Here is a 57,671-nt window from a genome sequence, read left to right on the forward strand (position 1 = left end):
CCATCGGCAAGCGGACCACGCTGTACTTCCTGATGATGCTGCTCAGCGTCCTCCTCGCGGTCGCGGCGACCATCCTGGGCAAGCGCCTGGCGCCCACCCTGGGCACCTGGTGGGCAACGGTCGTCGCGGTGGCGGCCTTCGCCGTCGTGATCGGTCTGGCCTACGCGTTCCTGCCCGTCGTCAACGAGGTGCCGAACGACTTCCCGGCCACCCTGCTGTGGCGGTTCCGGCTGTCCGCGCTGGCCATCCAGACCGTCCTGTGGGGCGGGTTCGGTCTGCTCTTCGGGGAACAGGCCGAACGCCTGCTGAACCCCAGGCCGGCCACGGTCCCGGCCCGGAAGGCGGTTCCAGCCGCGCACTGACCCGTTCAGGACGGCGGAGGGCTCCTCGGAACCATCGCGGACGTCGATGCCGGTCTTCGAGGTGACGTCGTGCCCGAGAGGGGCGGCGGCGGTTTGCCGTGGCCGTGCCGGTGGTAGGGCCTTGGCCAGGGTGACGGCTCCCGCGCGGGGCGAGCCGGATGCGACGGGGGGAACGGACGTGTCCGGACAGCGGTTACCGATCACGGTGGAGGACCGCGGGCCGACCGGGCGGTCCCTGCCCGCGCTGCTGCCGCCGGTGCTCCGCGGGTACCTGGGGACGGTCGCGGCACTGGCCGCGCTGGTCGTCGTCGTACTCGGGATCCGGTACGCGGGCGGCAGCCGGCCCGGCAGGGTGGACGAGCGCGTGTCGGCGGCGGTGGACGGTGTGCGGCCGCCGTGGCGGTACGCCGCCCTGACCCTGGACTTCCTGGGCGAGCCTGCCGGTTCGGCGCTGGTGATCGTGGCCGCCGTGACGGGCTGCCTGCTGCTGCGGCGTCCTCGCGCGGCGGTGCTCGTCATCGCCGGCGCCGGCGCGACCGTGGGTACGGCGACGCTGCTCAAGTACCTGGTGGGGCGCACCATCCACGGTGAGGGCAACCTGTCCTACCCGAGCGGGCACACCGCCTTCCTCACCACGCTCGCCCTCATGGCGGCGCTGCCCGCGACCGGCCGGCTCCGCCTCGGCAGGACGGCCGGCACGCTGTTCGTGCTCGGCGCGGCGCTGGTGGCCGGCGCCGCCATGGGCTGGGCCGAGGTCGCCCTGGGCGCGCACTACCCGACCGACGCCCTCGGCGGCTGCTGCACCGCGCTGGCGGTGACACCGGCGACGGCGTGGCTGGTCGACCGGACGGCCGACCGGCTCGCCCCGCGCCGCTGACGGCAGGTCAGGCCCGGCGGCGGAACACCGGCTTCACCGGCCGCCCGGCCAGCCACGGGGTGGGGTCGCCGGCGTCCAGGGCCTTCCGGTACACCGCGCACGCCTGGGACACCACCTCGACGGTGTGCTCGATGTCGGCGTCGCTGAGGGCACTGCTCACCACGAACGAGGGGGCCAGCACCCCGCCCGCGAGGAGCCGGCGCAGGAACAGGGTCCGGTACCGCTGCGACGGCTGCCCGTTCTCGTCCAGGGTGGCGAAGACCAGATTGCTGGCCCGGCCCCGCACGACGACGTGGTCGCCGACGCCCATGGCCGCCGCGGCCTCGCGGACACCGGCGGCCAGCCGCTCGCCGAGGGCGTGCAGCCGCGCGGTGGTGCCCTCTTCGACGTAGGTGGCGAGCACGGCCATCGCGGCCGCCAGGGAGTGCGTCTCCGCACCGTGCGTGGTGGACAGCAGGAACACCCGGTCGGCGGAGTGCCGCAGCCCGCCCAGCTCCATCAGCGCGCGGCGCCCGGCCAGCGCGGACACGGCGAATCCGTTGCCGAGCGCCTTGCCGAACGCGGAGAGGTCGGGGACGACGCCGTACAGGCCTTGGGCGCCCGCCTCGGACCAGCGGAAGCCGGTGATCATCTCGTCGAAGACCAGGACGCAGCCGTGCCGGTCGGCCAGCTCGCGCAGGCCCGCGAGGTAGCCGGGCGGCGGCTCGGTGTGGCCGGCGGGCTCCAGGACCAGGCAGGCGATCTCGTCCTGGTACCGGGTGAGCAGCGCCTCCGTGGCGGCCAGGTCGCCGTAGGGGAACGTCACGGTGAGCCGGCTGGTCGACGCGGGGACGCCCGCGTTCATCGGTGTGGTGCCGATGAACCAGTCGTCGACGGAGAAGAACGGGTGGTCGGCGCAGAGGGCCACCCGGGGGCGGCCGGTCGCGGCGCGGGCGAGGCGCACCGCGGCGGTGGTGGCGTCGGAGCCGTTCTTCGCGAACTTCACCATCTCGGCGGTCGGCACCGTGGCCAGGAAGCGTTCCGCGGCCTCCAGTTCCAGGAGCGAGGGCCGGACGAAGTTGCTGCCGCGGTCGAGTTCCCGCCGCACCGCCTCGGTCACCCGCGGGTGGGCGTGTCCGAGGCTGACCGAGCGCAGCCCGGAGCCGTACTCGACGTAGCGGTTGCCGTCGATGTCCCACACGTGGGCGCCGCGGCCGTGACTGATGACCGGGGCCAGGTTCTCGGGATACTGGTCGTCGCCCTTGGCGTAGGTGTGCGCGCCCCCGGGGACCAGGGCGTGCAGTCGCTCGTTCGCCGCCCGTGACCGGGGCAGCGGGAACTCTCCGGTGTCCAAGCCGGTTTCATCCTTCCCTGTGTTTCAGGACCTCGGCGAGACTCGGGGCCTCCCGGTCCCGCCGGGACATCGAGGTGACCGGCAGCGGCCACGGGATCGCCAGCTCCGGGTCGTCGAAGGCGATCGTCACGTCCTCGGCCGGATCGTGCGGGCGGTCGATGCGGTAGGAGGTGTCGGCGGTGTCGGTCAGCGCCTGGAAGCCGTGCGCGCACCCCGCCGGGATGTAGACGGTCGCCTGCGTCTCGCCGGACAGCTCGAAGGAGGCCCGGCCCAGATACGTCGGCGAGTCCGGCCGCAGGTCCACGACGACGTCGAAGATCCTGCCGTACGAGCACCGCACCAGTTTGGCCTCGCCCGCGCCGGAGCGCAGGTGCAGGCCGCGCAGCACGCCCCGGACCGAACGGGACAGGCTGTCCTGGACGAACGCGTCGGGGTCGAGGCCCACCGAGCGGACCACGTCGGCGTCGAAGGTGCGGCAGAAGAAGCCGCGTTCGTCGGTGTACGGCGTCGGCTCGAACAGGTACGCCCCGTCGATCGCCGGGACTTCGGTCGCCTTCATGGGGTCTCCCGCGGGGTGTGGGCGTGGCCGGTGGCCGAAGACGCCGGGAAAAGGGCCCTGTCCAGGGCGGTGAACTGGTGCCGGAGCCGCCGGACGGCGTCCTGGTTCCGCTCGGCGAGGGTCCGGCGCAGCTCGGCCGACCGCTTCTCCAGCGTCCGGAACTGCTCCAGCAGCCGGTCGGCGTCGGCCTCGCGCGCCGGGTGGCAGTACGCGGCCAGCCCCATCCCGGCCATGAGGGCGTCGCTCTTCGCCGCGTAGGTGACGGCGAGCGTCGGCGTACCGGTCTTCAGCGCGCAGATCAGGTTGTGGTAGCGGATCGCCACCACGGTGTCCGACGCCGTGATCTCCCTCATCAGGTCAGCCAGTGAGGCCGTCTCGGCGGCGGTGACCAGCGGCGAGTCCACCGCGTCGAGGATCGCGGCGACCACCGGCGCGTCACACCGGTCGCCCGTGAGCAGCCGTACCTGCCTGCCCTCCTCGACCAGCGCGCGGACGAACCGGATCGTCGCGTCGAGGTAGCGGCGGTGGATCTCCTCGGCCCGGGCGCGGTCGTCGTTGCCGCCGTGGAAGTCCATCACGCCGACGCAGACCCGGCCCGACGGGCCCGGGGAGGCGCTCGCCGGCGGTGTCGGCAGGGAGAACGCGAGGTCCGGGTAGACCTCGTCGTGTGTGGTGTCCACGCCCATCGCGCGCATCGCGTCACGGGACGGGGCGTCCCGGTACGACCGGTAGGCGGCCAGCCGCGCCGACCAGCGCACCAGGGCCCTGGTCGGCCGGCTGCCGATCGCCGCGGCACCGACGCTGACCAGCGCGACCCGGGTACCGAACAGCCGGCCGCTCGCGCACAGCAGGAACAGGGCGTACGGGAAGCCCCACGGCCGCAGCGGCAGCGTGGCCTCCAGGACGCCCATGCCCGGCACGATCACCACGTCGTGCCGGCGCACCCAGGCGGCGGTGCGGACGGCGTCGACGAACTTGCCGAGGCCCTTCGCGGCCATCGCGCCCGCACGCGACGCGGTCCGGTACTCCCCGCGGTTCCAGTGCAGCCGGGTGGCGGGGATCCCGAACCGGGCCGTGACGGCCTCGGGCCCGCCGCACAGCGCGTCCACGACCGCCTCCGGGTGCTCGGCCCGCAGGTACCGGAGCACGGCCTCCAACGACCCGTCGTTGCCGAGGTTCCCGGACCCGAGCAGCCCGAACACCCCCACGCGTGGCGCGGATCTCATGCCGGCCGCCCCTCACGCCCGGCCACCAGGGCGTCCACGGAGACGGTGACCCGGCCCGGGTCGACCGGGGCGCGGTCCTCGACCCGCTCGCCGGCGCCCGGCCGGACCCGGCTGGTCAGCCACGCGGCCAGGTGGCGCCGGCAGGCGCGCCGTTCGGCCGGGGACAGCGGGGCCCGCCGTATCGCCGCGTAGAACCCCCAGACGTACTCGGCGAGCAGCCGGGGCGTCGGGTGCAGCGGGCCCGCCCGGCGCGGGTCCAGGTTGACGCACCGGGCGCGCTTGGAGGGGTTCGCCCGCTCGGCGCGCGTCGGGTGGTCACGGCGGAAGTACAGCAGCTCCGGCACCTGGTGGAAACGCCCGTGCAGGGTGATCTCGGCGACGAACGTGCGGTCCGCGTGGTGGTAGCTGTCGAGCGGCTTCACCCGGCGCAGCACGTCGGCCCGCAGCACCCCGTAGAAGTCGTCGCCGCCGGGCTCGAACAGCAGGCTGCGGAAGCGCTCCGGCGGGTACGGCGAGTCGGTGGCGAGCCCGTACTCGTACGGCACCTTGACGCGGCCGGCGCCGTCGATGACCGCCTGGCCGGTGTGCGCCAGGATCACGTCCGGCCGCTCGTCCAGCGCCTCCACACAGCGCCGCAGCAGGTCCCGGCCGTACAGGTCGTCGTGCGAGGCCCACTTGAACAGCTCGCCGCGGGACTCGGTGAACACGAGGTTGTGGTTCGGGGTGGCGCCGATGTTCCGGGGCAGCCGCAGGTACCGGATGCGCGAGTCCTTCGCGGCGTACCGGCGGCAGATGTCCTGGGTCGCGTCGGTCGAGGCGTTGTCGGAGACGATCAGCTCGAAGTCCTCGTACGTCTGGCCGAGCAGGGCGTCGAGCGACTCGGCCAGGTACTCCTCGCCGTTGTACACGGGCAGGCCGATGCTCAGCCTGGGTCGGTCGGTCATGAGGTCCTCACTTCGGGGATCGTGTTCTGGCGGTGCCCGCGCAGGGCGGACCGCAGGTGCAGCCACCACACGGCCGAGCCGCCGACGGTCGCGGTGGCGACGCCCCACGCCGAGCCGACGGTGCCGGCCGCGGCCGCCCCGCCGAGCCCGCCGCCGACGTAGCAGGCGGAGGCGAACAGCTGGCAGCGCAGGCTGCGCCGGGCCGCGCCGAGCGCGCGCAGCCCGGCCGCCGCGCCGGTGCCCAGCCCGGAGCCCGCGACGGCGAGGGTGACCGGCACGATGAGCCGCGAGGCGGAGTGCCAGACGTCGCCGAGGACCAGCCGGCCGAGCCGGTCCGGCATCAGCAGCAGCGCCCCGCCCCACAGCAGCGCGGCCGCGGCCTGCCCGCCGCCCAGCAGCAGGCAGAACGAGCCGAGGCGGTGCGCGGCCTGCCGCAGCACCCGGGCCGCCTCCGGCACGGTGACCAGCGACAGCCCCATCAGCAGGGCGAGGAACGGGCCCAGCAGCAGCTCGGCGCCCCGCACCGCGCCCACCGCGCCGATCCCGACGATGGCACCGAGCCCGTACGCCCGCAGCTGACTGGCGCCGCTGAGGCTGACGTTCTCGACCAGGTACCGGTAGCCGAGGTCCCGCTGCTCGCGCAGCCACCCGCGCGCCCGGGCCGGCCGGGGCCGCACACCGGACTGGAGGCAGCCGTACGCGGCGGCCACCGCGGCGGACGCGCCCCAGGCGAGCACGAACGCGGCCACGCTGCCCGCCCGGGCCGCGATCACCATCGCCGGGACGAGCGCGACGCACCACAGCAGGTCGTTGACGAACGCCTTCCGTCCGGCGCCGGCGGCGAAGAACGAGAACCGCCAGGCGTCCTGGAGCAGCAGCCCCGGCAGCGTGACGCCGAGGCAGACGAACGCGGGCCCCACACGGCCGCCGAGCGCCGGACCGGCCACCAGGCAGGCCGCGCCGATGACCGTACCGACACCGAGCGCGGTCCCGGTCGCCCGGACCACCGCCCCGCGCCAGGAGGCGTCCGGCACCCCGCTGAAGCGCACCACGAGCGGGTCGGTGGCCAGCCCCCGGGACACGTTGAGCACCACGCCGTAGGTCACCCAGGCCAGGCTGAACACGCCGAACGCGGTCACCCCCAGCGAGCGTGCCACGTAGATCCCCACCGCGAAGTTGCTCATGCTGGAGGCCGCCTGGTCGGCCAGTCCCCAGGACAGCCGGCCGGCGAGGGCCCGCCGGCCGGAGCCGGCCGGTGCCGTCGCCTCCACCCCCTCGGTGCTCACCGGCGTCACGCCTTGATCAGCCCGGCGCCGTGCAGGGCGTCGGCCGCCGCGGCGACGGTGTCGAACGGCAGCCCGGACCGCTCGGCGACGTCCAGCAGCCCGTGCTCGCCGTCGGAGAGGCTGAGCACCCACAGCATGGCCATCTGGGCCTCCTTCGCGTCGCTGCGGCCGCCCAGCGAGTCGTACAGCCCCCGCCGGCCCAGCTGGGGCTCCCCGTAGGGGCTGAGGTTGACGTACCGCCGGTTGCGGTCCAGCACGGCGAACGCCTCACGGCAGACGGCGAGGGTGTCCGCCATCGCCTCCGGGGAGACGAAGTCCAGGTCGTCCGCCGAGGTGTGGTACTCGGGGTAGCCGGCGTACGGGGTCCGGCTGAGCGAGCCCACACCGAGATCGAACCCGGGCGAGCAGAACTGCCGCTCGTCGTAGCCGTACGGGGTGAACTCCGTGATGCGGTGCGGACGTTCGGAGGCTGCCAGCACGTGCCGCATCACCCGGTCGATCTCCGCGTCGCCGCGTCTGCTCTGCTTGTACGTCAGCGAGCCGCGGTCCCCGGCGCAGGCCAGCACCAGGCCGTGCCTGACCCGTGCCACCTGCTCCGTGTTGCGGGCCAGCCAGGTGATCGCCCCGATGGTGCCGGGCGCGAACAGGAACCGGTAGGTGTAGTACGGCGTCCGCTCCGCCAGCGCCCGGGCCAGGAACGTGGCCACCGCGATGCCGGCCAGGTTGTCGTTGGCCAGCGACGGGTGGCAGACGTGGCAGGAGACGATCACCTCGTCGGTGACCTGCCCGGGCACCACGTGCTCGGCGTAGGTGAGGTGGCCGTCGGCGAGGGTGGAGTCGATGCGCACCTCGTACTCGCCGTCCGGCAGCGCGTCCAGGGTCTCCTGGGCCAGGCAGAACCCCCACTCCGGCCTGTAGTAGCTGGTGCGGTACGGCACCCAGGACGGGTGGTCCGGCAGGGTGTGCAGGTGCCCGCGCAGCTCGGACAGCGGCATGGTCGCCGACACCGGCACGCTGTAGCCGAGCACGTGCAGGCTGGACGCGGCGAAGTCGACGACCCGGTTCCCGGCGGAGTCGGCGATGTAGGCGTCCCGGATGTTCCACTCCTGCGGCACCGTCCAGTCGAGCACCTGCGTGCCGGTCGGTACCTCGTGCACCCGCAACGGCAGGTACTCGCCGACGATCTCCAGGGTGGCGCGCACCCCGTCGCCGGTGATGCTCCGGCACAGCGGGTACAGCCGCTCCACCAGCGCGTGCATCTCCTCCCCGGCCGCGGTCATCGGCGCCGCCGCAGGGTGTCGTCCACCGCGCCGGCGTCGGTCGCCGCGCGCAGCACCGCCAGCCGGGTGAAGCGCCGCTCGAAGTCCTCCCGGGTCAGCCCGTGGGTGCGGTAGGCGTCGGCGAGTTCCAGCGCGCCCTGCTTCACGGTCCACTCGCAGTCGAAGCCGGGCACCGCGCCCCGGAACCGGGAGAAGTCCACCCGGTACGACCGCGGATCGGCCCCGGTCTCCCCGGTGATCACCACCCGGGAGCCGGGCACCGCCTCGGCGACCTGTTCGGCGATCTCGGCGACCGTGACGTTGTTGACCTCGCTGCCGATGTTGAACGCCCGGTCGTGCACCGCCTCCCGGGGCGCGACCAGCGCGGCCGCGAAGGCGCGCGCGATGTCGGCGGCGTGCACCAGCGGCCGCCAGGGCGTGCCGTCGGAGAGCACCAGCACCTCACCGGACAGCAGCGCGTGCCCCACCAGGTTGTTCAGCACGATGTCGGCGCGCAGCCGGGGGGAGTAGCCGAAGGCGGTGGCGTTGCGCATGTACACGGGGCTGAAGTCGCCGTCGGCCAGCGCGTGCAGGTCGTCCTCCACCCGCACCTTGGACTCCGCGTACGGAGTCACCGGGCGCAGCGGGGCGTCCTCGGCCACCAGGCCGGCGCCGCCGGCGGCGCCGTACACCGAGCAGGTCGACGCGTACAGGAAGCGCCGCACCCCGGCGTCGCGGGCCAGCCGGGCCAGCCGCACGGACGCGTGGTGGTTGATGTCGTAGGTGAGCTGCGGCGCCAGCGCTCCCAGCGGGTCGTTGGACAGCGCGGCCAGGTGGATCACGGCGTCCACCCCGGCCACGTGCTCGGCCGTGACGTCGCGCAGGTCCACCCGGGGCCCCGGCGGGTCCGCGGGCGCCGGGCCGAGGACGCAGTCGGCGAACAGACCGGCGTCGAGGCCGACGACCTCGTGTCCGGCGGCGGCGAGGACCGGGGCCATGACGGTGCCCAGGTAGCCCTGGTGACCGGTCAGCAGTACGCGCAAGGTTCAACCCCCCAGGTTGAGCGTGAGTTTGGTGACGGCGAAGGCCTCGGCGTAGCGCGCGTGGCATTCGATACCGCGGATCCGGGCCAGCCCGAGGAAGGCCTCCCGGTCGTACCAGGGCCGGTGTCGCTGCGAAGGGTAGTGCTCCTGCAGCAGCCGCACCTTCTGCTCGGCGGTCTCCGGCGACAGCGGCTGGTACACCGCCGGACGGCCGAGGTCGCCGTCCCACTTGACGATCTCGTAGCCGAGGACCAGGTGGTCGCGGAACGCGGTGGGAACCAGCCGCGCCAGGCCGCGGTGGTCCTGGTGGGCGTCGTCGGTGCGCGGGGCCAGGATCAGATCCGGCTCGCTCCGGCCGCGCAGTTCCTCCACCGCGGCCTTGGCCTCGTCCCAGTGCACGGGCAGCCGCCCGTCCGGCAACTTCAGGACGGTCAGGTGGAGTTCGGCGCCCGGGCAGAAGGCGGCGAGCGCCGCCCGCTCCTCCTGCTCCCGCTCGCCGCCACCACCGGAGAGCACCAGCGCGTCGACGCGGAGCCCCGGCCGCGCCCGGCACAGCGTCAGCAGCGTGCCGCCGGCGCCGATGGCGATGTCGTCGCAGTGCGCGCCCACCGCCACGATCCGGTGCAGCGGACCGGCCCCGAGCCGGATCACGCGGACCTCACCTCGACGCCGTCCCGTTCCCACACGGCCCACGGGCGCTCGCCCCGGGCGTAGGCGTCGTCCAGCGCGGCCCGCTCCTTCACGGTGTCGGTCGGCTTCCAGAACCCGCGGTGCTGGTGCGCCACCAGCCGCCCCCGCTTGGCCAGTTCGGCGCACCCGTCGGCGACCAGGTCCCCGTTCTCCGGGATGTGGTCGAAGACCTCCTGGCGCAGCACGAAGTAGCCGCCGTTCTCCCACAGCGGCAGTTCGCTCACCGGGGTGATGCCGCCCACCAGGCCGTCCTCGCCCAACTCCACGCAGTGGAAGGAGGACTGCGGCGGCACCACCATCATCGACGCACCGGCGTCGCGCCGGGTGAACCGGTCGATCATCTCCGGCAGCGGGGCGTCGGTGAGCACGTCGGCGTAGTTGGCGAGGAACATCTCGTCGCCGTCCAGGTGGTGCCGCACCCGGCGCAGCCGCTCCCCGATCGGCGACTCGATGCCGGTCTGCGCGAACGTGATCGTCCAGTCCGCGATGTCGGTGGACAGCAGTTCGGTCCGCCCGCCCCGCAGCACGAAGTCGTTGGACGTCGTCTCCTCGTAGTTGAGGAAGAAGTCCTTGATGTGGTGGGCCCCGTACCCGAGGCACAGGATGAACTCCGTGTGTCCGAAGTGCGCGTAGTAGCGCATGACGTGCCAGATCAGCGGCCGCGGGCCGACCATCGCCATCGGCTTGGGCACGTCGTCGGAGGAACCGTTGCGCATCCGCATCCCGTAACCGCCGCAGAACAGTACGACCTTCATGCCGTGCCCTTTCCAGACGCGCCGTCGAGGATGCTCAGTTCCGGGATGGGGAAGACCAGCCGGCCGCCCCAGTCGTGCACGAAGGCCAACTGCTCGACCAGCTCGGCCCGCAGGTTCCACGGCAGGACCAGGACGTAGTCCGGCTTGTCGGCGGCGATCCGCTCGGGCGGCAGGACGGGGATCCGGGTGCCCGGGGTGAACCGGCCGTGCTTGTACGGGTTGCGGTCGACCGTGTACGCGAGCAGGTCGGGCCGGATGCCGCAGTGGTTGAGCAGGGTGTTGCCCTTGCCGGGGGCGCCGTAGCCGACGACCGTCTCGCCGCGCTCGGCCGCCTCGATCAGGAACCGCAGCAGGTCCCGGCGCACCTTGGCGACCCGGGCGGAGAACTCGGTGTACCCGGACAGCTCCCGGAGCCCGGCGGCCTTCTCCCGGTCCAGTACCTCCGCCACCCGCCGCGTCGGCTCGCCGGCCACCTCGGCCGGCCGGGCCCACAGCCGGATGGAGCCGCCGTGCGTGGGCAGCAGCTCCACGTCCACCAGGGCCAGTCCGCCGCTCGCCAGGGCCCGGACCGCGGACGCGACCGTGTAGTACTGGAAGTGCTCGTGGTAGATCGTGTCGTACTGGTTCTCCTCGATCAGGGTCAGCAGGTGCTGCACCTCGATGGAGACCCACCCGTCGTCGGCGACCAGCGCGCGCAGGCCCCGGGTGAACCCGACCACGTCGGGGATGTGCGCGTACACGTTGTTGGCCACGACCAGGTCCGCCGGGCCCTGCTCGGCCCGCACCCGGGCGCCGGTGTCCGGGTCCAGGAACTCCGTCAGCGTGGGCACACCCGCGTCCCGCGCGGCGGCGCCGACGTTCACCGAGGGCTCGATGCCGAGGCAGCGGATCCCGCGGTCCACCACGTGCCTCAGCAGGTACCCGTCGTTGCTCGCGACCTCCACCACGAAGGAGTCGGGCCCCAGACCCAGCCGCCGTACGGCGTCGGCGACGAACGTGCGCGCGTGCTCCACCCAGGAGGTCGAGTACGAGGAGAAGTACGCGTACTCCTTGAACGTCTCCTCCGGCGTGATCAGCGGCGGGATCTGCGCCAGCCAGCAGTCGGTGCAGACCCGCAGGTGCAGCGGGTACGCCGGTTCCGGCTGGTCCAGTCGGTCCGCGGCGAGGAAGCTCTCACACGGCGGCGTCGCCCCGAGATCGACCACGCTCGCCAGCGCTTGCGAGCCGCAGAGTCGGCATCGTGTCATCTGCTGTTCCCATCCCCCCTGTTCGCGCGGGTGTCCCCGCGACCAGCCGGTGCCGGCCGACCCGCGATCGCGGTGCGGTACTCCTCCACCAGCCGCTCCAGCCCGACGGTCGGGCTGAAGTCCTGTTCGTAACGGCGCCGGGCCGCCCGCCCCATCTCCCTGTTCAGCGCGGGGCCGGCCGTGATCCGGCGCAGGCAGGACGCGAGCGAGGCGGCCTCGCCGGGCCGGTGCAACAGCCCGGTCACCCCCTCCTCGACGAGTTCGACGAAGGCGCCGTGACCGGCGGCGACGACCGGCACCCCCGCCGCCATCGCCTCCACGACCACCAGGCCGAACGCCTCCAGCCAGGTCGAAGGAGCCACCACGGCGACCGACCGCGCGATGGCCTGCCGGCACTCGGCCGTGTCGTACAGGCCGGCGTAGCGCACGTCGTCCCGGCCGGCCGCCCAGGCGGCCACCTCCCGCTCCAGCGGCCCCGCGCCGGCGATCACGAGCGGCACGCCCACCCCGCCGCCGGCGGCGATCTCGTCCCACGCCGCCATCAACAGCCGCACACCCTTGGCCTCCGCGAGCCGGCCGAGATAGAGCAGGTGCTCGCCGGCGCCGGTGCGGCGCACGCCCGGGTCGGGCACGAAGTTGTGCTTCACGGCCAGCCGTTCGGCCGGCATGCCGGCCCGCACCAGGACGGCGCGCTGCGCCGCCGAGATGCACAGGAACCGCTCCACGCCGGACCACCACCGGCGCCGGTTGACCGACAGGCTGACCGCGAGCGGCACCGTCGCCAGCCGGGACCCGCGGTAGCAGCCGTGCCGGACGGCGGGCAGCGGCGCGGCCCCGACGCACTCGGCGCACGGCCGGCCGTCCCGCTGGAGCGTGCCGGGCGGGCAGACCTGGGTGTAGTTGTGCAGCGTGGCGACGGCGGGCACACCGGCGTCGGCGCAGGCGGCCAGCACCGCGGGCGACAGCAGCGGGAAGACGTTGTGCACGTGCACCACGTCCGGCCGCTCGGTGCGCAGCCGGGCGGCCAGCTCCGCGCGGACCGCCGGGTTCCACGGCACCAGCAGCGGCAGCGCGGCCTTGCCCAGCAGGGACCGGCCGGCGATGTCGTCGCTGCGCCGCTCGAACACCCCCACCCGGTGGCCGGCCCCGCGCAACAGCGCCACCTCCTGGTCGACGACCTTGTTCTCGCCGCTCGGCTGCGCCGAGGCGTAGCGGTTGTGCACCACGAGGACGTGCATGCTCAGGCCACCTCCGATTGCCGGGCCCAGCTCGGGACGCGCCGCCGGCGGACCTCGGGCGCCGGCGGGGGAGCGGCGGCGGCCGGGGCCGCCAGCAGCGAGGCGGCCACGGCGAGGTGCAGCAGGTACGGCGAGGCGTCGCCCAGGCCGGCCTCCGTGTACGACGCGATCGCGCAGTAGCTGATCAGGAAGATCGCGCAGGCCCGGTGCAGCGACGGGGGCCGCAGCAGCGCGACCCCGCCGAGCACGAGGAGGATCGCCGCGACGAGGCCGACGCCGGTCAGACCCTGCTCGTTGTAGACGGCCAGCCAGCTGTTGTCGATCGGCAGCCCGCCGAACGACTTGTCGCCCAGGCCCACACCGAACAACTGCTCCGTGGTCGACCGGGGCGCGGCCAGCAGGGCGTCCCAGACCTTGGCCCGGCCGGTGAGGTTGGAGAAGTTCTCCTTGCTCTGCCCGCGCAGGAACCACGCCTGCAGCGCGGAGGCGAACCCCACCGCGGCCACCACGGCGCACAGCACCGCCCAGGTGAAGAACCGGCGGGCCGCGGCGCTGGTCAGGATCAGCGAGCCGATCGCCACCGCCAGCCCGACGAGCAGGCCGAGCGTGGCCGTGCGGGTGTGGGTCAGCGCCAGCAGGACGAGCGACGGCACGATGACGACCGCCGCGCTGGTCCGGTCGGTCCGGCGGCCCAGCACGAGCAGCACGGCGAGACCGGTGATCACCGCGGCGTACTGGCCGATCTGCGGCGGGGTGAGCGGCCAGAGCGCGCCGACCAGCCGGCCGCCGTACAGGTCGGGCAGGGCCGCGCCCGGCGAGACGACCAGGCCGGCCGCGACCGACCCGAGCACCGCGAAGTACATCCGGATGTGGTGCCGTACGAACGTCAGGCCGCCGTCCCACCAGCGGCTGAGCAGCCACAGCGTGCCGACGAACAGGGCCAGCCGGGCGCAGCGGAACAACGCCCCGAACCCGGACTCCAGGTGCACGCTGGAGATCACGCTCAGCGCCAGCAGCAGCGTGAGCAGCAGCAGGAAGGCGCTGGCCCGGATCCGCAGCCGCAGGTTGAGCGCGAGCGCCAGCGCGAACGCGGCGACCAGCGCGCCCATGGTGACCATCTGGATGAGGGAGCGGGGCAGCGGCACGATGGTCTTCGCCCCGGCCGAGCCGAGCGTGTTGAGGACCAGCAGCCCCCAGACGGTGCCGACGATCCTCGGCGTGGGATCCGCGCGCATCTCAGCCTCCGTCCCCGGCGCGGAAGGTGCTGCCCGCGTCCTGCCGGTACGGCGCGCCCTGCCACTGCCCGGAGTCGAGGATCCGGCTGGGGTCGACGGCGACGAACTTCCACGGCCCGACGTAGACGTTGTCGTGCCACCGGTTGTGCTGGCGTCTCGTGATCGCCTCGGCCACCCGCTCGCCCTTGTACGGCGACCAGTCCGGGTAGGTGCCGTAGTTGGCCAGCACCGCCATGCGGTCGCACTTCACCGTGCAGTCGACGGCCGACTTGTCCAGCACGAAACGGTTGTCGTGGATGTCCACCCGCTGGGTCTTCCACCGGCAGTCGGAGTAGAGCGGCGGCCTGGCGATCGCCGGCTGCGTACAGCGCTTGGTGTTCTTCACCAGCAACGTGCAGTCGCCGGAGGAGGTGTTGGCCGGACTGTTGCAGAACCGGTCGGCGTTCTCCCACAGGGTGATCCCGGACCAGTTGTTCTCCAGCACGTTCCGGTAGATCTCGATCCTGTCGGTGCGGGCCCGGACCCTCGGCTCGCCGCCGGACTCGGACAGGTAGATGGTCCCGAACGGGAAGCTGTCGCCGCGCTCGGCGTAACCGCGCCCCTCGACCAGGTTGTTCCGCCGGAACGTGTTGTCGCGGATGACCGCGTTGTAGCTGGTCTCGTAGATCAGCGCGGCACCGGCGTTGTCCTCCAGCACGTTGTCCTCGATGCGGAAGTCGTTGTTGTCGGTGTCCGCCCACAACCCGGCCCCGCGGTTGTCGTGCACCCAGTTGCCGCGTACGTCGGCGCCGTCCACGGCCCAGAACTTGACGCCCCCGGTGCAGCCGCAGCCCGGCCGCCGCCGCTCCCAGTCGTCCCTGTTGTTGTCCGCGATCTCGTTGCCCTCGACCACCAGGCCGCCGATACGGCCGTCGGCCTTGTACGCGTTCATGCCGTACTGGCCGTTGCCGCGCAGGCAGCTGGCGCGGACCCGCTGGCGGGCGCCGGCCATCAGGCCGGCACCGGAGTTGTTCCGGATCGTCGCGTGTTCGATCACCCACCCGTCGGCCGAGTCGTGGTTGACCACGCCCTCGTTCTGCGGCGCGACGAAATCCTGCACGGTCAGGTAGCGGAGGGTGACGTCACGGGCGGTGCCGCCGAACGCGTACTGGTTCGTCCTCCGGCCGTCGAGGACCGCGCCCGGCGCACCCAGGTAGGTGTCCCCCTTCTTGGGGACGACCTGGGCGTAGCGGTCCGGGTCGAGCCGGTGCCTGCCCGGCCGGAGCCAGAACGTGGTGTGCGGGGGGCTGCCGGCGGTCTTCGCGGCCAGGTCGCCGACCACGGCGGGGTCGACCGTCACCGCGCCCGCCGGCGCCTTCGCCGGCCCGGCCGCGGGCCTGGCGCACACCGGGGTCACCGGCCGGGCCGCCGTCGTGGACGGTGCGGCGGTCGGCTCCGCGGCCCGGGCGCCGGCCGTGCTCTCGCAGCCCGTCGCCGTCAGCAGGGCCAGAGTCAGCGGTGCCGCCGCCCACGCCCCGTACCGTTTCCTGATGCCCACGCGCCCCCCTAGCCGCGGAACGTGAGCACGGTGGTGAAACCCTCCGCGCCGTCGGTGAAGCCGGAGCCGACCAGCGTGGTGGCGGGTTCCCTGCGCCCGAACCCGGCCGAGTACCAGCCCAGCGGGGGGTCGGTCTCGCCGCGGTGCGCCCGCCAGGACAGCTGCCCGGGCAGCTCCAGCACCGCGGAGCGGTCCGTGCCGTCCCGGGTCCAGGTGAGCACCGCCCGGTGGCCCGCCAGGTCCGCGGTGACGGCCGGGCCGAGGTGGAACGCCAGGCGCGCGGCCCGGCGCGGCCCCGACACCTCGTCGACCACCCTCAGCTCCCGGCTCGCGGCCGTCAGCTCCACCCGGCGGCGGTGCACGGAGGGCCGGTAACCGTCGTGCTCGGCGCACCAGCGGCCCACCCCCGGATCGGAGGTGTCCGCGACCAGGACGCGGCTTTCGGCATGCCGGGTCCACAGGAAGGGGCCGCCGGAGACGGACTGGTCACCGCCGTCCAGTTGCAGGGTGTTGTGGCCGAGGGTCGACCGGAAGTACTCCCGCCACGCGGGCTGCCCGTGGTAGCAGTACGTCCCCGGGTCGGCGAGTACGTCGACCCCGTCGTGCCGTACCTCCAGGGACAGCGCGTCGGCGTGGGCGTGCGCGGCGATGGACAGGAAGCCGTGCGGACCGCCGTCGCAGCGGCACCAGATCTCTCCCGGACCGCGCAGGATGGTGAGCCCCGCGTCGGCGAAGTGGGCCGGGCGGCTCGCCGGGCGGCTGACGGACAGCGCGGTGGGCTCGATGAGCGCGGCCAGCAGCGCGGTGCGCACATCGGTGCCGGTCACCGCCGGCCACCAGGCGAGCCGGCCGAACACGGCGTCCCCGGTCGCGAGCAGCGAGGCCCAGCGGTCGGTGCCCGTGCCGTCCACGACCAGACCGTGCCCGTCGTCCCCGTCCCCCTGGCGGGGCGGCCGCAGCCGGCTGTCCACGACGGCCGCGAGCGCGTCGGTCATCCGCAGCAGCACCAGCCGGACGGACGCCGGGACCGGCACACCGGCGGCGTCCGCCTCGGCCAGCGCCGCCAGACCCAGCTCCAGCACGAGCCCGTGGTACTCGCCGGCCAGCTCGCGGTTGAGGCCGGAGACGAACGTGTTGCCGCGCAGGTGCCGCTCCAGCGAGCGCAGCGCCTCGGCCCGCCAGCGCGCCGAGGCGGGGAACCACCCGAACGCGCAGGCCGCGGCGAACTGCCCGGCGGCCTCGGCGATGACGTGGTTGTTCGCCGAGGACCCCCGGCTGGGGAAGGCGGCCAGCCAGCGCTGGTGGTGCCAGATCTGGTGCAGCGCCACCGGGTTGTCCTCGAACAGCGCCGCCGCGCCCGGCCAGCCGTCGAGCAGCCGGCGGACCCACACCCAGGACAGCAGCCGGATCCCCAGCTCGATGCCGCTGGTCCAGTGCACCCCACGCAGCGGCGCGTTGCCCGCCCACCACGACCGCAGGTGCCCGGCCACGCGCTCGGCGTACCGCTCGTCCCCGGTGACCGCGTAGGCGGCGGCGAGCACGGTGAGGTACTGGTGCCGCGACAGCTCCCAGATCTGCTTGACGTCCCCGACCGCGTCCTCGTCCCGGTACGGCACGTCGAACGCGTAACCCCCCGGGGCGCGGCGCCCGGTCCTCGGGTCGTACCACCAGTCCGGGTCGGCCAGGTCGTCGCGGACCACCCCGAAGTACTCGGCGTGCCCGGACATCAGCCGGTCCGCCTCGGCGACGAGACGTTTGGCGGCGTCCGGCGGCACCGCGGCGACCGCCCCCGCGGGCAGCGGCGCGGTGAACCGGGCGCCGGTCACCGGCGGGCAGTCCGGCGGCGCCGACCGCCACCGCCGTCTGCGCACCGCGTCGCCCACCCGGCCGCCGACCTCCCGCGGACCCATCCGGGACAGCCGCCGCAGGTACCAGCCCGCGCTCCCCGCACTCACGGTCATCGCGTCCTCGCCAACGTCACCGGCGCCCCGCCGGCCAGACCCGTCTGCATGGCGAGGGTGGCCGCCGTGGTCGTGACCAGCGACTGGAGCGGCACCGGCATCGGGCCGCCGGTCCGCACGGCCCGGACGAACGCGGCCAGTTCGGCGGACTGCCCCTTGTCCCGGGCCTTCGGCAACCGCGAACTGACCCACCGCCTGCGGTGGTTGTCGTACACCGAGGCACGGACGAAGTCGTCGAGCCGCAGCGCCCTGCCGTCCGCGACCAGGTCCAGCGTCTCCTTCGGGAAGCCGGCCGGACCGCTGGTGACGTAGCTGATGGTGGCGGTGGACCCGTCCGGGTAGCGCAGCACGAGCTGCAGGTCCTCGGCGCCCGAGGAGGCGACCGCGTACACCGAGACCGGGTCGGCGTCGAGCAGCCAGCTCGCCGTGTCGATGAAGTGTCCGCCCTCACCGGCGAAGCGCGAGCCCTCGGTGCCCTGTTGGAGGTACCAGCTGCCGTGGTCGAGACGGCCCGCGTTGACCAGGTAGCGCAGGTTCGCCGGGCCCGTCCGGGCGCCGAACCGCTTCCTGGCCTCCCGCAGCAGCGGCGAGAACCGGCGGTTGAAGCCGACCTGCAGCCGGTCGTTGCCGGACTCCTCCACCGCCGCGAGCACGCCGGCCAGTTCGTCCTCGGTGAGCGCCAGGGGTTTCTCCACGAACACGGTCTTGCCGGCCAGCAGCGCCCTCCGGGTCAGTTCGGCGTGCGAGCTGTGCCGGGTGACGACGAACACCGCGTCGATGGACTTGTCGCCGAGCACGGCGTCGAGATCGGTGGTCGCCTCGGCGAAGCCGAACTTCCGCTGCGCGTTGGCCGCGGACAGCGCCGTGGTGGTGACGACGGTCGACAACTCGACGCCGTCGCGCTGCGCCAGGTGCGGCAGCAGCATCGACGTCGCGTAGTTGCCCGCGCCGACGAACGCCAGCCGTACCGGCGACGTGGCGCCCCGGGCCGGGCCCCGCCGCACGTCCACGGCGGGCACGGACACCGCCGGGGCCGCCGGCTCCGCGGCCTGCGCCGCGTGCCCGGCGTAGCGGAACAGCACGGCCACGGCCTTCAGTTCGCCGTCCTTCAGACGCCGGTAGGTCTCGACGGCGTCATCGAAGTCGGCGACGTGGGAGACCAGGGGCTCCACGTCGACGCTGCCGCGGGCGACGAGGTCGAGGAAGCACGCCAGGTTGCGGCGCTCGGTCCAGCGCACATAGCCGATCGGGTAGTCCCGGCCCTCCAGCTCGTACTCCGGGTCGTAGCGCCCGGGGCCGTAACTGCGGGAGAACCGGACGTCCAGCTCCTTCTCGTAGTACGCGTTCCACGGCAGGTCCAGACGGCACTTGCCGATGTCCACGACCCGGCCGCGGTCCCGGCAGAGCCGGGCGGCCAGCTCGACGGGCTGGTTGCCGGTGCCGCCGGCGGCCAGGTACACCTGGTCCACGCCGTGCCCGCCGGTGAGTTCGGCGACGGCCGCCTCCACGGCCACGGACGCGGGATCGCCGCAGGCCGCCGCGCCCAGCCGCTCCGCCAGCTCGCAGCGCCCCGCGTCCGGGTCGACCCCGACGACGCGGACCCCGGAGGCGGCCAGCAACTGCACCACCAGCTGGCCGATCAGCCCGAGCCCGATGACCAGCGCCACTTCGCCGAGCCGTGACTCGCCCTGGCGGACACCCTGCAACGCGATCGACCCGACGGTGCCGAACGCCGCGTGCCGCGGCGCGAGACCGTCCGGCACCCGGGCGTAGAGGTTGCGCGGCACCCAGTTCAGCTCGGCGTGCAGCGCGTGCTCGTTGCCCGCGCAGGCCACCAGGTCGCCGACCGCCACATCGTCGATCCCGGCGCCGACCTGCTCGACCACCCCGCACAGCGAGTACCCGAGCGGTGTGTAGGAGTCCAGCTTGCCCATCACCTTGCGGTACGTCGCCGGCACCCCGTTGGTGGCCACGCTCTGCACCACCTTGGCGACCTGGTCCGGCCGGGAACGGGCCTTGCCCAGCATCGACATGCCGGCCTCGGACACCTTCATCAGCTCGGTCCCGGTGGAGATGAGCGAGTAGGCGCTGCGGACCAGTACACCGCCCGGCTTGCACCCCGGCACCGGCACGTCGAGCAGCGCCAGTTCGCCGCTCCTGTAGTTCTGCACTACCTGTTTCACCTGAAGTCCTCTGTCTCTACACCGTCGAGGGAGAGTGCCGGCCGGCTCCGGAGGTCGCGCCGCGGTACCAGTACTCAAGGGTCAGCACATGCCACAGATGCTTGGAGAAGTCCCGCTGCCCGGCGGCGTCCTCGGCGACCAGCCGCGCCAGCGCGTCACGGCGCAGGAAACCGGAACGGACCAGCTCGCCGTCGTTGACCACCTCGCGCACCAGCGGCGCCAGATCCCGGCTCATCCAGGCCCGCAGCGGGGCGCTGAACAGGCCCTTGGGCCGGTACACGATCTCCCGGGGCAGCACCGAGGTGGCCGCCTCCTTCAGGACGGCCTTGCCCTGCCGGCCGGCGATCTTGCGCTCGCCGGGCACGGCGAACGCCGCCTTGACCACCTCCACGTCCACGTACGGCACCCGCACCTCGGTCGACGCGGCCATGCTCGACCGGTCCGTGTAGGCGAGGTTCAGCCCCGGCAGGAACATCCGGGCGTCCGTCAGGCACATGCGGTTGACGAAGTCGTCCAGGGCGTTGTCCCGGTAGGTGTCCGCGTGCTCGGTCAGCACGTCCTCGACCGTCCCGGCCAGGTCCGGATCGAGCAGCGCGAGCAGCTCGCCCCGGTCGTACATGGTGTAGCTGCGCCGGAACGCGGTCTCCTCCGGCAGATCGGCGAAGGACAGGAACCGCTTCGCGAACCGCACCGACCGGTACCCCCGGCGGCTCGTCGCCACCGGCAGCCGGTCCACGGCCGCGGACATCCCGCGCCGCAGGGGCCGCGGGACCCGCTGGTAGCGCAGCGCGACCAGGTTCGCCAGGTGCTTGCGGTAACCGGCGAACAGCTCGTCGGCCCCCATCCCCGAGAGCATCACCTTGACCCCGGCCTCCCGGGCGGCCGAGCAGATCAGGAACGTGTTGATCGCGGCGGGGTCGCCGATCGGCTCGTCCAGGTGGTACGTCATCCGCGGCAGCAGGTCGAGCACGTCCGGGGCGATCTCGATCTCGTGGAGGTCGACGCCGAACCGCTCGGCCACCCGCCGGGCATAGCGCAGGTCGTCCGGCATCGCCTCGAACCGGGCGTCCTCGGCGCGGAACCCGATCGTGTAGGCGGAGATCCCGGGCCGGTCGCGGGCCGCCAGCGCGGTCAGGTAGCTGGAGTCCAGCCCGCCGGACAGGAAGGCCGCCACGGGCACGTCGGAGAGCAGATGGCGCCGGGTCGACTCCTCCACCACGGCGGCGATGTCCGGCCGTTCGCCGCTCCGGGCCCGCTCCTGGGCCTCGGCGGCGACGTCCCGCAGGTGCCAGAACCGGCCGCGCTCCACCCGCCCGTCGGCCCGGCACCTCAGCCAGCTCCCCGGCGGCAGTTTCTCCGCCTCGCGGAACGCGCACCGCGAGTCCGGCACCCAGTAGTAGAGCAGCGACGCCACCAGCGCCGCGTGGTCCACCTCCAGCGAACCGCCGGTCACCGCGGCGAGCGCCTTCAGCTCGGAGGCGAACACCAGGCCCTCGCCGCGCCGCAGCAGGAACAGCGGCTTGATGCCGAGCTGGTCGCGGGCGAGCACCAGGTCACCCGTGCGCTCGTCGAATATCCCGAACGCGAACATGCCGCGCAGCCGGGGCAGACAGTCCGTGCCCCAGCGCCGCCAGGCCTCCAGCAGCACCTCGGTGTCGGAGGTACCGCGGAAGCGCACCCCGGCGGCCGCCAGCTCCGCACGCAGCTCGGGCGCGTTGTACAGCTCGCCGTTGTACGTCAGGGCGAGGCCGTCCGAGACCATCGGCTGGGCGCCGGTCCCGGACAGGTCGATGATGGCCAGCCGGCGGTGCCCGAGGTGCACTTCGCCGTCACCGGCGGGGTGGCTGTACCGGCCCGCCCCGTCCGGACCTCGGTGGGCGAGGATGTCGGTGAGCCGGTCGGTGACGGCCTTCCCGTCCGGCCACCGGTACGTGCCTGCGATGCCACACATGTCCTACCGCGCCTCCTGGTCGGTGTCCGGGACCCGCGCCGACCGCACCGGCAGCCGCTCCGTCCGGTGCCGGCCCGTCCCGTTGTGCTGGGCCGGCACCGGGTTCAGGCCGCGCAGCGCGGTGTACGGCCCCTCCCACAGCGTGCCGTCGGTCCGGTCCCGCGGATCGGGGTCGATCAGCACCACCCCGATCACCGCGATGCGCTGGTCCGCGAGCTGCCGCGCCACGGTGTGCAGCCAGGCGGCGCTGCCGTGCCCGGCCCGCACGACGAGCACGGTCCGGGTGCCGAGGTACCGCAGGTCCGTCCAGGCCGTGCCGGGTGCCACCGAGCCGACGCCCAGCGGGCGTTCGCCGGGCGGCAGGGCCGCGGCACGCTCGCCGCCGACCACGGCCGGGTCCGACGGCTTCGGACGGCGGCGCGCGAGCCGCGCGCCGGGCAGACCGTCCACGACGACCACCGGTCCCTGCGCCGCCAGCGCCCCGGCGAGGTCCAGGGCGAGGGCGCTCGTGGCGCGCGCACAGCCCAGTTCCAGCAGCGACACCGGTTCCACGGCGGCGCGCACGGTGCGGGCCAGAGAGACGACGAGCCGTTCCCGCGCCACCCGGGTCCGCCGGCGCCGCCGGAGCCCGGCCGGCCGGCGCGGCAGCTCCGCGATGACCGAGGCACCGAGGTTCGCCGCGATGTCCCGGCGCAGCACGGGGCGGTCCGCCACCACCGTGCCGACCGCGGCCACCGCGAGCCCGAGGACCAGCCCGAGGACCAGCCCGATCGCGGCGTCGGTCGCGGCGGACTTGACCAGTGAGTGCCGCACCGCGTGCGCGGCGTCCACGATCTGGGTGCCGGCGACGAGTTGGGGCGTGCCGACGCGGGCCTCCGCGGCACGCTGGGTGAAGTCCGTTATCCGGGAGGTGAGATCGGCCCGGCGGGCGAAGAGCGACTCCAGGTTCGCCGCCGCCTTCGGACCGCCCTGCGGCGACCCGTCCCCGATCGTCCGGTTGACCTGGTCCAGTTCGTGCTGCAGCCGGTCCCGCTGGTCGAGCAGGCTCTTGGCCTCGGCGTCCGCGGCCTGCCGCATCCGCTGCACATGGTCGGTGACGAACGCGTCGGCCAGGGCCCTGGCGCGGGCCACCGCCTCCGCCTCGCTGCCGCCCATCGCGGTGATCTGCATCAGGTTGTTGGTCAGGCCGAGCCCCTCGTAGTCCTGCATGAAGTCCTCCGGTCGCGCCGTGGATCCGAGGGACTTCAGGGCGGCACTCGCGATCCGGGTGGTGTGCAGCAGTGCCACGTCGGTGCGGATCAGCGTGCCGGGGTCGTTCGGCTGGTCCTCCTGGTGCGCGACCAGCACCTTGGTCACCGCGGTCGGCCGCGGGGGCAGCAGGAGCGCCACCGCCACGCCGACGAGCAGCCCCAGCAGCGCCGCGGAGCACCACAGACGGCGCCGCCTGCGCACCGCCACCACCAGCCCCTGAAGGTCCAGCAGCGGAGCGGCGGACGACGGCTCCTCGGCCGTACGCGCCATCACCTCGCACCTCCCCGCGCGTCGACGCCGACCGCGAGCGGCGTCGCGGCGGCCTCCCGGGGCCGGTCGGCGGGCCGCGTCCCACGGACCCGGACCGTGCCGGCGAGGACGACACCGACGACCTTGTGCCTGGCGTCCGCGCACGCCTCGGCGACACCGGAGAGCTCTCCCGCGGTCCAGCTGCCCGCGCTCAGCACGACCAGGACACCGGACTCGTGCTCGCGGTCCGGCACCAGCGGCTCGGACACCGACACCCCCGCCACCCGCAGCAGCGGATCGTTCCCGGCCTCGGCGACGAGCTGCTCGGCGGCCCGCCGGGCGGTCTCGTCACCGTCCGGTACGACGACCAGCAGCCGCCGCGGAGCGGGCAGTTGATCCCGGATGCGGGCGCACAACCGCCGGTAGCGGATCCGCCGGCCGGCCTCGTCGGACCTCTGCGGGGCGGGCGCGTCCCACCGGACGTCGACACCCAGCAGCCGGCGGAACCGGGCCCGCGGGCCACGCCGTCGCGGCCGTCCACCCGGTACGTCGACCGTACCCAGCAGCGTCGAGCCCAGTGCCGCCGCGATCTCCGGTTCGGTGCGCAGCCGGCGGCTCATCCGGGCGGCGGTGAGGTGGCCGACGAATGCGAGCAGGAAGAACAGCAGCGCTCCGCCGGCGACGAGCTGCGTCCGCGTCGGCGGTGCCTCGCCGGCCGGCCGGGGCGCCGGTCCCATGACGACCATGTGGGCCTTGGCGGCGGCCGGATCGGCCTGGTCCAGCTTGTTCATGGCCTCCTGCAGCGTGGTGCGCAGCTTCTCCAGGTCGGTTCGGGCCTGCACGCTCTCCACGGTCTGCCCCGGGTCGGCGGCGTCGGCCAGCTCGGTGATGCGGCGGCTGGTCTGCGTCACCGTCTGCCGCAGTTCCTCGAGCTGGGCCGCCGCCTCGGTGTCGGTGTCGTCGCCGACGATCTGCGTGGCGAACGCGACGAACTGCCGGGCCACCTGGTCGGAGAGTTGCTGGGCCCGCTGCGGGGTGCCGGCCGTACCCGAGATCTTGATGATGTTCCCGTCGGCGGCCTGGGCGCTGACCCGATCCCGCAGCTCCCGGCCGTCGACCCCGGCCCAGCCGAGCCCCGCGGCCGCGCGGTCGAGCACCACCGAACTGTCCGCGATCTCCGTCTGGGTCAGCAGCTCGCGCTCCTCCCACGCCCCCGGCAGCAGCACCGACGCCGACGTCGTGTACCGCGGCGGGAACAGCAGCGAGGCGCCGTACCCGGCGAGCGCGCCCACCAGGGTGAGGAGGAGGAGAAGCCGCCAGCGCCGGCGGAGGATCCGCCCGATCGTGACCAGGCGTATGGTGTCATCGCTCAACTGCGCTGCCTCTTCCTTGCCTTTTCCCTGCCTCGTGCGGGTGGCCCGCCGGCGCCGGGGAGTCGTCACGGCAGGCGGCGGCGTACGCGGCGAGCAGTGCCGCCTGCGAGTTCCGCCAGGACAGCGGGCCGCCGACCCGCTCCCGGCCGATCCCGCCCATCCGGGCCCGCCTCTCCGGGTCGTCCAGCAGCAGCGCGACGAGCTTCGCGAACTCGGACTCGTCGTTCGCGGGCGCGTAGACGGCGGCGTCACCGGCGGAGACGCGCGCCTCCTTCAGGTCGAACGAGACGATCGGCCGGCCCATCACCATGTACTCCAGGACCTTGTTCATGGTCGACACGTCGTTGAGCGGATTGCGCGGGTCGGGGGAGAGGCACACGTCCGCGGTGGACAGGTAGCGCACCAGGTCGTCGTCCGGGATGCGCCCGGTGAACTCCACCTGGTCGGCTAGCCCGAGGTGCCGGGACAGCCGCACCATCTCGTCGAAGGTGTCGCCGGCGCCGACGAACACCGCGTGCCAGTCGGTCCGTCCGAACGCGTCGCGCAGCCTGGCCAGGGCCCGCAGGGCGTAGTCGACCCCGTCCTGGGGACCCATCACCCCCAGGTAGCACAGCAGATGGGGCTTGCCGCGCTTCAACTCCGGCTCCGGCGGCACGGGATGGAAGCGGTCGGTGTCGGGGGCGCTCCGCACCACGAACACGTCCTCCGGCCGCCGCCCACCCCGGTGTACGGCGATGTCCCGGTAGCTCTCGTTCGTGGCGAGCACGATGTCCGCGGCCCGGTAGGTCAGCCGTTCCAGGGCGCGTACGGCGCGGTAGAGCAGGTCCTCGCCGCGGCCGAACCGGGAGAGGTACAGCTCGGGCACCAGGTCGTGTTGGTCGAAGACGAACCGCGCCCCGCGTCGCTTGAGCCACAGGGCCGGCAGGAACAGCAGGTCGGGCGGGTTGCAGGCGTGGACCACGTCGACCGGGCCGACCTTCCGGGCCAGCCGGACCGTGTGCCACAGCGCCGATCCGTACTCCCTCAGGTAGCCGGCCGGACCTCCGGTGGCCGCGCGCAACGGGTAGCGGTGGATCCGCACCCCGTCGATCACCGCCTCCGGCTCCGTGTCCCGCTTCGTCCCGCGGGGGCAGACGACGTGGACCTCCCAGCCCGCGTCGCGCAGGGTCGTGCACTCCTGCCACACCCGCCGGTCGAAGGGCACCGACAGGTTCTCCACCAGGATCAGCGCGCGCCGGACCGGCCGGTCGCCGCTGGTCGTGTCACCAGGCAAGGCCCATGTACCTCGGTTCGGCCCGGCGCGCCTCGGCGTCGGGGAGGCGGACGAGGTCGACGATCACCGGACCGTCGCCGTGGGGGAGTGCCGAGAGCACGGCCGGGTCCCTGGTTCCGACCAGGCACACCTCGGCGTGTTCGAGTACTTCCTCGACGGATTCCGCGAGCAGCTGCGCGAGGTGCGGCAGCCGGGTCTCGATGTACTCGCGGTTCGCGCCGAGCAGCCGGGAGAGGCTGACGTTGGCGTCGTGGATCTTCAGGTCGTACCCCTTGCCGAAGAGTCTTTCCGCCAGCTCGACGAGCGGGCTCTCGCGCAGGTCGTCGGTGCCGGGCTTGAACGACAGCCCGAACAGGCCCACCCGGCGCTTGCCGGTGCGCTCGACCAGCTCCACCGCGCGTTGCAGATGGTCGGAGTTGGAGGGCAGCACATGGGCGAGGATGGGCACCGACACGTCGGCTCGCCGGGCCGCGTGGACCAGGCTGCGCAGGTCCTTGGGCAGGCAGGAGCCGCCGAAGGCGAAGCCGGGCCGCAGGTAGGCGGGGCTGATGTTCAGCTTGCGGTCGGCCAGGAACACGTCCATCACCTGGTGCGAGTCGACGCCGAGCGCCTGGCACACCGCGCCCAGCTCGTTCGCGAAGCCGATCTTGAGGCCGTGGAACGCGTTGTCCGCGTACTTGATCGCCTCGGCCGTGGGGACCGGCACCCGGAACACCTCGCCGGGCAGGCCGTCGTAGAGCGCCGCCACCACGTCGCCACTGGCCGGGTCCAGTTCGCCGATGACGGTCTTGGGCGGGTCGAAGAAGTCCCGCACGCTCGTGCCCTCGCGCAGGAACTCCGGGTTGACCGCGATCCCGATGTCCACCCCGGCCGTACCGCCGACGTACTTCTCCAGGATCGGGACGAGCAGGTTCAGGCAGGTGCCGGGCAGCATGGTGCTGCGGAAGACGACGGTGTGCCGCCCGCCCCGTTCGGCGAGCGCGGCACCGATCTGCTCGGTGACCCGTTCCAGATAGGTGGTGCACAGGCTGCCGTTGGGCTCCGACGGCGTGCCCACGCAGACCAGGGACACCTCGCTGCCCAGGACGGCCTCGCGGACGTCGCCGGTGGCCCTCAAGGCCCCGGTCCGCACGACCTCGGCGATCAGCTCGCCGATCCGCTCCTCGACCACCGGGGCCTTGCCGTCGTTGACCAGGTCGACCTTCACCTGGTTCACGTCGACCCCGATGACCTCGTGACCCATGCCGGCCAGGCACGCGGCAGACACGCAGCCCACGTAGCCGAGCCCGAAAACGCTGACCCTCATGACTGGTTCCTCCCCCCAGGCAGGCCTCCTGGCCTGCGGTTCGCACGGCGGGCCGGACGACGGCCCCCGCGCATCAGTAGGCGCCCTGCCCGTGGAGCACCGCACGCAGCGTCTTCCACAAGATCACTGAGTCCAGGGCGAGCGACCAGTCCTCCACGTAGCGCAGGTCCAGCCGCACCGCCTCCTCCCACGACAGGTCGCTGCGTCCGCTGATCTGCCACAGACCGGTGAGCCCGGGCTTGACCAGCAGCCGCCGCCGGATGTCCGGGCCGTAGGAGGCGCACTCCTCCGGCAGCGGGGGCCGCGGGCCGACGAGCGACATCGATCCGGTGAGCACGTTGAGGAGCTGCGGCAGCTCGTCGAGCGAGTACCGGCGCAGTACGGCCCCCACCCGGGTCACGCGCGGGTCCCGGCGGAGTTTGAACAGCGGGCCGGCGCCCTCGTTGCGGTCGGCCAGTTCGGCACGTGCCCGGTCGGCCCCGGAGACCATGGTGCGGAACTTGAGGATGGTGAACTCGCGGCCGTCTTTGCCGACTCTTCGCTGGCGGTAGAACGCCCCACCCCGGCTGTCCACCAGCACGAGCAGTCCGACGAGCACCATCAGCGGCGCGAACAGCACCAGCAGGAGCGCCGCGCCCATCCGGTCGACCACGCCCTTGACCGCCCGGCGGCCCCCGGTGAAGGCCGGCATGCTGACCCGCAGCAGCGGTATGCCGAGCACCGCGTCGACGTGCAGCCGGGGGCCGGCCACCTCCATCAGCACGGGGGCCACGACCATCTCGGCTTCGCTGCCTTCGAGGTTCCAGGCCAGCCGTTGCAGCCGGTCCGGGGTCCAGTGCGGGTCCGGTGTGACCGCGACGACGCGGTAGCCGTCGTGGCGTACGTGCTTGGCGACGTCCGCGAGTCGGCCGACGACCGGCACTCCGTCCAGCTGCTGGTCGCCGTCGAGCCCGAGGCCGTCCGTCGTGCACACCGCCTCCACCCGCCAGCCGAGGTGCGGGAACTTGCGGGTCCGGGCGATCAGGTCGCCCACGGTGGCGGGGCTGCCGGCGGCGAGCACCGGCCTCAGACACCGGCCGTCCTTGCGCTGCCGGTGCAGCCAGATGCGCAGCAGATACCGCGCGGTCATGGTGACGAGCGCGATCGCGGGTATCGCGACGAAGATCCAGAGTTTGATGTTGCGCGAGGTCAGGGCGATTCCGCCGAGCGCCAGTACGACGGTCGCCGTGAACAGTGAGCGGCCGAGCCGCCGGAATTCCTCCGCGCCCTGGCCGAGTACGGCCGGGGCCCACGATCGACTGACCCCGAGTGCCCCCAGCACCAGGAGTTCGGTGCCGAATGCGAGAATTCCCCACTTCTCGTGCCAGTTGGCCGCGTCGCGGGCCCCGAAGAAGTTGCCGATCGCCGCCACCACGAAAGCGGTGGCCACGGTATCGCTGATGATCACGGTACGTCGGTACCGCTGTTCCCATTCGATCGCGGGCCGGCTGATCGCCCCGTTCTCCAGACGCCCGCGCGCCGACGGAAACGAGCTGACAAGTCCCCCTTGCCGCACAGAACCCCCCAGGTTCCCAGTGATTCGACGTGTTCGCCCAACACTGTTTGCTCCCCTCGGGAGGCCCCCGCCTCCCGCTTCGCGCTGTGCTCCCCTCGGTAGGCCCCCGCCCCCCTGGCGCATGGAAAATGATCATCCCATTAATGCGCGTCTGATCTCCGAACAGCTGAAGCACGGTCAATCTAGACCATCGGGGCCGGTATGGAGAGAGGGCGTGTGTAATTTGTGCTCATGGTTGGGGACTTGATCCACAGAACGCACGCCACCTCCGCGCATCTGTGCGCCCCCGGGCGATGGCCTGTTCTATTCCCGAGGCGTATTTCGAACGTCTGGCCGGAAACAAGCGGTATCCCGGATAGCCGGGGCGGGTAGAGCCGGGCCGGGAAAACGGGGAATGGACGGCCGCTTGTCCCGGACCCGGTGCAGTGCCAGGTGGAGGACCGGCATCAGGACACAGGTGATCGCGGCGCTGTGCCACAGCAGTGCGTCCAGCCGGCCCGCCGCCAGGTAGGCGCCCGCCGCCACCGCGGCCAACGCGCACACGGCACGGTCCACGATGCTCTCCACCGACAGCAGCGTGGCACGCGGCGCGTGCGCCGGGATCGCGTCGTTGACCAGCTTGCGCTGCACCGGATACACGAACCCGGTGATCGCGGAGAAGGCGCACAGCAGGGCGACCACCGTCCACGGCCCGCCCATCGCGGTGCCCGCCAGCGTCGCGGCGAGCGCCACGCTCAGCAGGGACACCCAGGCGACCGGCGGCAGTCGGCGGCTCAGCCACTGCGGGCGGGCCGACGCCACCGCCTCGGCGACCGTCATCGCCGCCAGCACCCCGCCGTGCGCGTCCTCCCCGATGCCGTGCTCCAGCAGCACCGGCTGGAACAGGTTGACCTGGCAGATCCGCGACAGCGTGAACACGGCGACGCCCTGGACCATGAGCAGCGCCAGCCACGGCGAGGACCGCAGGGCACGCAGCGCGGCGCCGGTGTCCCGCAGGAAGGCTCCGCCGGTTCGCGCCGGTGGGCGCGGCCCGCTGTCCGCCCCGGCGAGCCGGGGGAGGGCGAGCGCGCAGCCGAGGGAACCGGCCGCGCTCGCCGCGCTCAGCACGTACGGCGTCTGCGGCGCGAGTGTCATCAGCGGCCCCACGAGCGGCCAGCAGACCACCTTGGCGGCGAGCCCGAGGGCACGTGCCGTGCCCTCGGCCCTCAGATAGTGGGCGTCCGCCCGCTCCGCGCGCAGCCCGTCGTAGAGATAGGCGCTCGCCGCACCCGAGGTCAGGGACCGCCCGGCCGCGATGGCGAGGAAGTGCGCGAGGAAACCGGTGTACGTCGGTGTCAGCGCCGGCAGCAGGTTCGCCGCCGTCATGACCACCGCTCCCGCGCGCAGGCAGTTGCGGGCACCGATCCGGTCCGCGACGATCCCGGTGGGTATCTCGAACAGGCAGAAGGCGATGTAGTAGATGCTCTGGATGCCGAAGATCTGGCCGTCGGACAGGCCCGCGTCACGCTGGTAGGCGTAGAACACGGGCATCCACCACAGCAGGTTGAACAGCAGCTGGAACCCGTTGTTCAGGCGGATGATCCGGCGCGCGGGCGGGGACGGCGCCGGCCCGGGGGAGGAGGCGCGCAGGAGGGGCATACGGCGCCTCACCGGGCGTAGGGGCGGACCTGCACCAGGTGGAAGGCCCCCTCCGCGGTCATGAGCCACTCGATGTCCAGGGCGTCGTCGCGGTCGGCCGCGCCGAAGTGGGACTGCAACAGCCGCCCCGCCAGCGCCAGATGGGCCAGCGCGGCGCGGGTCCCCACCGGGAGGTCCGCGCGCGCCGAGCCGAGGTCGACCGTGCGGCCGCCACCCTCCACGGTGTTGTAGAGGTACTGCTGCGGCAGGACCGTGCCGTCGACCACCCGCTCGGGCGAGCCGGGGGTGCAGTTGAGGTACACGTTGCGGAAGTCCTCCGGCCGGGTCGGATCACAGGTCACCAGCACACCCCCCAGATCGGCGGGCGTGTACTCCTGGACGATCACACCCATGTAGGTGTCGTCCAGGGGGATCCCGGCCTGGTGTCGCAGCCGCACGCTGCGCGGCGACAGCAGCGACGCCCACACCTGCCGTACCGCGTCCATGAGCTGGTCCGTGCCGCGCACCGTGGTGACGGAGTCGTAGATCCCCGCGGCGGAGAAGCCGGGCAGGTCCTCGGCGTTGGACGAGGAGCGCACCACCAGGCGCCGTCCGTCCGCGGTGAGCTCCGCCACGGAGGCGGTGATCGCCCGCGCCACCTCCTCGGGCATCGGTGTACCGCACGTCAGCCGCTGCAGGTGCAGCGACAGCGAGTCGACCACGTCCAGCGCGTCGAGTTCCAGCGCCATCTTCAGCCTGCCGATGCCCTGTTGCAGCGCTGGGGAGGAGGTGAGGAACAGATGGTGCAGCCGGAACGGCAGCGCCACCCCCCGGGGCGCGCGGACCGTCTCCGCCAGGCGCTCCGCCGCCGCGGCGCGCAGCCGCTCCGGCGACGCCCCCGGCTCGCCCAGCCGGGCGGCGAGGTGGCCGAGAAGATCGGGCCGGGGCGGACGCGGGCGGGCGTAGAACCTCGTCAGGTCCGCGGTACGGCTGTCCAGGACGTGGTGCAGTTCCCCCAGGTTGGCCGCCTTGGTGCCGTAGCGGTCCCGGTCGGTGCGGCGCAGCCGGTGCAGCGCCAGGATCGGGACCTCGTGCAGCAGCGGCGTCTCGATGCGGACGCGCTGCCGGTGCCAGGCGGGTCGTTCCACCTCCGGGGCGCCGGGCAGCCGTTCCAGGGTGACGGCGTCCTCGCGCACCCGGTAGCGCACCCACGCGCCGTCGAGGCCGTCGCGCCGGACGACGGCGTCGAGGTCGCGGACGATCGCGTTCGGGATGCCCCAGCCGGCGGCCAGCACGTTGGTGTGCGAAAGCGGCGTGGTGGGTGCGGTGTTGATGAACCCGGCCGTGCGGGGCACGTCGTCGGGCAGCCGGGGCATGGCGACGATGTCCTGCCAGCCGAGGTCCGCCGCGGCGCTCTGGTACTCGGCGGCGGTGCGGAAGTAGCGCAGCCGTCCCTCGGCCTCCCCGGGGTTGAGGCAGGTGCGCATCCGGTTGCCGAAGAGTTCGTGGCTGAGGACGCGCGGCACCCGTGCCTCGCCGATCGCGGCCAGTTCCTGCTCCTGACCGTGGTTGGCGGGCTTCAGCAGCAGCGGCAGACGGCCGTCCACCCGGCCGCGCACATAGTGGTAGAACTCCTCCAGCAGCGGCCCGGGCATGGTGTCCGCCTCGGTGGTCTCCAGGACGAGGAAGGGCCGCTCGGAGCCGCCGGCCTCCTCCTCGGTGTGCAGCGACAACACGCCCAGCAGGAAACGGCGTTCGGGGTCCATGTACACCGAGGCGTTGAACGCGTCGAGGTCGGCGTCGAGTTCGTCCAGCGTCATGCCGAGCACGCGGGTCGCGACGTAGTCGACGTGGAAGGGGTGCACCCGGGTGTCGAGCAGGTGCCAGGTGCGCTGGGCGCGGTCCACGACCACCTTGAGGTACGGGTGCCCGGCCAGCACCCCGGACAGCGCGCGGAACAGCGGCAGCGTCAGGTTGGCGCCGACGGCCGTGCGGTCGGCCGCGGTGCCGGCCACGGCCGGCTGGTGCGCTGTGCCGGTCATGCCCGCACCGCCTCGGTGACGTCCGTCGGCAGGATCCGCGGCAGGGCGTCCACCACCGCCGCGAAGTCGTCCACGACCGTCTGCGCCCGGTCGGCCGACAGCAGACACACCCCCGCCATGGTGTTGGCGCCGGCGGCGGGGTCGTACTCCGGCACGGGTGAGCCGTCCGGCAGGCACGTCTCGGCGACGACGGACAGCGTGCTGCCCGGGCTGATCGGCGCCGAGCGGACGACCGCGGCGGAGTCCCACCGGTGCCGGCGGGTCCACGGCGAGCCGTCCCGGTTCACGGCGAGCACCACCAGGGACCCGGCCGCACCGTCGGCGTCGTCCGGGGTCAACGCCCGTACCGGCCAGGCGGGAGAGCGGCCGAGCAGCTGATCGGTGAACATGCCGACCAGGTCGAGCCCGAAGACCTGCTCGATCTGCGGCACCGTCATCGCGCCGCCGAACCGCGCGGCCGTCTCGATCACCCACATACGGCCCTGCGCGCCCAGCTTGATCTCCGTGTGCGTACCGCAGTTCTCCAGCCCCAGGGCGTCCACGGCCCGCCGGGCCAGGTCCACGATCCCGGCCTGCGCCGCAGCCCCGAGGGCCGCCGGGGTGATGCCGGCGCGCTCGGTGAACGGCGCCACGGTGGGCATGCGCCCGCTCACACACACCGGGCGGAAGACGCCGTCGGCCACCACGCCCTCGACACTGACGTAGTCGCCCCAGCCGGAACCGTCGAACCAGTCCCCGGCGCACCCGCTGACGATCTCCTCCACGATGAAGTCCTCACCGGCACCGGCCACATGGAGTTCCGCGAACCCGAGCAGCGCCGACTCCGCCATCACCGCGCGCGACCGCTGCCAGGCGGCACGCAGGTCCCCGGGCGTCCCGATGATCTGGTGGGCGGTGGAACCGGCGCTCCACGCGGCCTTCAGCAGCAGCGGAAACGTCAACTCCTCCGCCGCGCGCTCCAGTTCCGCGGCGGTGCCGACCGAGCGGAACCGGGGCTGCGGCAGCCCCCGGCGCTCCCAGGCCGCACGCATCAGCCGCTTGTCCCGGGCGAGCGCGGCGGTGGGCCCGGCACCGCGCAGCCCGAGCCGCCGGGACGCCTCGGCGACCGCCACCACCGCGTACTCCGAGAAGGCGACGACCGCGTCCGCGCCCACCTCCCGGGCCCGCGCGGTGATCAGCTCGACCAGGTCGCGCTCCTCCGCGGCGGCGCGGGTGACGACCGAGTCGCACAGCGCCTCGGCCTCGGCCGCCACACCGGCGGGCAGCTCGCTGAGTGCCAGCAGGTGCACCTCGGACCTGGCGGCCACCCGGCTCAGGGCATGCCCCGCCGGGGGCCCGCCCTTGGCATGCACGTACAGCACCTTGCTCACCGAAACCCCACTCCCTTGGTTCGTCCCGAATCCCGGGCACGGGCCGCGCCCGGAACGGCTGCGGCGCCCGGCGACGCGCTGCCGGTACGAGTCCGCCGCGCCGCCCTCTCCTTCCAGCGAACCAGCCCCAACTCACCTGAACCGCGCGGAAGTCGGCGAGGCGTTCAGGCAAATGCCGTAGACCGCGACCGCGCATGACCGGTGCGCTACGGGATACGCATGAGGAGTCACTCACCGTGACATGGTGGACAATTGAAGGAGTTGGGCCGTGGACGAGGCCGATTTCGAGGGCCGCACCGTGGACGTCGACCGGCCTGCCCGCCACGCCGGCGGCGGCCGGCGCGCCGGCAGGGGAGTGGCGGTCGAGGTGAGCGGCCCACCGGAGGAGAACCCGTACGCCGCGTTCGCCGACCTCACCCCGGCCGCGGCCTTCGTACGCGACGCGACCGGCCGCTACCTGTGGGCCAACCACGCGTACGCCCATCTGTACGGCACCACGCGCGACGCCGTCATCGGCCGCCACCTCGCCGACGTGGACGAACCCGACGACGTCACCCGGTTCCTCGCCCTGGACCAGGAGGTCCTGGCCGGCGGCGGACCCGTCCGGCACACCCTCGCCTACCGGCGCCCCGACGGCTCCGGCGGACAGGCCGCGGGATACCGCTTCCCCGTCCGCTGGGCGGGGCGCCGCTGCGTGGCCGGTATCTACGTCGACGTCACCGACTCCGTCCGGGCGCTGGAACAACGCCGGCGCGCCGAGGAGGACCTGCGGACCCTGCGCGACCACAGCGGCCTGCTCTGCGTCCGCCTGTCCGCGGACGGACGGGTCGGGGAGGCCGGCACCGCCGTCGCGGACCTCCTGCGCATCCGCCTGCCCGAACTCATCGGGCTGCCCGCCGACCGCCTCCTCGCCCGGACACCCGAACGCGGCACCCTGCACCGGATCTGGGACGACCTCATAGGCGGCCGGCGCAGGAGCGCCCGTACCGCCGCTGTCCTCGTCGACGCGGACAGCGGGCTGCGCCGCGTGCGGGTCCACCTCAGCGCGGTACCCGGTGCCACCCGGCGCGTGTCCGGGGTGTGGGCCGTCATGACACACGTCGGACCGCGCCAGGAGGCACAGCCGCCGCTCACCGCCACCCAGGTGCGCATCCTCGCGCTGCTGGCCGCCGGGCGGAGCAACGCGGGCATCGCGGCGACGCTGCACCTGTCACGGCAGACGGTCGACTACCACCTCAGCCGCCTGCGCGACCTCCTGGGCGCCGCCACTCGCCCCGCGCTGGTCGCCCGCGCCTATGTGCTCGGCATCCTCGCCCCGCAGGCCTGGCCGCCCCGGTCCGCCACGGCGGCACATCCGCTCAGCCCCGTCTGAGCCGACGGATTGCGACGGATGCCGACGGATGCCGACGGGTGTGGACGGCACCGGCCATGGGTGGCGAGGGCACGGAAAAGGCAGACGACAGCCCCGCGAGGGTGTGGCTATGATGCGCGGGATGAAGACCTTCTCCTCGTGCGGATTGGGGGAATCGTTCGTGCAAGGTGAGTGCTGATGGCACATCACTTCGCGAACGACGTCCCGTCCCGCCTGTTGATGTGGCAGCGCGTACGTGAGTACGCCGTGCCACCGTCCGTGATCGATACCGCGACCGCCCGGCGTGCCGTCGGTGACTGGTCGGGGGCCTGCGCCGCCGCCCGGGTCGACATCGACCTCGATCTGCGTGCCGTGCGCGACCGCCACGGCACCGAGGTCACCCGCCGACTCCGTACGGACCTGCGCCGGCTGGCACCCGATCTGCTCCGCTGGCACCTGCCCCGCACCGCGCCCGACGGACGCCTCCGGCCCGGCCTCACCCTCTGCCTGGCCCGCTACGGCGGCCCGGGCGACCCACCGCTACAGCTGGTGGTGCGCACACCGCCGACCTGGGCCGACGCCGGCCAGCGGTTGTCGTTGGCGCTGTGGGAGGGGTCCGCGACCGGCGCCTGCCGGCTCCACCCGCACCCCCATCCCGACCGCCGTTTCCGGCTCGACCTGCACCGGCACCTCTGGGACGCCGGACGCAGCGGCGATCTCGCCCGGCGCTGCGGAGCGGCCACGACACCGGGTCACGGAACCGGCGGCACCCTGCCACCGGGCCTTCCGTACCTTCCGGGTCTCTCGGACCGGCCCGTCGGGGACAACTCCTCGTGGGCGGTAGCCCGGTGGGCCGCCGAAGCCGAGCTGCTGTTGCGGGCCGAGGGACGGCCACGCGGCGCCTTCACCGTGCGGCTCGGCGCGCGCAGCCGGGCCGTCCTCGAACTCGTCGCCCCCGACGACAGCCACGCCCCGGCCTTCCGGCCCCTGCGAGGGACGCTGCCGTCGCAGCAGGTCGCGGCGCTTCCGGTGCTCCCCGAGGCAGCGGCCCGGATCCCTCCGGACCTGGAACTGCTGCGGGCCGGGCTCGTCACGGCCGACCGGCTGCATCCGCTCGTCGCCGCCGCACTGACGGAGCCGGGTTTGGCACGGGCGGCCGTACCCACGCCCGCCCCCGGTGATCCGCACCGGGTCGAGTGCCGGGGCGAGACCCACCGGATCGCGCTGCGGGACGGGGTGCTCACCGCCGTCGACCACGATCCGTCCGAACTCCGGCGCGAGGAACTGCTGGTGGCGCTCGGCGGTCCCGCGCTGCCCTGCGTGCGGGCGATCGACGCGGTCCACCGCGACCCGGAGGCGCTGCCCGCGGTCCGGGAGCGGCTGCTTCACGGGGACATCGCCGGGGCGCTGGCCGTGGTGGAGGGGCTGCTCGGCCCCGACGCCGTCCTGCCCGACGGGCCGCTCCGGCGGGAACTGGAGTCGGCCGCCGCCCGCCGTGTCGACCACGGGCTCTTCCGCTCGGGGCTGGTCACCGAGCACCCCGCCGCCGAGGCCGCACCGGACACGGGTCATCGTCCCCGGCTCGATCGCCGTGTGCCCGACGACCTGCGCCGCAAACGCACCAGCCGGGGCCGCCCACGCGCCGGCCAGACGCGCTGACCTCCCGTCCGACCTCCACCCGACTTTCCACCCGGCTTCCACCCGACTTCCGTACGGCACCGCCAGGTTCGAAGCCGGGCTGCCCCGTACGCCCGAACCCACCCCAGGTGAGACCCATGACCTCCTCCAGCACCCTCCTGCCCGCCCCCGCGCCCGCCCCCATGCATGACCCCCAACTTTCCCTCGCCGACGACCTCTTGCGGTTGCTGCGGACGACCACCACCGAGCCGCGCCCCGACGAGCAACTCGAAGCGCTCACCCTGGCCGTCGCCGCCGACCTGCCGGTGCTGCTCTGGGGCGAACCGGGCATCGGCAAGACCGCGGCCCTCACCCAGCTCGCCGCCACCCTCGACCTGCCGCTGACGACCGTGATCGCCAGCGTCCACGAGCCGTCCGACTTCTCCGGACTGCCCATCGTCGGCGACGATCCGGCGGTGCGGGGTGTGCCGATGGCCCCGCCGCAGTGGGCCGTCGAGCTGGTACGGGCCGGGAAGGGCCTGCTCTTCCTGGACGAACTCTCCACCGCCACCCCGGCCGTCCAGGCCGCACTGCTCCGGGTCGTCCTGGAGCGGAAGGTCGGTGCCCTGCAACTGCCCCCCGGTGTACGGATCGTGGCCGCCGCCAACCCGCGCGCCTCGGCCGCGGACGGGTGGGAGCTGAGCCCGCCGCTGGCCAACCGGTTCGTCCACCTGTACTGGGTGCACGACCAGGACGTGGTGGTCCGCGGACTGGGCGGGGTCTGGCCCCGGGCGGAGCTTCCCCGGCTGGAGCCGGAACGGCTGACCGAGGCGGTGGCGTACGCCCGGCGCGCCGTCTGCGCCTTCCTCCAGGCCCGCCCCACCCTGATCCACCGGCTGCCGAGCACCGAGACGCGGCGCGGCGGTGCCTGGCCGTCGCCCCGCAGCTGGGACGCCGCGTTGACCCTGCTGGCCTTCGGCACGGCGGCCGCCGTCTCCCGGGACGTGCTCGCGCTGCTGGTGCGGGGCGCGGTCGGCGACGGACCGGGGCTCGAACTCCTCGCCCACCTGGACCGGATGGACCTGCCGGACCCCGAGGCGCTGCTGGCCGAGCCGCCCGCCGCCGAGCTGCCGGAACGCGGCGACCTGCGGCAGGCGGCGCTGGAGGCGGTGGTGGCCGCCGTCGGCGCACGACCGGAGCGGGAACGCTGGGAGGCCGCCTGGAAGGTGCTGGCCCGGGCGCTGGAGACCGGCACCCCGGACCTGCTCGTCGCCCCGGCGACCACACTGGCCGCGCTGCGGCGCGACGACTGGCCCGTGCCGGAGACCGTGGAGTGGCTGGCCGGCGTGGTCGGCCTCGCCCGCCGCGCGGACCGCTCGGTGGGCCGGGCCACGGCGGAGGCCGGCCGTACGACGGGGACGCGCCGATGACGGGGGCGGACAAGCGCCCCGTCCCGCTGCCGCACCCCATGGCCCCGCCTGCCCCACCGCGCTCGACGCCGCTGCCGCACCCTATGGCCCCGCCTGCCCCACCGCGCCCGGTGCGGGCTGCCGTACCCGGGCCGCCGGCCGGCACCGGTGGGCCGTACGACGACCGGCCCGAACTCCCCCTGGACACGGAGAAGTTGCTGGCCGCCCGACTGCACGCGGTGAAGGTACGCCCCTACCTGGCCGCCGCCCTCTTCGCGCTGCACGTCGTGGCGGACCGCTCGGTGCCGACGATGGCGGTGGACGCCCACTGGCGCTGCTACGTCTCACCCGGCTTCGTCGCGCGCACCCCGGTGGAGGAGCTGGCGGGCGTCTGGGTGCACGAGGTCTCCCACCTGCTCCGGGACCACCACGCACGCGGCGAGCGGTACGCGCGCGAGCACGGACAGCACGGACAGCACGGACAGCACGGGTCGGGCGAGGGGACGGGTTCCCCGGGCGCCGGGGCCGGGGAGAGGCTGCGCCGCAACATCGCCGCCGACTTCGAGATCAACGACGACATCTACGGTGACGGCCTGCCCCGGCCCGCCGGAGCGGTGCTGCCGTCCCTGCTGCGGCTGCCCGAGAACCTGTTGATGGAGGAGTACCTGCGGACGGCCTCCCTGTCCGGGATCGCCGCCGAACTGGCCTGGCTGGACTGCGGCAGCGGTGCCGACGGGCACCCCCGGCCGTGGGAGCTGGGCCCCGACGGCGCCCACGGGTTGAGCAGGCAGCAGCGGGACGCGGTCCGCTTCCGGGTCGCCGAGGGCATCAAGGGCCGGCCGGGCGAGGCACCGGAGGGATGGCGCCGCTGGGCGGACGAGGCGTTCCACCCGCCGCAACCGTGGCGGCAGTTGCTGGGCGCGGCCGTCCGTTCGGCGGCCGCCGCGCCGGGCACGGGCGGGAACCACAGCTACCGCCGCCCCTCCCGGCGCTCGGCCGGCCTCCCCGGTGTCCTGCTGCCGAGCCTGCGCCGCACCCCGCCCCGCGTCTGCGTCGTGATCGACACCTCCGGGTCGGTCAGCGACGCCGAACTGGGCAGCGCCCTGCTGGAGGTCGCGGCGATCTCGCGGGCCGTCGGCGGGCGGCGCGACCTCGTCTCGGTGATCTCCTGCGACGCGGCGGCCGGGGTCGCCGTACCGCTGTGCCGCGCCGAGAACATCGAACTGCTCGGCGGCGGCGGGACCGATCTGCGCTCCGGCTTCGTGCGCGCGCTGCGCTCCCGGCCCCGCCCGGACGTGATCGTCGCCCTCACCGACGGCCAGACGCCCTGGCCCTCCGCGCAGCCGCCCTGCCGTACCGTCGTCGGACTCTTCCCCCGCCCCTCGCACGCCGTGAACGAGAACGATCCCGACTACGTCCCCGACACCCCGCCGCCGTGGGCACGGGTCGTCACCATCGGCTGAACCCGCGACGCCCCCTGGCCGGCCTGGCGGGGCTCAGCCCTTCCACTCGCGGTCGAGCAGCGCGTACACGTACTCACTGCCCCAGCGGTCGCCGTCGAGGTCGTTGTCGACCAGATGCGCTTCCCGGCGCATGCCGAGACGCTCGCAGACGCGCACCGAGGCGGTGTTGAGCACGTCGAGCCGGGCGAAGACCCGGTGGACGCCCAGCCGGCCGAAGGCCAGCGAAGCGAGGGCGCGCGCCGCTTCGGTGGCGTAACCGCGGCCCGCGTACCGCGGGTTGAGGGACCAGCCGATCTCCGCCTGCCGGGCGTGGGCACTCGCGAGCTTGAGGACCACCTCGCCGATGACGACCTCGGGCTCCTCCGCCCGGCACACGGCCAGCATCAGCACGTCGCCGTCGGCCGTCCACGGGGTCCCACCCGCCCGCGCGGCGATGGACTCGGCGCAGTCCTCGCGCGTGAGCGGCGGCCGGTACAGGAAACGGGCCACCTCCGGGAGGCGTTGATAGGCGTACCGGTCCTCGATGTCGTCAGTGCTGAAGAGCCGCAGGATCAACCGGTCGGTGGCGAGCGGTGCGTGGACATCGTGCGAGACAGCGGTCATTCGGACCTCCCCGTGTGCTGCCAGTGCGTCACCGGGCCAGCGTAGTGTCGGCGGCCTCGCAGAGGGCGAGGTGGTCGGGGTGACCGTGTTCCCCGAGGTACCCCTCGCCGACCGTGCGGGAAGCACCCGGCGCGAGGGCGTAGCACAGGCCGGTGGCGCCGTCCCGGTAGACGACCCGCACGCCGACCGGGTAGGCGCAGTCGCTGGCGGCGTCGGTGTACCGCCAGCTCTCGTACATGGCGACGCAGGCGGGCGCCGGCCCGGGATCCTCCGATCCCGCGAACACCGGCGCCGCGAACGCCGGTTCCGTGAGGGTGAGGGGAAGGATCGAAGACATGACGAGACCAGCCGCCCGCACGGACCATTTCATCCAACTCTGCACGGATTCCACTCCCTGACTCTCCTACACAAGGCGTACACATGACTCGAGTTACCGGCTTGAACGGCCTCTCGTGCGTTCGGATGTCGAAGGAACCAGACGGTCCGGCCGGGCGCAACACGCCTGCGCCCGCCTTCGGACACGGCGGTGGTTGCACGGTCGGGACGGTCGGTGTCCTGCTGCGGGGTGCCCTGGGCCGTAGCGGCGGACCACGTGAGGCTTCAACCGTTTCAGCGTCCGCCGGCGCCCGCGTTCCGTTCCTCCAGGCAGCGCGCCCCGGTGCCGGCCGAAGCTTCGGTACGTCTGCAAGCGGCGGCGCGCCCGGGGCAGGCCACCCTCGGCCGAAAGAGGCTGGACCGGCCGTCACCGGGTAGTCGGACCTCGCGGGGCCCGACAGGAGCGGGGCACCCCTGGCGAGAGGAGTGTCATGGCAGGCGTTTTCCAGCGGCTCAAGGAGTACGCGCGCAGTCCCCAGGGCCGGCGCACGATCGAGCAGGTACGCCGTACCGCGTCCGATCCACGCCGACGGGCCCAGGCCCAGCGACTCCTCGGCAAGCTGCGCGACCGCCGGTCGGCGTAGGAGACGTGACCCCGCCCGAGCACCGGTCACCCGAGGGGGCGGCCCCCGCGGCCGCCCCCTCGGTGTTCGGGCGTGGCGCTTCCCTCACTCCCCGTGCTCGTCCCGGCCCACCGGATGGTGGGCGAAGAGACCCCCGCTGTTATTGAATGAGGGGAGGTCCGAGTACGGCCCCGGCAACGGGCCGGGGATTGCTGGGAGAGCCGCATGGACTCCACCCCCTCCCCCTCGTCCCCCTCGGCGTTCGACCTGGTCAGTGGCGCCCTGGGGCGGTACATCCCGCGCGATGGAGCGACCGGGGACCACAATTCTGCCGACGCCGAGGGTGACGGCGGCAGCCGCCCGCGGGTGCCCGGCGACCCGGCGGCGGGGCGGCAGGAACAGATCCTCGGCGCGGTCAACCTGGACCGGGACCTGGTCATCACCCGCTGCAACGTGGACGCCCCCGTGTTCGCCGGTCTGGACGCCAGGGTCGGCAGACCGTTCGTCGATCTGCTGCCGCCCGGGGACGTGCCGACGGTCACCCGGCGGCTGCGGCAGGTCCTGGACACCAAGGAGGCCCACGTCGCCCGGATCCAGCGGCTGCGCCGCCGCGACGGCTCCGAGCTGGTGGTCTCCATGAGCATCCTGCCCGCCGCCGAACCCGGGGAGGCCCTGACCGTCTCCGTGATCGCGATGGCCCGGCGGCTGCACCTCTACGCCGCCGAGACCGCGATCGGCACCTCGCTGGACATCGGCGAGACCGCGCAGTCGCTGGCGGAGTCCCTGCTGGCCTGGGGAGACGTGGCCGCCGTCGACCTCGACTTCGCCGTGTGGACGGGCGAGGGCGTCACCGGGCAGGCGAAGGGGCGCATCCGGCTGCGGCGGGCGGCCCTGGTGCCGGACCGCGCCTGGCCCGAGGGCTATGTGACGCCCGGCGACGATCTTCCCGGTGACGCGAGTCGACTGCTGGCGCAGGCGGTGCTCCGGGACGACGTCCCGCAGACCATCGTCATACCCGACCGGGAGGCGGTCGAGCGGGTACTGGGCAGCCCGCGCGTGGTGCGTGCCCTCGTCCCCGGCGACCGGTCGGCCGGTGTGGCGTGCGTCCCGCTGGTCCTGGACAGCGCGCCGCCCGTCGTCCTGGGCGTGGCGGAGGTCTGGCGGCGGGCGGACTGCCCGTTCCGCGACAGCGAGCTGTTCGACCTGCAGGAACTGGTGGCCAGGACCGCCCACCACGTCGACCTGGCACGTCAGCACCAGCGCGAGCACACCCAGGTGCTGGCCCTGCAGCGCCGGCTCCTGCCCCGGACCGGCGGCGGCACCGTCGAGATCGCCAGCGTCTACCAGCCCGCCACCCCCGACAGCGCGGGCGTCGGCGGCGACTGGGTGAACAGCTTCCCGCTGCCGGACGGCCGTACCGCGCTGGTGGTCGGCGACGTCGTCGGGCACGGCTTGGGAGCCGCGGCCACCATGGGCCAGCTGAGCATGGAGGCCCGCGCACTGCTGTCCGCGGGGCTCGCGCCCGACGAGGTCCTGGAGCACCTGGACGACACCGTGTCGCTGCTGGACGACGCGGAGACCGGGCTGACGGCCGGCTACAGCGCCCTCGGCTCGACCTGCTGCATCGCCCTGTACGACCCGGTCGGCCACCACGTGACCCTGTCCAGCGCCGGCCACCTCCCGCCGGTCCTGGTCTCCCCGGACGGGCACGTGGGCCCGCTCGAGGTCCGCCCCCACCCCGGACTGGGCGCCGAGTTCGCGCTGCGGGAGCCGTTCGACGTGCACACCTTCGACGCGCCCCCGGGTTCCCTGCTCGCCCTCTACACCGACGGCCTGGTGGAGGATCCGGCGGTGCCGATCGACGAGGGCATCGCCAGGCTGGCGGACGCCGTGTCCACGGTGCACCCCTGGGACACCCTGCAGCAGGCCGCACGGCACGTCGTCTCCGCGCTGTCGCCCGCGCGCCAGCGCGACGACGTGACCCTGCTGCTCGCGCGGATGACCGGCTACCGCAGGGAGGACACCGCGACCTGGCGGCTGCCCGCCCGCGACGACGCCCCCGCCCGGGCCCGCGCGCACGTCGCCGAGCTGCTCGGGCAGTGGCACACCAGGGACGACACCCGGCACACCGTGCTGGTACTGGTCAGCGAGCTGGTCACGAACGCGGTCCGGTTCGCCACCGGCCCCGTCACGGTACGGCTGATCAGGACCGGTCACGGCCTGCTGTGCGAGGTCGGCGACACCGGCAACGGCAGGCCGCGGCTCAGGCGCGGCGGCCCGTTCGACGACAGTGGCCGCGGCCTGCACGTCGTGCACCGGCTCACCACCCGGTGGGGGGTCCGGTGGACGGACACCGGCAAGGTGATCTGGGCCGAGGTCGCGGGGTGACGCGGCCCCGCACCGGGAGGACCGGCAGGATCCGCGGGGAAGGGCCTACAGCCACTCCCCTTCCAGGGCGGTGGCGGTCAGCCCCGGTGCCGCCGCGTACAGGACGGCGCGGTCGCCCGGCTTCTGCCGCCCGGCGTCGTGCGCCCGCCGCAGGATGTCGAACACGGCGGCGCCGCCTCGGTTGCCGCTGGTGTAGCTGTCCCGGCTGAAGTCCAGCAGACCCGACGGCCAGGTGTCCGGCATCGTCTGCTCCATGTACTCCAGCACCCGCGTCCCGCCGGGGTGCGCGAGCAGCACGTCGGGGTGCCAGGCGTCGGGGGAGTCCTGGTGGCGGATGCGCAGCCACTCCCACATCGCGGCGACCGTCTCCTGTACGGCGCGCGGCCCGCGCCGGTCCATCACGAAGTGGGTGCCGTCCGCCCGCGTCTCCAGGCGGTGCAGGTCCTGGGTGCCGGGCAGGGTGTGGTGCCAGGCGCCGTCCAGGCGCAGCACCGACTCGGGCCTCGGGCGGCCGGTGACCACCGCGGCGACCGCGGTGTCCGCGAACAGCAACCGGACGATCAGGGACTCGAGGGTGTCGTCCGCGGGCTGGTAGGTGGTGCTCAGCGCCTCCGCGATGACGACCAGGACCACCCGGTCGGGATCCGCGGCCACGAGATCGGCCGCCAGCGCCAGGGAGCGGGTCCCCGCGATGCAGGCCCACTGCGTGGCCGGCAGCAGCATCGCGTCCTCGCGCAGCGGCAGCTTGTTGGCCAGGGATATGTCCAGGCCCGGCAGCGCCGGGGTGGTGGAGTGACTGGTGATCAGACAGTCCACGTCCGCGACGTCCAGCCCGGCGATCTGCAGGGCGCCGCGCGCCGCCTGCTCCCCGTAGGACTGCACGGCCTCCCAGGCCGGCGCGGTGCGCTCCTGGACGGTCTGCGGCGCGGGCACGGACTCCAGGGCGGCGATCACGCGGTCCACGTCCTGCTGCGTGAACCCCTCGTCGGCCAGGGCCTGTTGGGCCGGTTCGACGCCGACGGCGCGCAGGGCGCCGCCGTCGCCGGGTGTGACGGCGGTCTCCAGCGGCAGCATCCACCCGCGGGTCTGGATGCCCGTACTGGCCGCGATGTGGTCGATCCGCGGCGCCCACGCGGCACCGGGGTGGCGGTCGCGCACCTCCGCCACGATCTGGCTGGTCTGCACGGGGTGCCTGCCGTGGATGACGGCAGGAGGACACAGGTAAGCGGCCATGGTGGGGCACCTTCGCAGGGGGAACAGGGGAAATGTCGCGAATGCGGCGCTTCGAGCATGGACGCTAAAGGGACATTTCCGCTGTGATGCAGACAACTTAGGCCGGTCCGGAATGCGTGACACGGCACACACCGCTGCACCGGGGCCCCTGGGGCCGCTACCTGACCCGGCGTCGGCTCACGCCAGGACAGCCGGGTCCTGGCGGGTGCCGACCGCACGGGCCGACAGCCCGGGCCGCTCTCGGATCTGCCGGTCCGTCAGCCCGCCGGACCGGGCCCCCGGCTCGTACGGGGACCCGGCGTGTGTCACCGCTCCCGCCGGCCGCGACGGCCAGGCCTCCACCGGGTAGAGCGCGTGCCGGTGTCGGCCACCCCCGCGCGTGCGGCGGCCTCTGGGGCCGGCAGGGCGACCGGTGGAGCGTACGCGTGACGGACCTCACCGCCAGGGCCGCGGGGTCGGCTGGGCCCTCTCGTCCGGAGCTGCCGACCCGAGCCGTCCTGGTCCGGAGGAAAGCACCTAGGGCAGGGCCAGCTCGGCCCAGATGGTCTTTCCGGACGCGGTGTAGCGCGTGCCCCAGCGCTGGCACATCTGGGCGACGAGGAACAGGCCGCGGCCCCCCTCGTCGTCCCGCCGCGCTCGCCGCAGGTGGGGTGCGGTGTGCGCGTTGTCGGACACCTCGCACAGCAGGGAGCGGTCCTTGATCAGCCGCAGCGTGACGGGCCCGGTGGCGTACCGGATGCTGTTGGTGACCAGCTCGCTCACCACGAGGGCCGCCGGGAACGACAGTTCGGACAGGCCCCAGTCCGCCAGCCGGCGCTCGGTGTCCGTGCGGGCGCGCGCCACCATCGCCGGGTCGGACGGCAGCTCCAGGTCAGCGACCTGCTCGGCGCCGAGCCGCCGGGTGCGCACGAGCAGCAGCGTGGCGTCGTCCGCCTGGGGGCCGGGCGGCCGGGCCGACAGCGCGCGGTCGCACAGTTCCTCCAGCGGGCAGCGCTGCCAGGTGAGGACCTGGGACAGCCGGTCGATGCCGGTGTCGATGTCGGTGCTGCGGTCCTCCACGACCCCGTCGGTGAAGAACGCCACCACGCTGCCGCTGGACAGACTCAGCTCGACGTTCTCGTACGGCAGGCCGCCCAGCCCCAGCGGCGGACCCGGCGCCAGCGCGGACAGGGCCACCGAGCCGCTCGCGTCGGCCACGATCGGCGGGGGATGGCCCGCGCTCGCCCAGACACACCGGCCGCTGACCGGATCGTAGATCGCGTACAGGCAGGTCACCCCGAGCGTCTCGTCGCCCAGCCCGTCCTCGGTGGGCGGCTCGGAGTCCTGCGCGACCAGGCCGTCCAGCCGGGTGAGCAGCTCGGCCGGGTCCAGGTCCAGCAGGGCCAGGGCCCGTACGGTGGCACGCAGCCGGCCCATGGTCGCGGCCGCGTGCATCCCGTGGCCCACCACGTCGCCGACGGTCAGCCCCACGCGGGCGCCGGACAGCGGGATCAGGTCGAACCAGTCGCCGCCCACGCCCACCCGGCTGTCGGCCGGCAGATAGCGGTACGCCACCTCGACCGCGCTCTGCTCGGGCAGGTGCTGCGGCAGCAGACTGCGCTGGAGCACCAGGGCGGCCGCGTGCTGGCTGGTGTAGCGGCGGGCGTTGTCGATGCCGACGGCGGTCCGCTCGGCCAGCTCCACGGCGAGCGTCTGCTCCTCGGGCCCGAAGCGGTCGGGGTTGCTGCTGCGCCGGAAGGTGGCGAGGCCCAGGACCGCGTTGCGGGTGAGCAGCGGGACGAACAGGCAGGAGTGCGGGGCGACCGCCCCCGACCCGTCCGGCGGGCCGGGCGGCGAGGCGTCCATGACGGGGCGGCTGGTGGCCAGACTCCGCGCCTGCGGTGACCACGGCGGGTACGAGACGGGGCTGGTCCGGAACTCCTCCGGTGTCCGGCCGTGCATCCGCAGCAGACTGTGCCCCGGCGCCGAGCCCGTCGGCGGCTGCCGCCCGTCGATGACCGCGGGCGGCAGGTCCACCAGCACCTCGTCGGCCAGCTGGGGCACGGCCACGTCCGCGAGCTCCGCGGCGGTACGGCGCACGTCCAGCGAGGCCCCGATCCGCTTTCCCGCCCGCACCAGCAGCGACAGCCGCTCCTGGGCGCGGTAGCGCTCGGTGATGTCCAGCGACTCCTCGAAGAGACCCAGCAGTTCACCCCGGGCGTCCACCAGCCGGTGGTACGAGCAGGACCAGACGTGCTCGCGGACCGGGTCGGCGGGGGCCCGCCCCCGGTAGTGCATGCCCGTGATCGGCTCCCCCGTGGCGAGCACGTGCTCCATGATCTGGTCCTCGTCCGGAGGATGGTGGCGGGAGACGAACTCGCCCTCCGGGAAGAGGTCCGCGGCCGGCCGGCCGATGTACTGGGCGATACCGGCCAGTTCCAGGTCGGTGGAGACGTTCGCCCACACGACACGCAGGTCGGTGTCGAAGATCGTCAGGCCCACGTCGGACTCGGTCGCCAGTCCCTGCAGCATCGCCAGCTGCGCCTCCCAGCCCCGCAGTGTCTCCAGGTCGGCCGCGACCACGACGGTCGCGGCGGCGCCCCGGTGCGCGAGCGGGCTGAACGTCACGGCCGCGCGCAGGGTGCGACCGTCCCGGCAGCACAGGTCCAGGACCGTGCCGCGGGGCCGGTGCGCCGTGCAGAGCCTGCGGAGAGCGTCCGGCCGCTGCCCGGAGACCGGTGCCAGCAACCGGGCGGCAGGCTGTCCGAGTACGTCCTCCGGCGGATGGCCGAGCAGGCGCTGGGCCGAGGATCCCCACCCGACGATGCGGCCTTCGGCGTCCAGTACCGCGGCGGCGGCCCTGGAGAGGTCCAGCGGGCTGTGGAAATCGACATGGGGGGCATTCGGAAAACGATCCATGGCACCGCTTCCCTTCGTGCCCCCTCAGGATCGCGTGCCGGGTGACGGACGACAACCGCACGCCGTGAGCCGCGTCGCATCGCACGGGACAGGCTTGCTATGCAACGAGTTGCATAGCAAGATCGGGGCCATGGCGCTCGAACACGCGATCCTGGTGTCGCTCCTGGAGAAGCCAGGCTCCGGCTACGAGCTGGCCCGGCGCTTCGAGCGGTCCATCGGCTACTTCTGGACCGCCACCCACCAGCAGATCTACCGCGTGCTCAAGCGCATGGAGAACGACGGCTGGGTCGACGTCCGGGACGTCCCGCAGCAGGGCCGGCCGGACAAGAAGGAGTACTCCGTCGCCGACCTCGGCCGCGCCGCGCTCACCTCCTGGCTGCACGATCCGATCGAGCCGGAGAGCGTCCGCCACGATCTCGCCGTGAAGATCCGGGGCGCCGCCTTCGACGACGACCCGGCCGCCCTCACCCGCGAGGTGGAGCGGCACCGGCAGGCCCACCGGGCCCGGCTGGCGCACTATCTCGCGGGACAGGCACGGGACTTCACGGACTCCGAGCCGAGAGACACCGGCCCGGTGCCCGCGCCCGGCAGTGACACCGGCCCCCGGCCCGCGCCCGACCCGGAGCGCGAGCTCCAGCACGTCGTCCTGCGCGGCGGCATCGCCTACGAGCGGATGATGATCGACTGGCTGGACGACGTGCTGGCCACGCTGGCCCGGTTCGGCCCGGACCGCTGATCACCGCCGTACCCGCCGCAGGATCCCCGGCCCGGCCCGCCGGCCGGCCGCCCCCGCCCCCGTCCACCAGCCGAAAGGCGTCATCTCCCATGGCCGACCAGCTGCTGTTCAACCCGCGCACCTACGACCCCGCGCACTTCGACCCCGAGACGCGCCGCCTGCTGCGTGCCACCGTCGACTGGTTCGAGGAGCGCGGCAAGACCCGGCTGATCCAGGACTACCGCGATCGCGCGTGGCTCGGCGACTTCCTCGCCTTCGCGGCGAAGGAGAACCTGTTCGCCACCTTCCTCACCCCGTCGTCCGCGGCGGGGGAGGGGCAGCCGGACAAGCGGTGGGACACCGCCCGGATAGCCGCGCTCAACGAGATCCTGGGCTTCTACGGCCTCGACTACTGGTACGCCTGGCAGGTCACGATCCTCGGTCTCGGCCCGGTCTGGCAGAGCGACAACGCCGCCGCCCGTGCCCGCGCCGCCGAACTCCTCGACCAGGGCGAGGTGTTCGCGTTCGGCCTGTCCGAGAAGGCGCACGGCGCCGACATCTACTCCACCGACATGCTGCTGGAACCGGACGGCGACGGCGGCTTCCGCGCCACCGGCTCCAAGTACTACATCGGCAACGGCAACGCGGCCGGACTCGTCTCCGTCTTCGGCCGCCGTACCGACGTCGAGGGCCCCGACGGCTACGTGTTCTTCGCGGCCGACAGCCGGCACCCGGCCTACCACCTGGTCAAGAACGTCGTGGACTCCTCGAAGTTCGTCAGCGAGTTCCGCCTGGAGGACTACCCGGTAGCGGCCGAGGACGTCCTGCACAGCGGCCGCGCCGCCTTCGACGCCGCCCTCAACACGGTCAACGTGGGCAAGTTCAACCTGTGCACCGCCTCGATCGGCATCTGCGAGCACGCGATGTACGAGGCCGTCACCCACGCCCACCACCGCGTCCTCTACGGCCGCCCCGTCACCGCCTTCCCGCACGTGCGCCGGGAGCTGACCGACGCGTACGTCAGGCTCGTCGGCATGAAGCTGTTCAGCGACCGCGCGGTGGACTACTTCCGCTCCGCCGGTCCGGACGACCGCCGCTACCTGCTCTTCAACCCGATGACCAAGATGAAGGTGACCACCGAGGGCGAGAAGGTCATCGACCTGCTGTGGGACGTCATCGCGGCCAAGGGCTTCGAGAAGGACAACTACTTCGGCCAGGCGGCCACGGAGATCCGCGGCCTGCCGAAGCTCGAAGGCACGGTCCACGTCAACCTGGCGCTGATCCTGAAGTTCCTGCGCGCCCACCTCCTCGACCCGGCCGAGTACCCGGACGTGCCGACCCGCCTCGACGCGGCCGACGACGACTTCCTCTTCCGGCAGGGCCCGGCCCGGGGCCTCGGCGCGGTGCGCTTCCACGACTGGCGGCCCGCCTTCGACGCGTACGCGCACCTGCCGAACGTGCGCCGCTTCCGCGAACAGGCCGACGCGCTCTGCGAGTTCGTCGCCACGGCCGCCCCCGACGCGGAGCAGAGCCGCGACCTCGACCTCCTCCTCGCGGTCGGCCAGCTCTTCGCCCTCGTCGTGCACGGGCAGCTCGTCCTGGAGCAGGTCGCCCTGACCGGCCTGGACGAGGACGTGCTGGACGAACTCTTCGCCGTCCTCGTGCGGGACTTCTCCGCGCACGCCGTCGAACTGCACGGCAAGGACTCGGCGACCGAACGGCAGCAGGAGTGGGCGCTGGGCTCGGTCCGGCGGCCGGCCGTCGACACGGCACGCACGGAGCGGGTCTGGCAGCGGGTCGAGGCCCTGGCCGGCGCGTACGAGATGGCCCCGTAGCCGCGCACCACGCGTCGGCGGGCCGGGGGCGGGTCACGCGCGGTCCTGAACGGTGCACTTCTCCACTTACTTGACTGACTCCATGCAAGGCGTACGGTCGAAAGGAGAAGGCAGTCGATCCCCGAAGGGGTGCCCGCATGACCCGCACGATCCCCCGGGAGTCCCTCCCGGGCGGAGCGATCCCCGGCCCAGCCGCCCCCGAGCCGCCGACCGGCGGGCCCCGGCCCCTGCCGTGGTCACCGGCCGCGTGCGGCCTGGCACGCGGCGTCGTGCGCGAGGCGCTGACCCGGTGGGGTCTCGGCGAGCTGGCGCCGGTCGCCGAACTGCTGGTGAGCGAGCTGGTGTGCAACGCGGTGCGGCACGGCTCCGGCCCGCTGCACCTCACCGTCGAGCGGGCCCCCCAGGTGCTGCGCTGCGCGGTCAGTGACGGTTCGTCGCGGCCGCCGCGCCTGACCGACGCCGGCCCCGAGGACGAGGGCGGCCGCGGACTGGCCCTCGTGGACACGCTGGCCGCACGGTGGGGTCACGAGCGCGCCCTGCCCTCGGGCAAGACGGTGTGGTTCGAGCTGCCCGCCGGGGCGGCGCGGCCGGGCCTGGTCACGGCGCGGAACGAGCCGGAGAGCGAAGGGGAGGCCGCATGACGGAAGCGGCGGCCGGTGAGGAGCCGATGGCACGGGCCGCGGCCCGCCTGCGCACGGCGGGCATGCGGGTGACCGTCCAGCGCATGGCCGTGCTAGCGGCGGTCTGCGGGTCGGCGGGCCACCTCGACGCCGACGACCTGCGCGAGCGCGCCCGGCAGGTCACCGGCGGCCTGTCCCTGCAGGCCACCTACAACGTGCTGCGCGCCCTCACGGAAGCCGGTCTGGTCCGGTGCACCCAGATCCCCGGCCACCCGGCCCGCTACGAGGAGGAGCACCGCGACAACCACCACCACTTCGTGTGCCTGCGCTGCGCCGCCATCCGTGACGTGGAGTGCACGGTGGGCGCCGCCCCCTGCATGGAGCCGCGGTTGCCGGCGGAGTACGAGGTCCACGAGGCCGCCGTGACCTTCTGGGGGGTGTGCCCCGACTGCCGGGCGGCGTAGGGGAGCGGACGGGTCAGGCGCGTCCGTGCGCCTCCTGCGAGCGGCGGGACAGGGAGTCGATGACCACCGCGGCGAACAGCACCCCGCCCGTGATCACCAGCTGGACGGCCGTGGGCGTGTCGGTGAGTGCCATGCCCGACGCGATCGACTGGATGACCAGCATGCCGAGCACCGCGGACCAGGTCGTGCCGCGCCCCCCGAACAGGCTGGTACCGCCGATGACGGCCGCCGCGATGGCGTTGAGCAGCAGGACGCCCGACCCCGAGCCCTGACTGACCGAAGTGATGCGCGAGGCCATGAACAGGCCGCCGACCGCGGCCATGGTGCCGGACACCGCGAGCACCGACGTCTGCACCCGGGTCACGCTCAGACTGGCCCGACGGGCCGCCTCCACACCGCCGCCGAGGGCGTAGACCTGCCGTCCGTAGTGGGTGCGCCGCAGCACGATGTCCAGGCCGGCCACTACCACCAGGAAGATCAGCAGGGCGAGCGGCAGACCCTGGAACCGGTTCAGCACGTACGCCGCGGCGAACGTGATCACCGCGAGTCCCGCCGTGCGCGACGCGATGCCCCGCAGCGAGCGGTGCCGCATGCCGGCCGCCTTGCGGCGCCGCCGGTCCAGGTACGACGACAGGAAGACCATGCCCGTGCCGAGCGCCGCCAGGCCGTACGCGGCCCAGGGGTCGGGGAAGTAGGAGCTGCTCAGCTTGGCGACGAGCCCGTTCTCGTCCAGGTTGACGGTGCCGCTGGTCCCGAGGACGGAGAGCATGACGCCGTTCCAGGTGAGCAGCCCGGCGAGGGTGACGACGAACGCCGGCACCCGGGTCCTGGCGAAGGAGTAGCCCTGGACGGTGCCCGCCACGGTGCCCGCGAGGATGCCCAGGAGGACGGCGAGCCAGTCCGGGACGCCGTGGTTCACGTTCAGTACGGCGAACACCGCCGCCGCGAGGCCGCTGATCGAGCCCACCGACAGGTCCAGCTCGCCGAGCAGCAGGACGAAGACGATGCCGACCGCGATCAGGCCCGTGCCCACGATGTCCACGCTCAGGTTGGACAGGTTCCGGGGGGAGAGGAAGTTCGCGTTCAGGGACTGGAAGACGATCCAGACCACGGCGAGGACGAGGACGACGGGGAACGAGCCCACTTCGCCGGCCCGGAGCCGGTCCCGGAGGACGGCGGCCGGGCGCTCCACGGCACGGGCGAGGGACCGCGTGCCCCGCGTCCGGCGGGTGTCCGCGGGGGGCGCCGCGGGTTCGGTGCGCGTGTTGTCCGTCATGTCGTGCATCCCTGTCACCACCCCGTCTCGCGGTGGGCCATCCGGCGTGGCACGTTCTCCGTGGCACCGGTGATGGAGGAGATGATCTGCTCCTGGGACGCGGTGTTCACGTCGAAGAAGCCGTTGTTGCGGCCGAGCCGCAGGACGGCGGCCCGGTCCGCGAGGGCCTTCACGTCCCCCAGGTTGTGGCTGATGAGCAGCACCCCGAGGCCGCGCTCCCGCAACCGGTCGACCAGGTCGAGCACCTCGGTGGTCTGCTCGAACCCCAGGGCCGCGGTCGGCTCGTCCAGCAGCAGGACCCTCGGCTCGCCGAGCAGGGAGCGGGCGACGGCGACGGTCTGCCGCTGGCCGCTGGACAGGGAGGCGACCGGGCCGCGCAGCTCCGGCACGCGCCGGGTCAGCCGTTCCAGCAGCCGCTGGGTGCGGCGCTCCATCTCCACCTCGTCGAGCAGCCCGAACCTGCGGATCTCCCGGCCGAGGAAGAGGTTGCCGACGACGTCGAGGTTCCCGCACAGCGCGAGGTCCTGGTAGACGGTGGCGATACCGAGGTCGCGGGCGTCGTGGGGGCGTCTGATGTGGACGGGCCGGCCTTCCCACTCGATGGTGCCCCGGTCCGCGGGGGCCACCCCGGAGATCACTTTCACCAGGGTGGACTTGCCGGCCCCGTTGTCGCCCAGCAGGGCGAGGACCTGGCCGGCGTGGATCTCCAGCTCGATGTCCGCCAGGACCTCCACGACACCGAAGCGCTTGCACACGCCGTGCAGCGCCAGCAACGGGGGAGCCGGCACGAGAACCATCTCCTTCCCTGGACCCGTCCGGAGGGGAAACCGCCGCTCAGGTCAGCCCCGCCCTGGCGCAGGCGGCCCTGAGCTGGGGGGCGCAGATCTGCCGGATCGTGTACACACCGTCCTTCACCAGCGTGCGCCTGATGTCGCCGGCGGTCACGGACACCGGGGTGAGCCGCACGGCCGGCACGGTCGCCCCGTCAGCGGTCCGCACCGTGCCCGTGGCGACCCGGTCGAGCCCGGTCCCGCGGGCCGCCGCCACGGCCATGGCGCCGCCCGCGGACGCCTCCGGCCCGAACGGCTTGTAGACCGTCATGTACTGATCACCGGCGACGATCCGCCGCACGGCCGCGAGTTCGGCGTCCTGCCCGGTGACCGGGGGCAGCGGGTGGACCTTGTTCGCCTTCAGGGCGGAGATGCTGCCGGCCGCGAGACCGTCGTTGGCCGCGTAGACCCCGTCGATGTGCCCGGCGCCGAGCGCGGAGATGGCACCGGACATGTTCGTGTTCGCGACGTCCGTGCGCCACTGCAGGGTGTCGTACGCCTTGCCGATCCGCACCCTGCCCCTGAGCACGGACAGCGCGCCCTGCTGGAACGCCGCCGTGTTGGGGTCGGTGGGGTCGCCGTTCATCATGACGATCTGGCCGCCGTGCGCCTTGCCGTCCATCGCCCTCAGCAGCGCCCTGCCCTGGAGCCTGCCGACCTTCACGCCGTCGAAGGAGACGTATCCCGAGATCGGGCCCTCGGCGAGACGGTCGTAGGAGACGACCGGGATGCCCGCCGCGTGTGCCTTCCTGACCGAGGCGGCCAGCGCCCGGCCGTCCACGGGCACGAGCAGGATGGCGTTGACGCCCTGGCTGATCAGCGACTCCATCTGTTCCTGCTGGATCGCCACATCACCCTTGGCGTTGGCGTGCTCGACGCGGCAGTCGCCGCACAGCTCCTTGATCCGCTTCTCCAGCAGGGGCCGGTCCTGTGTGTCCCAGCGGGCGGTGGTGGAATCCGGCAGCAGCAGGCCGATCCTGGGCGCGTCCCGCCCGCCGGAGGCGCTCCCCGTCCCGGTTCCGCAGGAGGCGACGGCGAGGGCGGCCGAGGCCGCCGCCAGGGCCACGGCCACGCCGCGTACGCGGGCCCGGCGACCGGGCAGGGAACGGCGGTTCCGGCGCGCCGCGTCGGGGGGTTCGCGGGGTGGCCGTGCAGCGCTGTCCGCCGGGGCGCGGCGCGGCTTCCACCCGACGAGCCCGGTACCGGCGCCTTCCTCGTCGACCATGACGACACCCGGCTTCCGCACCATGCCACGCGCATCACCGGCCGCGCGCCCAGGAGCCGGTGAACGGCCGTGACACCGGCGCCCGACGCCCGCCCGGACACGTGGATGTGGCCGGACGACCACGTCGTCAGTCTGACACCGGCCGCGAGGGTCCGCGAACCCGGCGAGGCGCGTCGTACGGGCCGCTCTGTCCCGTTAGCTCACTTATGCGATTCTGGGTGGGGGGTCTTCGCCCTGTCGGCACCTCGGCCGGGACGGGAGGTAGGTGCGGACATGCCTCACGACGGCAGCGCCCGGCCCGGGGTCGCGCAGGTGCGGGCAGCCGAGGCCGGCGCCCCCGGCACCGGCCCGCCGTCCCCGGCCCCCGAGGCCGCCGCGAGCGCCCGGGTCCTGGCGTTCGCCGGAGCGGCGCTGGCGGCGGTCTACGTGCCCCGCCCCGGCACCGAGGCGCTCCACCTCGTGGAAGCCGCGGGCCGCGCCGCCCCCGGACACGGGCTGCCGGAGCGACTGGCCCTCACCGGCGACTCACCCGAGGCCCACGCCTTCCGCACCGGCCGGCCCCTGTGGCTGACCCCGGCGACTCTCTCCTCCTTCTCCGAAGGCCTCCCGGCCCTCCCGAACGCGGCCCTCCCGAACGCGGAGGTGTCGCTCGGCGCCCTGCCCCTGGCGACGGCCGGCGGCCGCCTGGGCTGCCTCGTGGTCGCGGGCACCGGCGCGGACGGGTTCGACGCCGAGCAGCAGCGCTTCCTCGCCCGGTACGCCGACGCGGTCGCCGGCCGCCTCCAGACCGGCGACCCGGACCCCCCGCCGCCACTGCTGGGCCCCGCCCTGCGCGGCCTGGGCGTCGGCTCCTTCGTCCTCATGCCGGACACCGGCCTGATCGAGGCCGACGAGACCCTGCTCCACCTGGTCGGCATCGTGCCGCACACCTTCGACGGGAAGGCGGACACCCTGCTCGCCCACGCCCTCCCGGAGGACATGCCCGGCCTGATGAACGTCCTGGAGCCGTCCGCCGAGGCGTACGGCGGCCGGGAGCTGGAGTTCCGCGTGCGCTGCCCCGGCGGCGAGACCCGCTGGCTGAGCCTGCGCTACCGGGCGCTGGCGAGCACCGCCGGCCGGCCGGACCGGGTGCTGGGCGTGGTGACGGCGACCTCGGTCCTGCCCCGCGGCTCCGACGACGTCTCCCGGATCCAGTGGCTGACCGCCGCCCTCGACGACGCCACCACCGTCGCCGACGTCAGTCACGTGGTGGTCACCGCGCTGCGGGAGCCGCTCGGCGCCGACCGGGTGGCGCTCGCCGAACTGCAGGACGAACGGCTCACGGTCACCGTCCTCGACCCCCCGGAGCCCGACGCCTGGCCGCAGGCGTGGCGTTCCGACTGGCGTGCGGAGTGGCCCGATCTGGCGGTCGCCGACCTGCCCACCCTGCGGACGGCACTGCGGGAGGGCCGCATGGGGCTGTGGCCGGCCGGCGCCGCCCTGGAACCCGGGCTCGCGGGCGCCGGCCCCGGCGGCCTGGCCGTCCTGCCGCTGCCCGCCAAGGGCCGGGCCGTCGGCGTCTGCCTGATCGGCTGGGACCGGCCCCACTCCTTCGCGCCCGAGGAACGGTCCCTGCTGACGGCCACCGCGGCGCTGATCGGACAGGCCGTCAAACGCGCCCACGCGCACGACGCGGAGCAGGAACTGGCGACGATGCTCCAGCGCAGCCTGCTGCCCCGGCGCCTGCCCGAACTGTCCGGCGGGACAGCCGTCGCCCGCTACCTGCCCGCACGACGCGGTCTGCAGGTGGGCGGCGACTGGTACGACGTCATCGCGCTCTCCGACGACCGGGTCGCCCTGGTCATCGGCGACGTGCAGGGACACAGCGCCGGAGCGGCGACGATCATGGGACAGATGCGGACCGCGGTCCGGGCCTACGCGGTGGAGGGCCACCCGCCGGACGTGGTCGTCTCACACGCCAACCGGCTCCTCGTCGGCATGGAGACCGACCTGTTCGCCACCTGCTGCTACGCCGAACTGGACATGGAGGAGGGCAACGTCCTGTTCGTCCGGGCCGGACACCTCTCCCCGCTCATCCGCCTCCCCGACGGCAGTGCCGAGGAGGTGCGGGTCGAGGGCGCCCTGCCGCTCGGGGTCTCCGCGGACGCCGAGTTCCCCATGACCGCGGTCGCCCTGACCCCCGGCACCCTCCTCGCCCTGGTCACCGACGGCCTGGTCGAGGCCGCCGACCTCCCCCTGGACGACGGCATGCGGCGCACCCGCACCGCCCTGGCCGCCGCCGACCCCGCCGACCCCGGGCGGGTGGCCGACGAACTGCTGGGCGACGCCGGCCGCCGCGAGGACGACGTGGCCCTGCTGCTGCTCCGCTACGACGGCATGAAGACCCGGCCCATCCGCGCCGGCTGGGCGGTGTGGCGGCTGCCCGACGCCGTCATGCACGCCCGGCGCTTCACCGCCCGCACACTGCGCCGGTGGAACGTGCAGGACGTGGCGGACGCGGTCCTGCTGGTGGTGTCCGAACTGGTCACCAACGCCCTCGTGCACACCCAGGGTTCGGTCCACGTCGACCTGGTGCTGCGCGGGGACCGGGTGCGGGTCAGTGTCAGCGACTCGTCGCCGCGCGCGCCCGCCAAGCCGGTGATCGTGGACTGGGAGTCCACCGGCGGCCGCGGACTGATGCTGGTCGAAGCGCTGTCGGAGTCCTTCGGCTCGGTGCCGGTCGCCAGCGGCAAGCAGGTGTGGAGCGAGATCGTCGTACCGCACCGCGAGCCGTCCGGCGCGGACCCGGGTCCCCGGGCGGACCGGGACGGGCCGCCATGAGCACCCGTTCCCGGCACGTCGTCGCCGCGCTCGTCGCCGGGCTCATGGCCCTGCCCCCGGCCGCCTGCGGAGCACCCGAGGGGACGCGCGCGGACGGCTTCACCGTCGGCCTGCTGCTCCCTGGCCGGGTCCTGTCCCGCTGGGAGAAGTCCGACAAGCCGCTGATCGAGAAGCGGCTGACGCAACTGTGCCCCCGCTGCGGCCTGGAGTACGCCAACGCCGACGACGACCCGGCGCGGCAGCGGCAACAGATGACCTCCATGA

45 protein-coding genes (1 of these 45 running past the window's edge) are annotated in these 57,671 nt (G+C 73.7%); 14 read left to right on the top strand and 31 right to left on the bottom strand.

Features of this window, described 5'->3' with window-relative positions:
• Both ACZ3ZD_RS07520 and ACZ3ZD_RS07525 read left to right on the top strand, forming a co-directional pair.
• Positions 1 to 362: CbtA family protein (locus tag ACZ3ZD_RS07520; RefSeq protein ID WP_467394575.1), on the top strand; the 362-nt coding region annotated here is incomplete at its 5' end.
• Positions 363 to 540: 178 nt separating this feature from the next.
• Entirely contained in the window at positions 541 to 1,239 is a 699-nt protein-coding gene (locus ACZ3ZD_RS07525; RefSeq protein ID WP_467394577.1) for a phosphatase PAP2 family protein, read from the top strand.
• Positions 1,240 to 1,246: 7 nt separating this feature from the next.
• Here ACZ3ZD_RS07525 and ACZ3ZD_RS07530 read toward each other — a convergent pair whose 3' ends face one another.
• From ACZ3ZD_RS07530 to ACZ3ZD_RS07645, 24 genes are all read right to left on the bottom strand, one after another.
• Positions 1,247 to 2,572: a glutamate-1-semialdehyde 2,1-aminomutase gene (locus ACZ3ZD_RS07530; protein ID WP_467394579.1), complete on the bottom strand. Its 1,326-nt coding sequence runs from the start codon at positions 2,570 to 2,572 to the stop codon at positions 1,247 to 1,249.
• A 7-nt stretch (positions 2,573 to 2,579) separates the two neighbouring features.
• The gene (gene rfbC / locus ACZ3ZD_RS07535) at positions 2,580 to 3,131 is read right to left on the bottom strand and encodes a dTDP-4-dehydrorhamnose 3,5-epimerase (RefSeq protein WP_467394581.1); all 552 of its coding nucleotides are present in this window, start codon (positions 3,129 to 3,131) and stop codon (positions 2,580 to 2,582) included.
• Positions 3,128 to 4,357: a polysaccharide pyruvyl transferase family protein gene (locus ACZ3ZD_RS07540; protein ID WP_467394583.1), complete on the bottom strand. Its 1,230-nt coding sequence runs from the start codon at positions 4,355 to 4,357 to the stop codon at positions 3,128 to 3,130. Before ACZ3ZD_RS07540 ends, rfbC begins: the two co-directional genes overlap by 4 nt.
• Positions 4,354 to 5,301, bottom strand: a complete 948-nt coding sequence (locus ACZ3ZD_RS07545) for a glycosyltransferase family 2 protein (RefSeq protein ID WP_467394585.1) — start codon at positions 5,299 to 5,301, stop codon at positions 4,354 to 4,356. Before ACZ3ZD_RS07545 ends, ACZ3ZD_RS07540 begins: the two co-directional genes overlap by 4 nt.
• Positions 5,298 to 6,596: a hypothetical protein gene (locus ACZ3ZD_RS07550; RefSeq protein WP_467394587.1), complete on the bottom strand. Its 1,299-nt coding sequence runs from the start codon at positions 6,594 to 6,596 to the stop codon at positions 5,298 to 5,300. Before ACZ3ZD_RS07550 ends, ACZ3ZD_RS07545 begins: the two co-directional genes overlap by 4 nt.
• Entirely contained in the window at positions 6,593 to 7,867 is a 1,275-nt protein-coding gene (locus tag ACZ3ZD_RS07555) for a DUF4910 domain-containing protein (RefSeq protein ID WP_467394589.1), read from the bottom strand. Before ACZ3ZD_RS07555 ends, ACZ3ZD_RS07550 begins: the two co-directional genes overlap by 4 nt.
• Positions 7,864 to 8,889, bottom strand: a complete 1,026-nt coding sequence (locus tag ACZ3ZD_RS07560; protein ID WP_467394591.1) for an NAD-dependent epimerase/dehydratase family protein — start codon at positions 8,887 to 8,889, stop codon at positions 7,864 to 7,866. The genes ACZ3ZD_RS07555 and ACZ3ZD_RS07560 overlap by 4 nt, the downstream gene beginning before the upstream one ends.
• Positions 8,890 to 8,892: 3 nt before the next feature.
• Positions 8,893 to 9,540, bottom strand: a complete 648-nt coding sequence (locus ACZ3ZD_RS07565) for a PIG-L deacetylase family protein (RefSeq protein ID WP_467394593.1) — start codon at positions 9,538 to 9,540, stop codon at positions 8,893 to 8,895.
• The gene (locus ACZ3ZD_RS07570) at positions 9,537 to 10,334 is read right to left on the bottom strand and encodes a sugar phosphate nucleotidyltransferase (protein ID WP_467394595.1); all 798 of its coding nucleotides are present in this window, start codon (positions 10,332 to 10,334) and stop codon (positions 9,537 to 9,539) included. The genes ACZ3ZD_RS07565 and ACZ3ZD_RS07570 overlap by 4 nt, the downstream gene beginning before the upstream one ends.
• Entirely contained in the window at positions 10,331 to 11,581 is a 1,251-nt protein-coding gene (locus ACZ3ZD_RS07575; protein WP_467394597.1) for a class I SAM-dependent methyltransferase, read from the bottom strand. Before ACZ3ZD_RS07575 ends, ACZ3ZD_RS07570 begins: the two co-directional genes overlap by 4 nt.
• Positions 11,578 to 12,819, bottom strand: a complete 1,242-nt coding sequence (locus tag ACZ3ZD_RS07580) for a glycosyltransferase (RefSeq protein ID WP_467394599.1) — start codon at positions 12,817 to 12,819, stop codon at positions 11,578 to 11,580. Before ACZ3ZD_RS07580 ends, ACZ3ZD_RS07575 begins: the two co-directional genes overlap by 4 nt.
• Positions 12,820 to 12,821: 2 nt before the next feature.
• On the bottom strand, positions 12,822 to 14,054 hold the full coding sequence (locus ACZ3ZD_RS07585) for an O-antigen ligase domain-containing protein (protein WP_467394601.1): 1,233 nt from the start codon (positions 14,052 to 14,054) through the stop codon (positions 12,822 to 12,824).
• A gap of 1 nt (position 14,055) precedes the next feature.
• Positions 14,056 to 15,591 carry a right-handed parallel beta-helix repeat-containing protein gene (locus ACZ3ZD_RS07590; protein WP_467394603.1) on the bottom strand — a complete coding sequence of 512 codons (1,536 nt, stop codon included), beginning with the start codon at positions 15,589 to 15,591 and terminating at the stop codon, positions 14,056 to 14,058.
• 8 nt (positions 15,592 to 15,599) lie between these two features.
• Positions 15,600 to 17,552 carry an alginate lyase family protein gene (locus ACZ3ZD_RS07595; protein ID WP_467394605.1) on the bottom strand — a complete coding sequence of 651 codons (1,953 nt, stop codon included), beginning with the start codon at positions 17,550 to 17,552 and terminating at the stop codon, positions 15,600 to 15,602.
• Positions 17,549 to 19,735 (bottom strand): bi-domain-containing oxidoreductase, encoded by a 2,187-nt coding sequence (locus tag ACZ3ZD_RS07600; RefSeq protein WP_467394607.1) that lies wholly within the window; start codon positions 19,733 to 19,735, stop codon positions 17,549 to 17,551. The genes ACZ3ZD_RS07595 and ACZ3ZD_RS07600 overlap by 4 nt, the downstream gene beginning before the upstream one ends.
• 16 nt (positions 19,736 to 19,751) lie before the next feature.
• A complete protein-coding gene (gene asnB, locus ACZ3ZD_RS07605) occupies positions 19,752 to 21,686 on the bottom strand; it encodes an asparagine synthase (glutamine-hydrolyzing) (protein ID WP_467394609.1) in 1,935 nt (644 codons plus the stop codon).
• A gap of 3 nt (positions 21,687 to 21,689) precedes the next feature.
• The gene (locus tag ACZ3ZD_RS07610) at positions 21,690 to 23,207 is read right to left on the bottom strand and encodes a Wzz/FepE/Etk N-terminal domain-containing protein (protein WP_467394611.1); all 1,518 of its coding nucleotides are present in this window, start codon (positions 23,205 to 23,207) and stop codon (positions 21,690 to 21,692) included.
• Positions 23,207 to 24,559: a Wzz/FepE/Etk N-terminal domain-containing protein gene (locus ACZ3ZD_RS07615; RefSeq protein WP_467394613.1), complete on the bottom strand. Its 1,353-nt coding sequence runs from the start codon at positions 24,557 to 24,559 to the stop codon at positions 23,207 to 23,209. Before ACZ3ZD_RS07615 ends, ACZ3ZD_RS07610 begins: the two co-directional genes overlap by 1 nt.
• Complete coding sequence (locus ACZ3ZD_RS07620) at positions 24,549 to 25,832, bottom strand: glycosyltransferase family 4 protein (protein ID WP_467394615.1); 1,284 nt, start codon at positions 25,830 to 25,832, stop codon at positions 24,549 to 24,551. The genes ACZ3ZD_RS07615 and ACZ3ZD_RS07620 overlap by 11 nt, the downstream gene beginning before the upstream one ends.
• The gene (locus tag ACZ3ZD_RS07625; RefSeq protein ID WP_467394616.1) at positions 25,822 to 27,138 is read right to left on the bottom strand and encodes a nucleotide sugar dehydrogenase; all 1,317 of its coding nucleotides are present in this window, start codon (positions 27,136 to 27,138) and stop codon (positions 25,822 to 25,824) included. Before ACZ3ZD_RS07625 ends, ACZ3ZD_RS07620 begins: the two co-directional genes overlap by 11 nt.
• Positions 27,139 to 27,211: 73 nt before the next feature.
• Positions 27,212 to 28,693, bottom strand: coding sequence for a sugar transferase (locus ACZ3ZD_RS07630; RefSeq protein WP_467394618.1), 1,482 nt, complete (start codon positions 28,691 to 28,693; stop codon positions 27,212 to 27,214).
• Between the two features lie 303 nt (positions 28,694 to 28,996).
• Positions 28,997 to 30,331: an MFS transporter gene (locus tag ACZ3ZD_RS07635; protein WP_467394620.1), complete on the bottom strand. Its 1,335-nt coding sequence runs from the start codon at positions 30,329 to 30,331 to the stop codon at positions 28,997 to 28,999.
• An 8-nt stretch (positions 30,332 to 30,339) separates the two neighbouring features.
• Entirely contained in the window at positions 30,340 to 32,352 is a 2,013-nt protein-coding gene (locus ACZ3ZD_RS07640) for a PEP/pyruvate-binding domain-containing protein (RefSeq protein WP_467394622.1), read from the bottom strand.
• Positions 32,349 to 33,722, bottom strand: a complete 1,374-nt coding sequence (locus tag ACZ3ZD_RS07645; protein WP_467394624.1) for an ATP-grasp domain-containing protein — start codon at positions 33,720 to 33,722, stop codon at positions 32,349 to 32,351. Before ACZ3ZD_RS07645 ends, ACZ3ZD_RS07640 begins: the two co-directional genes overlap by 4 nt.
• A gap of 268 nt (positions 33,723 to 33,990) precedes the next feature.
• Here ACZ3ZD_RS07645 and ACZ3ZD_RS07650 point away from each other — a divergent pair, with 268 nt between their 5' ends.
• The 4 genes from ACZ3ZD_RS07650 to ACZ3ZD_RS07665 all read left to right on the top strand — a co-directional run bounded on the left by ACZ3ZD_RS07650 (position 33,991) and on the right by ACZ3ZD_RS07665 (position 39,562).
• On the top strand, positions 33,991 to 35,094 hold the full coding sequence (locus ACZ3ZD_RS07650; RefSeq protein WP_467394626.1) for a PAS domain-containing protein: 1,104 nt from the start codon (positions 33,991 to 33,993) through the stop codon (positions 35,092 to 35,094).
• A 177-nt stretch (positions 35,095 to 35,271) separates the two neighbouring features.
• On the top strand, positions 35,272 to 36,732 hold the full coding sequence (locus tag ACZ3ZD_RS07655) for a hypothetical protein (RefSeq protein ID WP_467394627.1): 1,461 nt from the start codon (positions 35,272 to 35,274) through the stop codon (positions 36,730 to 36,732).
• 116 nt (positions 36,733 to 36,848) lie between these two features.
• Positions 36,849 to 38,120: an AAA family ATPase gene (locus ACZ3ZD_RS07660; protein WP_467394629.1), complete on the top strand. Its 1,272-nt coding sequence runs from the start codon at positions 36,849 to 36,851 to the stop codon at positions 38,118 to 38,120.
• Between the two features lie 83 nt (positions 38,121 to 38,203).
• On the top strand, positions 38,204 to 39,562 hold the full coding sequence (locus ACZ3ZD_RS07665; protein WP_467394631.1) for a vWA domain-containing protein: 1,359 nt from the start codon (positions 38,204 to 38,206) through the stop codon (positions 39,560 to 39,562).
• A gap of 33 nt (positions 39,563 to 39,595) precedes the next feature.
• On the opposite strand, the gene ACZ3ZD_RS07670 is transcribed toward ACZ3ZD_RS07665, so the two are convergent.
• Both ACZ3ZD_RS07670 and ACZ3ZD_RS07675 read right to left on the bottom strand, forming a co-directional pair.
• The gene (locus ACZ3ZD_RS07670; protein WP_467394633.1) at positions 39,596 to 40,165 is read right to left on the bottom strand and encodes a GNAT family N-acetyltransferase; all 570 of its coding nucleotides are present in this window, start codon (positions 40,163 to 40,165) and stop codon (positions 39,596 to 39,598) included.
• 28 nt (positions 40,166 to 40,193) lie between these two features.
• Positions 40,194 to 40,502: a hypothetical protein gene (locus ACZ3ZD_RS07675; protein WP_467394635.1), complete on the bottom strand. Its 309-nt coding sequence runs from the start codon at positions 40,500 to 40,502 to the stop codon at positions 40,194 to 40,196.
• 469 nt (positions 40,503 to 40,971) lie between these two features.
• On the opposite strand from ACZ3ZD_RS07675, the gene ACZ3ZD_RS07680 reads away from it, so the two are divergent.
• Both ACZ3ZD_RS07680 and ACZ3ZD_RS07685 read left to right on the top strand, forming a co-directional pair.
• On the top strand, positions 40,972 to 41,124 hold the full coding sequence (locus ACZ3ZD_RS07680) for a hypothetical protein (protein WP_467394636.1): 153 nt from the start codon (positions 40,972 to 40,974) through the stop codon (positions 41,122 to 41,124).
• Between the two features lie 204 nt (positions 41,125 to 41,328).
• Positions 41,329 to 43,491 (top strand): ATP-binding SpoIIE family protein phosphatase, encoded by a 2,163-nt coding sequence (locus ACZ3ZD_RS07685; protein ID WP_467394638.1) that lies wholly within the window; start codon positions 41,329 to 41,331, stop codon positions 43,489 to 43,491.
• A 45-nt stretch (positions 43,492 to 43,536) separates the two neighbouring features.
• Here ACZ3ZD_RS07685 and ACZ3ZD_RS07690 read toward each other — a convergent pair whose 3' ends face one another.
• Positions 43,537 to 44,724, bottom strand: a complete 1,188-nt coding sequence (locus ACZ3ZD_RS07690; RefSeq protein ID WP_467394640.1) for a beta-ketoacyl-[acyl-carrier-protein] synthase family protein — start codon at positions 44,722 to 44,724, stop codon at positions 43,537 to 43,539.
• A 516-nt stretch (positions 44,725 to 45,240) separates the two neighbouring features.
• Entirely contained in the window at positions 45,241 to 47,622 is a 2,382-nt protein-coding gene (locus ACZ3ZD_RS07695; protein ID WP_467394642.1) for a SpoIIE family protein phosphatase, read from the bottom strand.
• 130 nt (positions 47,623 to 47,752) lie between these two features.
• Between ACZ3ZD_RS07695 and ACZ3ZD_RS07700 the strand changes: the two genes are divergently transcribed.
• The 4 genes from ACZ3ZD_RS07700 (at position 47,753) to ACZ3ZD_RS07715 (ending at position 51,256) form a co-directional block, all read left to right on the top strand.
• Positions 47,753 to 48,358, top strand: a complete 606-nt coding sequence (locus tag ACZ3ZD_RS07700; RefSeq protein WP_467394644.1) for a PadR family transcriptional regulator — start codon at positions 47,753 to 47,755, stop codon at positions 48,356 to 48,358.
• An 89-nt stretch (positions 48,359 to 48,447) separates the two neighbouring features.
• Positions 48,448 to 50,172 (top strand): acyl-CoA dehydrogenase family protein, encoded by a 1,725-nt coding sequence (locus ACZ3ZD_RS07705; protein ID WP_467394646.1) that lies wholly within the window; start codon positions 48,448 to 48,450, stop codon positions 50,170 to 50,172.
• Between the two features lie 137 nt (positions 50,173 to 50,309).
• A complete protein-coding gene (locus tag ACZ3ZD_RS07710) occupies positions 50,310 to 50,813 on the top strand; it encodes an ATP-binding protein (protein ID WP_467394648.1) in 504 nt (167 codons plus the stop codon).
• Positions 50,810 to 51,256, top strand: coding sequence for a Fur family transcriptional regulator (locus ACZ3ZD_RS07715; RefSeq protein ID WP_467394650.1), 447 nt, complete (start codon positions 50,810 to 50,812; stop codon positions 51,254 to 51,256). Before ACZ3ZD_RS07710 ends, ACZ3ZD_RS07715 begins: the two co-directional genes overlap by 4 nt.
• A 13-nt stretch (positions 51,257 to 51,269) precedes the next feature.
• On the opposite strand, the gene ACZ3ZD_RS07720 is transcribed toward ACZ3ZD_RS07715, so the two are convergent.
• The 3 genes from ACZ3ZD_RS07720 to ACZ3ZD_RS07730 are packed head-to-tail and all read right to left on the bottom strand — an operon-like array spanning position 51,270 to position 54,611.
• Complete coding sequence (locus tag ACZ3ZD_RS07720; RefSeq protein WP_467394651.1) at positions 51,270 to 52,541, bottom strand: sugar ABC transporter permease; 1,272 nt, start codon at positions 52,539 to 52,541, stop codon at positions 51,270 to 51,272.
• A gap of 5 nt (positions 52,542 to 52,546) precedes the next feature.
• Positions 52,547 to 53,329, bottom strand: coding sequence for an ATP-binding cassette domain-containing protein (locus ACZ3ZD_RS07725; RefSeq protein WP_467394653.1), 783 nt, complete (start codon positions 53,327 to 53,329; stop codon positions 52,547 to 52,549).
• Positions 53,330 to 53,366: 37 nt separating this feature from the next.
• Positions 53,367 to 54,611 carry a substrate-binding domain-containing protein gene (locus tag ACZ3ZD_RS07730; RefSeq protein ID WP_467394655.1) on the bottom strand — a complete coding sequence of 415 codons (1,245 nt, stop codon included), beginning with the start codon at positions 54,609 to 54,611 and terminating at the stop codon, positions 53,367 to 53,369.
• A gap of 249 nt (positions 54,612 to 54,860) precedes the next feature.
• Here ACZ3ZD_RS07730 and ACZ3ZD_RS07735 point away from each other — a divergent pair, with 249 nt between their 5' ends.
• Positions 54,861 to 57,407: a SpoIIE family protein phosphatase gene (locus ACZ3ZD_RS07735; RefSeq protein ID WP_467394657.1), complete on the top strand. Its 2,547-nt coding sequence runs from the start codon at positions 54,861 to 54,863 to the stop codon at positions 57,405 to 57,407.
• A protein-coding gene (locus ACZ3ZD_RS07740; protein WP_467394659.1) for a sugar ABC transporter substrate-binding protein crosses the window boundary here: on the top strand, positions 57,404 to 57,671 show its 5' portion. 824 nt of this gene lie beyond the right edge of the window; the window shows 268 of its 1,092 coding nt (coding positions 1–268); it begins with the start codon at positions 57,404 to 57,406; the stop codon falls past the right edge of the window. Before ACZ3ZD_RS07735 ends, ACZ3ZD_RS07740 begins: the two co-directional genes overlap by 4 nt.

The sequence above is a fragment of the Streptomyces sp. NPDC023481 genome, from assembly GCF_055560195.1.

Excerpts from the sequence above, each read along its gene's own strand:
- rfbC (WP_467394581.1), bottom strand. The coding sequence starts at position 3,131 with ATGAAGGCGACCGAAGTCCCGGCGATCGACGGGGCGTACCTGTTCGAG.
- ACZ3ZD_RS07540 (WP_467394583.1), bottom strand. The coding sequence starts at position 4,357 with ATGAGATCCGCGCCACGCGTGGGGGTGTTCGGGCTGCTCGGGTCCGGG.
- ACZ3ZD_RS07545 (WP_467394585.1), bottom strand. The coding sequence starts at position 5,301 with ATGACCGACCGACCCAGGCTGAGCATCGGCCTGCCCGTGTACAACGGC.
- ACZ3ZD_RS07555 (WP_467394589.1), bottom strand. The coding sequence starts at position 7,867 with ATGACCGCGGCCGGGGAGGAGATGCACGCGCTGGTGGAGCGGCTGTAC.
- ACZ3ZD_RS07570 (WP_467394595.1), bottom strand. The coding sequence starts at position 10,334 with ATGAAGGTCGTACTGTTCTGCGGCGGTTACGGGATGCGGATGCGCAAC.
- ACZ3ZD_RS07575 (WP_467394597.1), bottom strand. The coding sequence starts at position 11,581 with ATGACACGATGCCGACTCTGCGGCTCGCAAGCGCTGGCGAGCGTGGTC.
- ACZ3ZD_RS07580 (WP_467394599.1), bottom strand. The coding sequence starts at position 12,819 with ATGCACGTCCTCGTGGTGCACAACCGCTACGCCTCGGCGCAGCCGAGC.
- ACZ3ZD_RS07585 (WP_467394601.1), bottom strand. The coding sequence starts at position 14,054 with ATGCGCGCGGATCCCACGCCGAGGATCGTCGGCACCGTCTGGGGGCTG.
- ACZ3ZD_RS07595 (WP_467394605.1), bottom strand. The coding sequence starts at position 17,552 with ATGACCGTGAGTGCGGGGAGCGCGGGCTGGTACCTGCGGCGGCTGTCC.
- asnB (WP_467394609.1), bottom strand. The coding sequence starts at position 21,686 with ATGTGTGGCATCGCAGGCACGTACCGGTGGCCGGACGGGAAGGCCGTC.
- ACZ3ZD_RS07610 (WP_467394611.1), bottom strand. The coding sequence starts at position 23,207 with ATGGCGCGTACGGCCGAGGAGCCGTCGTCCGCCGCTCCGCTGCTGGAC.
- ACZ3ZD_RS07625 (WP_467394616.1), bottom strand. The coding sequence starts at position 27,138 with ATGAGGGTCAGCGTTTTCGGGCTCGGCTACGTGGGCTGCGTGTCTGCC.
- ACZ3ZD_RS07635 (WP_467394620.1), bottom strand. The coding sequence starts at position 30,331 with ATGCCCCTCCTGCGCGCCTCCTCCCCCGGGCCGGCGCCGTCCCCGCCC.
- ACZ3ZD_RS07640 (WP_467394622.1), bottom strand. The coding sequence starts at position 32,352 with ATGACCGGCACAGCGCACCAGCCGGCCGTGGCCGGCACCGCGGCCGAC.
- ACZ3ZD_RS07655 (WP_467394627.1), top strand. The coding sequence starts at position 35,272 with ATGGCACATCACTTCGCGAACGACGTCCCGTCCCGCCTGTTGATGTGG.
- ACZ3ZD_RS07660 (WP_467394629.1), top strand. The coding sequence starts at position 36,849 with ATGACCTCCTCCAGCACCCTCCTGCCCGCCCCCGCGCCCGCCCCCATG.
- ACZ3ZD_RS07665 (WP_467394631.1), top strand. The coding sequence starts at position 38,204 with ATGGCCCCGCCTGCCCCACCGCGCCCGGTGCGGGCTGCCGTACCCGGG.
- ACZ3ZD_RS07670 (WP_467394633.1), bottom strand. The coding sequence starts at position 40,165 with ATGACCGCTGTCTCGCACGATGTCCACGCACCGCTCGCCACCGACCGG.
- ACZ3ZD_RS07675 (WP_467394635.1), bottom strand. The coding sequence starts at position 40,502 with ATGTCTTCGATCCTTCCCCTCACCCTCACGGAACCGGCGTTCGCGGCG.
- ACZ3ZD_RS07680 (WP_467394636.1), top strand. The coding sequence starts at position 40,972 with ATGGCAGGCGTTTTCCAGCGGCTCAAGGAGTACGCGCGCAGTCCCCAG.
- ACZ3ZD_RS07685 (WP_467394638.1), top strand. The coding sequence starts at position 41,329 with ATGGACTCCACCCCCTCCCCCTCGTCCCCCTCGGCGTTCGACCTGGTC.
- ACZ3ZD_RS07690 (WP_467394640.1), bottom strand. The coding sequence starts at position 44,724 with ATGGCCGCTTACCTGTGTCCTCCTGCCGTCATCCACGGCAGGCACCCC.
- ACZ3ZD_RS07695 (WP_467394642.1), bottom strand. The coding sequence starts at position 47,622 with ATGGATCGTTTTCCGAATGCCCCCCATGTCGATTTCCACAGCCCGCTG.
- ACZ3ZD_RS07700 (WP_467394644.1), top strand. The coding sequence starts at position 47,753 with ATGGCGCTCGAACACGCGATCCTGGTGTCGCTCCTGGAGAAGCCAGGC.
- ACZ3ZD_RS07705 (WP_467394646.1), top strand. The coding sequence starts at position 48,448 with ATGGCCGACCAGCTGCTGTTCAACCCGCGCACCTACGACCCCGCGCAC.
- ACZ3ZD_RS07710 (WP_467394648.1), top strand. The coding sequence starts at position 50,310 with ATGACCCGCACGATCCCCCGGGAGTCCCTCCCGGGCGGAGCGATCCCC.
- ACZ3ZD_RS07715 (WP_467394650.1), top strand. The coding sequence starts at position 50,810 with ATGACGGAAGCGGCGGCCGGTGAGGAGCCGATGGCACGGGCCGCGGCC.
- ACZ3ZD_RS07720 (WP_467394651.1), bottom strand. The coding sequence starts at position 52,541 with ATGCACGACATGACGGACAACACGCGCACCGAACCCGCGGCGCCCCCC.
- ACZ3ZD_RS07725 (WP_467394653.1), bottom strand. The coding sequence starts at position 53,329 with ATGGTTCTCGTGCCGGCTCCCCCGTTGCTGGCGCTGCACGGCGTGTGC.
- ACZ3ZD_RS07730 (WP_467394655.1), bottom strand. The coding sequence starts at position 54,611 with ATGGTGCGGAAGCCGGGTGTCGTCATGGTCGACGAGGAAGGCGCCGGT.
- ACZ3ZD_RS07735 (WP_467394657.1), top strand. The coding sequence starts at position 54,861 with ATGCCTCACGACGGCAGCGCCCGGCCCGGGGTCGCGCAGGTGCGGGCA.